Source organism: Brucella gallinifaecis (assembly GCF_006476605.1).
Lineage (GTDB): Bacteria > Pseudomonadota > Alphaproteobacteria > Rhizobiales > Rhizobiaceae > Brucella > Brucella gallinifaecis.
The window spans coordinates 56440-114110 of the sequence record NZ_ML636802.1 but is presented as its reverse complement, the minus strand read 5'-3'; the positions used below and the strand labels follow the sequence as shown (position 1 = coordinate 114110).

Genomic DNA, 57671 nt, shown 5'->3' with positions numbered 1-57671 from the left:
CAGCGCACTTGTTGCAGCTTTTTCCGCTAATCTGCCGGAAACTCTGCGGGCGAATGTTCTGGGTGTTCAGGGCTGGATTGGAACGGCATTTCTGGCATTTATCATTTTTACATCCAATCCTTTCACACGCATTCTGCCGGCACCAATAGAAGGTTCTGATCTTAATCCGATTTTGCAGGATATTGGTCTCGCGATCCATCCGCCGCTGCTTTATCTCGGCTATGTCGGTTTTTCAGTCTGTTTCTCCTTTGCTGTTGCAGCCCTTATCGAAGGACGGCTTGATGCGGCCTGGGCACGCTGGGTTCGCCCATGGGCGCTGGTCGCATGGATGTTTTTGACCGGCGGCATCGCGATGGGTTCTTACTGGGCCTATTACGAGCTTGGATGGGGTGGCTGGTGGTTCTGGGATCCGGTTGAGAATGCTTCCTTCATGCCATGGCTGGTTGGAACAGCTTTGCTGCACTCGGCAATCGTTATGGAAAAGCGCTCGGCGCTTAAGATCTGGACAGTATTACTGGCGATACTGACGTTTTCGCTCTCCCTGCTCGGGACTTTCCTCGTGCGCTCCGGTGTGTTGACTTCAGTGCACAGTTTCGCAACCGATCCGGGGCGCGGTCTTTTCATCCTTGCCATTCTCGCAATTTTTATCGGTGGTTCGCTGTCGCTCTTTGCCTTGCGCGTTCAAAGCCTGTCATCGGGCGGGTTGTTTCAGCCAATATCGCGTGAAGGTGCATTGGTTTTTAACAACCTGTTTCTTACAACCGCTGCTGCAACGGTTCTCATCGGTACGCTTTACCCATTGTTGCTCGAAGTTCTGACGGGCGAAAAGATTTCTGTTGGTGCGCCTTTCTTCAACATGACTTTTGGTCCGCTGATGATCCCACTGCTTTTTGCAGTTCCATTCGGGCCTTTACTGGCATGGAAACGCGGTGATCTTTATGGCGTCGCCCAAAGGCTGATGACGGCTTTTGCGCTGGCTCTTATCACGATAGGTTTCGTTTTGTGGCAGAGTAACTCCCACTCTGTACTGGCTGCCATGGGTATTGGTCTTGCTGTCTGGCTGATTGCTGGAAGCCTTACTGATCTGTGGCTGAAAGCTGGTATTGGCAAAGTGTCAGTGCTTAAAGCGCTGTCCCGTTTCAAAGGTCTTCCACGTTCGGTTTTTGGAACTGCGCTTGCACATATAGGCCTTGGTGTGACGCTTCTTGGCATTGTCAGCGTAACCACTTATGGTACCGAAAATGTTCTTGTCATGCGCCCGGGCGATACCACAAAAGCAGCAGATTATTCATTGCGTTTTAATGGTTTGCGCCCACTGACCGGATCAAATTTCACTGAAAGTCGCGGGACTTTCATGCTGATCGATTCTGGAGGCCGCGAAATGGGAGTGATCGAGCCGTCAAAGCGCTTTTTTCCGGCCCGGCAGATGCCAACGACAGAATCTGGCATCAGAACGCTATGGTTCAGTCAGGTCTATGTTGCCCTTGGCGATGAAACGGGTGATGGTTCAATTGTTGTTCGTGTCTGGTGGAAACCGCATGTGACGCTCATCTGGTATGGTGCGTTGATCATGATGATTGGCGCAATCTTTTCGCTTGCTGATCGTCGTTTGCGTGTTGGAGCCCCTTCAAAGGCGCGAAAGCGCTCAGCGAAACAAGCGGGGGCTGCCATATGATGCCTGGCAAAAAGATAGCTGCGTTTTTCCTGATTCTCTTTATAGCATTTCAGGGATCACTCGCATTCGCTGTCAATCCGGATGAAATCCTGCCTGATCCGCAGCTTGAAAAGCGCGCGCGTCAAATCTCGGCAGAGCTTCGCTGCATGGTCTGCCAGAACGAATCAATTAATGATTCCAATGCTGAACTGGCGCGTGATCTGCGTATTCTGGTGCGTGAACGTCTGACAGCGGGTGATTCAGATAAGCAGGTCGTTGATTTTATTGTCGATCGCTATGGCGAGTTTGTTCTTCTTACACCACGTTTTAATACGCAAACAGCAATACTTTGGGGTTTCCCTGTCGTCGTGCTTCTATTGGGTGCTATTGCTTTAATCATTGCTTTTCGCAGGCGCAGCAGCATCAAGGAAGTGCAAAAGCCGTTGTCCGAGCATGAAAAAGCCGAGCTTTCCCGCCTTCTGGACGATAAATAAGCACTCAACCAATTCCCAAACCTTACAAAACTTTCATTTTCTGGAAATTGAGCGGTAAGGTAGCGCTGACTATCTTAACATCATAACAGATTAACAGGGTCGGTGCCGCCCCAGAGGACCAGTCCCGGATCGCTTCTTGTAAGGAGAGCCAGATGTCGAAGATCATTACCTCGAAGTATCGTAAGAGCGTTGCAGCAATAGCGCTGTCCGCAGCACTTGCCGGTGCGTTTGTCGCAACCGGTCCACTCGGTGTTATGGAAAATGCTCGTGCCGATGCGGTGAGCGTAACTGCACCACAGCAGGCAGGCTTTGCCGATCTTGTTGAAAAAGTGCGTCCTGCTGTTGTCAGTGTCCGTGTCAAGAAAGACGTGCAGGAAGCTGATAGCCGCGGTTCGCAAACGATGACCCCTCCGGGTTTTGATCAGTTGCCGGACGGACATCCTCTGAAGCGTTTCTTCCGTGATTTCGGTATGGAACCGCGTGGTGATGCACGCCCTGAAGGTCGTCGTGGAAAAGGTTCAAAGGCTCGCCCCGGTCATGAACGTCCTTTCGCACAGGGCTCCGGCTTCTTCATCTCTGAAGACGGTTATCTTGTTACCAACAATCACGTCGTTGCCGATGGCGATGCTTACAGCGTTGTGCTTGATGACGGAACAGAACTCGATGCAAAGCTGATTGGTACTGATCCGCGCACTGATCTTGCGGTGCTCAAGATTAATGATCCAAAGCAGAAGTTTACCTATGTGAAACTTGGCGATGACAACAAAATCCGCGTTGGTGACTGGGTTGTTGCTGTTGGTAATCCATTTGGTCTTGGCGGTACTGTAACCTCTGGTATTGTTTCGGCGCGTGGTCGCGACATTGGCGCCGGTCCTTACGATGATTTTATCCAGATTGATGCTGCTGTGAACAAGGGCAATTCTGGCGGTCCGGCCTTTGATCTATCGGGTGAAGTTATCGGCATCAATACTGCAATTTTCTCGCCTTCGGGTGGCAGTGTGGGTATTGCCTTTGCAATTCCGGCATCGACTGCCAAGCAGGTTGTTGACCAGCTGATTGAGAAAGGCTCGGTCGAACGTGGTTGGATTGGTGTGCAGATTCAGCCGGTTAACAAGGATATTGCTGCTTCGCTCGGACTGGCCGAGGAAAAGGGTGCGCTTGTTTCGTCACCTCAGGCTGATGGCCCTGCTGTAAAAGCCGGCATCAAGGCGGGTGATGTGATTACAGCGGTGAATGGTGAAACTGTTCAGGATCCACGTGATCTGGCTCGTAAAGTTGCCAATATCGTACCGGGTGAAAAAGCTGCCCTGACCGTATGGCGCAAGGGCAAGGCTCAGGAGATTGATATCACGATCGGTGCAATGCCGCAGGATCTGGGCAAGGCCGACAAAGGCAAGTCCGGCTCCGGTGATACAGAGCAGGGTGAGACACTCGACTCTTATGGCCTGACTGTCACACCGTCTGAGGATGGGGACGGTGTTGTGATCACCAATGTCGATCCTGATAGCGATGCAGCTGAGCGTGGTATTCGTACTGGTGAAACGATCGTGAGTGTAAACAATCAGGTCGTCAACAGTGCAAAAGATATCGACAAGGCAATTGCCGAAGCAGCCAAGGCTGGCCGCAAGGCTGTGCTGCTACAGCTCCAGAATGATGATCAGAGCCGTTTTGTAGCGCTACCGATTGATCAGGAATAAGGCGAAAGCTTTTGATTAATGGGTCCTGACCCTAGCGTTTTGAAACAAAATGGCAGGCGGACAATCCGCCTGCCATTGCTTCATTTTCCCTGACAACTTATTGTTTTTACAATCATCGTCGCTTGCTTTGGGGTAGAGCCATGAAAATTCTCGTTATTGAAGATGACCGCGAAGCGGCTCGCTATCTTGAGAAGGCCTTTAGCGAGGCTGGCCATAATGCTGATATTGCGGGTGATGGCGAGACCGGTTACGCGCTTGCGGAACATGGCAATTATGATGTGCTGGTGGTTGATCGCATGCTGCCAAAGCGCGATGGACTTTCGGTTGTTGCGGGCTTGCGTGCAAAAGGCATGGAAACCCCGGTTCTTATCCTGTCCGCCCTTGGCGAAGTCGATGATCGTGTGACGGGTCTGCGTGCTGGTGGGGACGATTATCTCACCAAACCCTATGCATTTTCTGAACTGCTGGCACGTGTCGAAGTTTTGCAGCGCCGTTCAAGCCCGCGCGAGGCCGATACGATTTATCGTGTGGGTGATCTGGAACTGGATCGTCTCGCACATACCGCACGCAGACAGAATGTGGATATCACCCTCCAGCCACGCGAATTTCGTTTGCTTGAATATCTAATGCGTCATGCAGGGCAGGTTGTCACCCGTACGATGCTGCTGGAAAATGTCTGGGATTATCACTTTGATCCGCAGACAAATGTGATTGACGTGCATATTTCGCGCTTGCGCTCGAAAATTGAAAAGGGCTTTGACGGCCCACTTCTGCATACCGTACGGGGCGCGGGCTATATGCTCAAAGCCGCAAAATCCAAAGCTGCTGCAAGCGCCAAGGTGGACGGATGAGCCGTTTTTCTGCGCTCATGCGCACCACTGCGGCGCGTCTTTCGGCGCTCTATCTGCTGTTGTTTGCGGTCGGAGCCGTGGCTCTGGTCTTTTATATGACCAACCTTTCCGCCTCCATTATCAATAGCCAGACGCAGGAAGCGCTGGGCGAGGAAGTCGCCAGCATTGGCAAGGCCTATGCCCGTGGCGGCATACCTCAGCTTGTGCGCACAATTGCTTATCGTTCGCGGCAGCCGGGCGCTTATCTCTATCTGGTGGCTGATCCGTCAGGGCGTATCTTGTCTGGCAATGTCGAGGGTGTTGAACCGGGCGTGCTGGACACGGACGGGATTGTTGAACGGGCGTTCAAATATCGTCGCTACGGCGAACAGGGAACTGAGACCGAGCATCGTGCCATTGCCGTGGTGATTGCGCTGCCTAACAGTATGCGCCTTCTGGTGGGGCGCGATCTTGGTGAGCCGGAACGCTTCCGTGATCTTGTCAGAAGCTCGCTGATGCTGGCGCTTGGCATCATGGGTGTTGGCGCTCTTTTGATCTGGTTCTTTGTTGGCCGTCGTGCACTCAAGCGTATTGACGATATGTCACGCGCATCGCAGCGCATTATGGATGGCGATCTGACAGGGCGCCTGCCGGTTAATGGTTCAGGTGATGAGTTTGATCGTTTGTCGGGCAATCTCAATGTCATGCTTGGGCGTATTCTTGAGCTGAATGAAGGTTTGAAACAGGTTTCAGACAATATTGCCCATGATCTCAAGACCCCGCTGACCCGCCTTCGCAATCGTGCTGAAGAAGCTTTGTCGGGCAAGAAAGCCGGACCAGAATATCGCGCGGCGCTTGAAGATATTATTGGCGAATCTGATCAACTGATCCGCACATTCAGCGCCATATTGATGATTTCCCGCCTTGAAGCCGGCTATTCGTCAGAAAACCTCGACGAGATGCCTGTCGCTCCGATTGTCCGTGATGTGGCTGAAATGTATGAACCTGTCGCCGAAGACGCAGGTGTTCAGTTGACGCTTGCTGCGCTGGATGATGTACCTCTGAGGATTAATCGTGAACTTGTTGGACAGACGGTTTCCAATCTCGTTGATAATGCAATCAAATATGCGCTGAGCAGTGAGAACGTTGCCGCCGTGACCCTTTCGATGGAGCGTGATCAGCATTGGGTGCGCATTGTTGTTGCTGATAATGGTCCGGGTATACCGGAAGACAAACGCGAACAAGCAACCGAGCGGTTTGTCCGTTTAGAGGAAAGCCGTACACAGCCGGGATCGGGACTTGGTTTAAGCCTTGCCAAGGCGGTGATGAAATTGCACGGTGGCGCTCTTCGTCTGGAAGACAATGGGCCGGGCTTACGCGCCGTATTAGAGTTCCCTTTGCTCAAAGATGACTAATTTAATGCTAATATGCTGAGGGATCATGGCAACTGACGACGCAAAGGCACTTTTTTTTGATCGAAACCTTTGTGGGCTGACGCCTCTTCATCTTGAGAGAGCACGCTTCTATCTGGCCGATCTTCGGGAGCGGGCGCAGAGCGAAGAACTGAGCCTTGTTGTGGAGCTTTTGCACAATGAAAAAGTGCAGAGCTTTTTGTCGGCGGTTCTCGACCTTTCTCCCTTCATCCGCGAGTCGCTGATCCGCAACCCAGCCATCCTTGAGCGGATTATATCCAGCCCACCTGAAATGGCGCTTAACGATCTGCTTGCGCAGATTTCCAGTTCAGGAATAGAAGAGGGCATTAGTGAAGCAGCTTTAATGGCCAGCCTGCGCCAGCATAAACGTGCAGCGCATGTGCTGATCGCACTTTGTGATCTGGCCCGGATTTTTAATACTGAAGCGACAACCGGCTGGCTCACTGATCTTGCAGAGGCCTGCACTGGTGCTGCTATCCGTTTTCTGCTTCGCGAGGCCGATAGCGCAGGCAAGATCAAGCTTTCGGATCGCAACAATCCCGAAAAAGAAAGCGGCTGGATCGTGCTTGGCATGGGCAAGTTCGGTGCCCGCGAGCTGAATTATTCCTCCGATATTGACCTCATTGTTTTTATTGATTCCGAGCGTCCGGCAATCATTGATCCCTATGAACGTGTTGATCTATTCTCACGATTGACACGGCGTCTTGTACGTATTTTGCAAGATCGCACGGCTGACGGATATGTCTTCCGTGTTGATTTGCGTTTGCGGCCTGATCCGGGATCAACGCCATTGGCGATTCCTGTTGGCGCGGCCCTTCATTATTATGAAGGGCGTGGCCAGAACTGGGAACGCGCCGCGATGATCAAGGCGCGTCCGGTGGCGGGTGATCGCGAATCCGGCCTGCAAGTGCTGGCAGAACTGGCGCCCTATGTCTGGCGCAAATATCTTGATTATGCGGCAATTGCTGATGTGCATTCGATCAAACGTCAGATACACGCCCATAAAGGTCACGGCGATATTGCGGTTCGCGGGCATAATGTGAAGCTTGGTCGTGGCGGCATCCGCGAGATTGAATTTTTCGTGCAGACACAGCAATTGATTGCCGGCGGTCGCTTTCCTGAATTGCGCGGCAATCAGACTGTGCCCATGCTGGCAAGGCTTGCCGAACGCGGCTGGATCACGCAAAAGGCCCGGGACGCCCTCGCTAAGGAATATTATTTTCTGCGTGATGTTGAGCATCGCATCCAGATGATTGCCGACGAGCAAACCCATATTCTGCCGGAAGACGATGAGGGCTTTGCCCGTGTTGCGCATATGATGGGTTACAGCGATCCGGCAGAGTTTTCCGATATATTTCTGTCGACCCTCAAGATTGTCGAAAAGCATTATGCAGCACTTTTCGAGCAGGCCCCGGAGCTTGGCTCATCGAGTGGAAATCTGGTTTTCACAGGTGATGTGGATGATCCGGGCACATTGGAAACACTTGCCTCTATGGGCTATGAGCGTCCCAGCGATATATGCCGTGTCATCCGTATATGGCATTTTGGCCGTTATCGTGCCACGCAATCCGCAGAGGCACGGGAGCGTCTGACGGAACTCACGCCAGCTCTTTTACAAGCTTTTGCCGAAACAAAACGCGCCGATGAATCGCTGTTGCGTTTCGATGCTTTTCTGCAGGGGCTGCCTTCCGGCATTCAGCTTTTCAGTCTGCTCCAATCCAATCCGCGTCTTCTCAATCTTCTCGTAATGATCATGAGTGCGGCGCCACGGCTTGCGGAAGTGATTACCCGCAATCCGCATGTTTTTGACGGGTTGCTTGATCCGGCAATTTTTTCGGAAATGCCGACACGAAATTATCTCGAAGAGCGTTTGCATGCATTTTTGGGTTCGGCCAGCGATTATGAGGAGGTGCTTGATCGCCTGCGCATCTTCGCAGCCGAGCATCGTTTTCTGATTGGTATTCGTTTGCTCACCAGCGCGATTGATGGCGTGCGGGCAGGGCGTGCCTTTTCCGATCTGGCTGAACTGATGATCGGCAAGGCATTTGAGGCGGTGGAATCTGAATTGCAACGCCGCCATGGTAAGGTGAAAGGTGCGAAAGTTGCATTGCTTGCCATGGGTAAACTGGGCAGCCGGGAACTGACAGCAGGTTCTGACGTCGATCTGATCCTGCTCTATGACCATGATAAGGATACGGATTATTCTGATGGCGAAAAGCCGCTGGCGCCTTCGCAATATTATATTCGCCTCACGCAGCGTCTGATTGCAGCCCTGTCTGCTCCGACCGCTGAAGGCGTTCTTTATGAAGTTGATATGCGTTTGCGTCCATCCGGCAATAAAGGTCCGGTTGCGACCCATATCGAATCTTTTGGCAAATATCAGCGCAGTGAAGCATGGACATGGGAGCATATGGCCCTGACACGCGCACGTCCAATCCATGGCGATGCGGGATTTGTGAATTTCATTAAAGGTGAAATTGACGATGTTTTATCGAGCAAATCTGACAGCGCGAGCATCGCCGGAGATGTTCGTGAAATGCGCAATCTGATCTATGAGGAAAAGCCGCCGCGTGACGACTGGGACTTCAAGCTTAAGCCCGGCGGTATTATTGATCTGGAATTTATCGCACAATTTGCCGTTCTTACTGGAAAAGTGACAAAGCAGCCGCGCCCTCTGGCAACGGAGGAGGTTCTGGCCAGTCTTGATCCTTCATTTGCCGATCCGAAGACGATTGATGATCTCGTTCAGGCGCATCGTTTCTACACTAATCTCAGTCAGACCATTCGGCTCTGTCTGGGCAGTGACGCGGCGCGTGAAGAGTTCATTCCCGGAATGATTGATCTTCTTTGCCGCGCGGCTGAATTGCCAGATATTAAGCGTGTTGAACATCATATCAGTGAACTTTCTGTCAGTGTCCGAACCAGTTTTGAGAGACTTATACCCAATCTGGATGAGTCATACTCATCGTGATTGGGGTAAGCCCGTGTGGCGATTGAACCTTTTCAAGGCGCGATGCGATAGCATCTTGGCGCCTTGATATTATTGGATAATCAGGCAGCATGAATTTCATTGTCGAGAACAGTCGATGTCCATTGTTTGCGGTCTGGAATGCAGACTGCAACCACGGTTCCTACACCTTCGGTTGAGCGAATGCGTAGCCAGCCACCATGCAGTTCTGCAAGGGAGCGGGTAATTGCAAGGCCAAGACCAGAACCGCTATGAGACTTGGTGAACTGGTTTTCCACTTGTTCAAACGGCTGGCCGATTTTTCGTATGGCGGATTTTGGAATGCCGACACCGGTGTCTTGAATAGTCATAAACAGAGCTGATCCGGTCTTGCGGGCACGCACGGTGATGTGGCCGTTATGTGAAGTGAATTTCACTGCGTTTGACAGAAGGTTGATCAACACCTGCTTGACCGCACGACGATCGGCATTGAGTTGCATATTTTCTTCGATCCGTGTCTCGACAGTGATGTTTTTTTCATCAGCCTGAAGCGAGATCATCCGCACAGTTTCCTTGATCAATGGGCAGAGATCGATTTCCTCACGGTCGAGTGAAAAATGACCGGCTTCAATTTTCGACATGTCGAGAATATCATTGATAACATTGAGCAGAAAATTGCCGCTGGTGTGAATATCATTGATATATTCTTCATAGCGGTCCGAACCGAGCGGCCCGAATGTGCCAGCCTGAATCATTTCCGAGAACCCGATGATTGCATTGAGTGGCGTGCGCAATTCATGGGACATATTGGCAAGGAATTCGGATTTCGAGCGGTTTGCTGCTTCTGCACGCTCTTTTTCCTGACTATATTTGCGTGCCAGTTCTGAAAGCTCACGCACGCGGTCGCGCTCGCCTTTTCGTGCGATCGACAGATCGTGAATGGTGGCCATCAGACGGCGCTCACTTTCGACCAGACGTTCCTGATGCTGCTTGATCTGTGTAATATCGGTTGCAATGGACACAAGACCACCGTCCTGTGTGCGCCGTTCATTGACCTGTAGCCAGCGGCCATCGCCCAGCTGTCGTTCAAAGGTCTGCCCGCCTGCGCGATTATGTTCGTTTGCCATACGGCGTTCAAAGCTGAATGGGCGGGTATGCGCGTCAACTTCATTGCGTGGCACACCGGGCTTCAATGTCCAGACTGGCAGACCCGCATATTCGCTGAATTTGGAATTGGCCATGACCAGACGATTATTGGCGTCCCAGAGAACAAAGGCTTCGGAAATATTCTCAATCGCTTCACGGATACGCATATCGGCTTCTGCCGTTTGCTGTGCGAAACGGTGCTGTTCGCTGACGTCAAAGGCAATGCCTACAAGATGCAGTTCATTTTCAGTGGTGATTTCGGCGCGAACCCGCATCCAGACCCATGAGCCATCAGCATGACGCATGCGGAAAACACGATCAACATGGGAAATATCGCCTGCCGCCGCCTGTTCAGCAATGGAATAGAGGTCGCCGTCTTCCGGGTTGATGATTGCCGATACGTCGCCAAAAGCGAGCACTGCGTCCTGCGCTTCATAGCCCAGCATCTCATACATGGATCGGGACCAGTAGATGCGTCCGCGTGCCATGTCCCAGTCCCACAGGCCGCCACGGCCACGTGCAAGCGCCATATCAATACGTCGCTGAATCTGGGCTGAAAGATCGTCTGCCTCACGCGCTCGCGCCGCCTGGCTGAAATAGGCGTAGAGAATGGCAAACATCATGGCGGTCGTGCCCGCAAAAAGAGTTATGTTCAGATAGACGGCACGAGTCCACTCTGCCAATATTGTGCTTTCGGGTTCTGCTGCGATGATCGCATAGGGAACGGTAATCGGCTTTGAAACCGTGCCAAAAGCAACTTCACCATTCATGACAATTGTCAGAACGCCAGCACGTTCTGCAAACATGAAGAGAGGCTGAATGTCGCTGAACACATCATCGGCTTGCTTGCCCACAATATCTGCTGCGGGGCCGGATGCGGTGACAATGACAAAATCATCATTGACCAGTGCGACAGTCATACCGCTGGATGAAAGTCCGCGTGATCGAAATTCAACAATTATATTATCAAGATCTTTGGGCGACATTTGCGCACCAGACTGGGTGCCATTGGCGGCACGCTCGATCATTTGCGCGAGATTGGCAGTTGCAGCAGACAGGGCGGCTTTATGCTGAAGCTCAATGTCTTCGCGCCAGGACAGCATTGAGAAAACCCGTGCCACGCCAAGAATAACCAGAAAAATGATGATGAGGGCTGGAACCAGGCGGCGCAGCGAAGGTTCTACGGCCATGAATTTACCGTAGGCCGGGCCTGCGAGAAGCTTGGCATGACCTGAGAGCCTGCCTTTCTTTCGCCTGCCGCCGGAGCCACGCCTCTTCTCCGCCGTCGCGTTATACGCGTCGGTGCTCACCATCTATAGGTCCCTCTGATATGCTGAAACAGTTCCAGAAATACGCCAGAAGCGCTGTCCACCCAAAACTGTATGAACTTGAAATTACTACTCGAAATGCTTCGGAATACGCCATCACCGAATATGGCTACTGAATCAAAAGTGATTCGCGCTGTCCAGCAAATTCGTTAACGAGAAGTAAAATATATGGTTTCGGGAGGGGGAATATTGTTGAATCTCAACCTGTTAACTGGAATCAGTTTGATAGATGCTTCTTCTAACACCATGAAAAGACTCATGAAAATTCCAGCCGTTTTAAGGATGGGCGCAGCTTTGCACCAAAAGCCTTGAAATGATCAGACCCGCCCCTTTTCGGGGCGGGTCTGGCGAATCACAGGAATCAATAATTGAGTAGCGAATCAGTTCAGCGTCCGGTCCACGATATCACGCAGATCAGTCGAAAGTTTTTGGGTGCCTGAAATGCGGGCGAGGGCAGTACGTGCCTGTTCGCGGCGTGTATTTTCTAAAGACCGCCATGACCGCAATGCAGTGAGAAGCCGTGCAGCAAGCTGCGGGTTTTCAGGATCAATGGCCAGAACAATATCTGCAAAGAAACTGTAAGCTGCGCCATCCTTACGGTTGAACCCGGTCGGGTTGGCTGCGGAAAAAGCACCGATCAGCGAGCGCACGCGATTGGGATTGTCGAACGAAAACAATTTGTGTTTTGTCAGTGACCGAACTGTTTCAAGTGCCTTTTCACCCGGACGCGTTGCTTGCACGACAAACCATTTGTCCATGACCAGACCGTCATCGCCAAAGCGTTTTTCAAAGGCCGAAAGCGCATTTTGCGCTTCGTGGCTGTCACCAAAACGGTGCACCAGCACGCTCAGCGCCGCTGCACGTTCGCTCATATTATTGGCATTTGTAAATTGTTGCGCCGCGCGTGCCGGGCTGTTTTCATAGTGGCTGAGATAGTCGAGAAGAACATTGCGTAATGAGCGTTTGCCCGCAGATGCAGCATCCGGTGAAAATGGGCCATCTTGCTGCAAACTTGTATAAAGCCCGGAAAATTCTTTGGCATAAGCGGCTCCGATTGCAGCGATCAGATGCTCACGGCTTGCAAAGATTGCGTCGGGGTCAACATTCTCACCCGTCTCACGCGCAATGTCGCTCTCGCTGGGCAAGGTCAGGCATAAAGCACGGAATGCAGCATCAAGCGTTTCGTCAGAAGCGATCCTGCCTATAAGCTCAATGATTTTGCGATCAGTTTCAGGCGCATGTCCGCCACGGAAACGCTTTGCACCTTCAAGCAAGGCCTGTGTGAGGATGACGGTGAGCGCCTGCCAGCGAGCAACCGGATCACTGTCATTGAGTGCAAGGAACGTCCAATCCTGTGTATCAAGGGGGATGATCAGATTGATAGGCGCTGAGAAGCCACGCAGCAGCGATGGGACAGGGCGCTCTTTAATGCCTTTGAAGGTGATTGTTTCTGAAGAGGTATGCAGATGAATTATACCGTCATGAACATTGCCGCCTTCAACAGACGAGATTTGCATATCCTTGCCGTCAGAACCAAGCAGGCCGAAAGCCACGGGAATATGCATTGGTTTTTTTATCGGTTGGCCGGGTGTGGGAGCGAGTGATTGCCTGAACCTGATGGTGTAGCTTTGCTGTAGCGCATCGAAATCAAAATCTGCTTCGACTTTTGGAGTGCCTGACTGATCATACCAGAGGGCAAATTGCGAAAAGTCCTGCCCGGATACATCAGCAAAGACCTTGATGAAGTCTTCAATTGTCGCCGCATCACCATCATGGCGCTCAAAATAAAGATCCATACCTTTGCGGAAAAGCTCAGAGCCGATAATGGTGCGGATCATGCGCACGACTTCAGAGCCTTTTTCATAGACCGTTGCAGTATAGAAATTGTTGATCTCGCTATATTGGCGTGGGCGCACAGGATGCGAGAGCGGGCCGCTGTCTTCAGGAAATTGCTGCGCTTTAAGAATTTTAACTTCCGAAATGCGTTTGACGGGGCGGGAGCGTGCATCGGCTGAAAATTCGTGATCGCGATAGACCGTCAGCCCTTCCTTGAGGCAAAGCTGGAACCAATCGCGACAAGTGATACGGTTTCCGGTCCAGTTATGGAAATATTCATGCGCGATAACGGCTTCTATGCCGGCATAATCAGCATCTGTTGCTGTGTCAGGATCGGCCAGAACATATTTATCATTGAAGACATTAAGCCCTTTGTTCTCCATGGCGCCCATGTTGAAGTCGGACACTGCAACAATATTGAAAATATCGAGATCATATTCGCGCCCGAATTTTTCTTCATCCCAGCGCATGGATCGTTTCAGCGCATCCATAGCATAAAGCGCACGATCCTTTTTGCCATGTTCGACATAAATGGCGAGGTCGACAGGGCGGCCAGACTGCGTTGTGAAATGGTCCGTCACCACATCAAGCGCACCGGCAACGAGCGCAAACAGATATGACGGTTTCGGATGTGGATCGTGCCAGATGGCAAAATGTCTGTCCGGCTGGCCTGAAACCATGCCCTGTTCGACAGGATTGCCATTTGCCAGCAATATGGGTGCTGCTGCTTTTTCGGCGTCAAGGCGCACCGTATAGACTGACAACACATCCGGGCGGTCATAATAATAGGTGATACGTCGAAAGCCTTCAGCTTCGCATTGTGTGCAATAGACATTGCTGGAGCGATAAAGACCCGAAAGCTGCCGATTGGTGGTCGGGTTAACTTCAGTGATTATTTCCAGTGTAAAGCGTCTGGTGTCTGGCAGATCGGTAATTTCCAGCCTGTCAGCTGTCGCGGAATAGCTGTTATCATTAAGTTTTTTACCATCAAGCTTGATGCTGATCAGTTTCAGCTCGTCACCATCCAGAACAAGCGGCGTTGCAACGCTTGTTGTGTCACGCCGTTCAATCGTCAGTTCCGCACGAACGAGCGTCTTTTCCGGTTCAAGCGTGAAATCGAGTTTCGTTTCTGGAATTGCGTAAGGGGTCGGGCGATAATCTTCAAGGCGGAATGTCTGGCCGGAATCAGTACGCATTGCGAAACTCTTCTTTGTTATTGCTCTAATGCTGGAGTCGTATCCGGCTTTTTAGCAAACGACAAGAAAAGCGAAGTTGATCGCTGTTTTTTGGGGCGAACAAGTCTGGCGCTTTGTTGCAAACATGCCTATGAATAGCGCATTGATAATAATGTCCCACCTTGCTCTCATATCTCCCAATTAAGGAATTGCGTTGTGAAGTCCCCTCAGGACGCGGCTGCCGCAAATGTACAGGACAATGAAGCGGCTGAACCGGATCTGCTTCAAAACAATCCAATGCTGGGCATCAGTCTCAAAGTTGCTTCGGTTGCAGTCTTTGTTGGCATGTCAACCTTGCTCAAGGCCGCGGACGGTATTCCGCTTGGACAGTTGATCTTTTTCCGTTCCTTTTTTGCAGTTCTTGCGATCCTTGTTTACTTTGCGCTACGGGGAAAAATATCGGGCATTCTTCATACACGACACGGGTTCAGCCATTTCTGGCGCGGGATGATCGGTGTCATGGCTATGTCTTTAAGCTTTTATGCCCTGACAAAATTGCCTTTGCCCGAAGCAATCGCCATTAATTATGCCTCGCCGCTGATTGCAGTCATTCTTGGGGCGGTCATCTTGCATGAAGTTGTCAGAATGTATCGCTGGAGTGCTGTGGTAATCGGACTCATTGGCGTTTTGATTATCATATGGCCGCGTATGACCCTGTTTGCAGAAGGTCAGGTCGGGCATAGTGAGGCACTGGGCGCTCTTGCAGCACTTGGTGGCGCAATCATGGCTGCTTTTGCGATGATGCTGGTGCGTCGCCTGGTTCAGACCGAACGCACATCGACTGTTGTTATTTATTTTTCGATCTCAGCAACAGTTATTTCGCTGGTGAGTATTCCATTCGGCTGGGTCATGCCAAGCTTGCCACAATTTGGTATGCTGATCGGTGCAGGTATCGCGGGCGGTATCGCGCAAATTCTGCTCACCGAATGCTATCGCCATGCACCGATGAGTACGATTGCACCGTTTGAATATACCTCCATGCTGCTTGGTCTCGGAATAGGATTTTTCTTTTTTGGCGATATTCCAACATTGGAAATGCTGTTGGGCAGCGCGATTGTCATGGGCGCCGGGGGCTATATTATTTATCGCGAACACCAGCTGGCGATTGAACCACACAAGAAAAACACACCGCAACAAACCCAGTGAAAATCAGGACTGGCCGGACGTACCTTCCGCACGCGGATCGAGCTGCATGGTTTCAGGTGTCGGTTGTCCATCCGGTGTATAGATCTTGAATTCAGTTTTTTGATCGCTGACCGCTGGCCGTTCAAAACGGCGAATACGCCAATAGGCATGCAGTCCATAAACAGCATAGGCAATCGCCATGGTGACGAAGAAACCGGATGCCCCCATCATGTCCATAAGCGGACCCGATAGTGCAGGGCCAATGACACTGCCAGCACCGTAAATAATGAGCAGTCCGCTTGAAACCTCTACGAATTCGCTTGTGTCGGCATAGTCATTGGCATGGGCCACATTGAGACTGTAAATTGGATAGATAACGGAACCGAAGAAAAACATCATCGCATAAAGTGCATAGGTTGAAGTGGGATGCACGACCAGCATGATCATTGATATTATAAAACCGACAGCCCCTGCGATCACCATTACATAACGCCGGTCCACGACATCAGAAGCGCGTCCGAGCGGATATTGGAAAATAACGCCGCCGATCATCGCACATGCAAGCATCGTCGCGATACCAAAGGTCGAAAGCCCATTCATCTCGCCGTAAATAGCAGCAAGAAAGTTCCATGTTCCCGCGACAATACCTGCAATCAGTGAGCCGATAACCGCTGCCGGAGAGCGGCGATAGAGGCTTTTCAGATCGATCCTGACCTGTGTGAGAGGGTTTGGGGACTGCGCACTGGATAGGGCCGTAGGCAGGAGTGCGCTTGCATAAATGATGGCGCAGATGATGAAGAGGGTCTGGGTACTGGCATCTCCAAATGGCAAAATATACTGGCCGCACATCAGGCCGAGCATTGTTATGATCATATAAATCGAAAAAACACGGCCACGCGATTCATTGGTGACACGTTCATTCAACCAGCTTTCAATAATCATATAGGAGCCTGCCAGTGAGAAACCTGCAATGCCGCGAAAAATCATCCATGCATATGGGCTGATGATCAGCGAATGGAGTAGCAAGGCAATCGATAAAAGTGTCAGGAGTGCCGAGAAAACACGAACATGCCCGACACGCCGCACCAGATGCGGAATGGCGATACAGCCTATTGTAAAGGCAAGCGAATAGGTCATCCCCATCCAGCCAATGGTTGTGGTCGACCAGCCTTCGAGACCGCCGCGAATAGGCAGCAGAATACCTGCGAGGCCACCTGCAAGCAGCATTAAAAATGTGCTCGCCAAAAGTGCTGCGATGGGCAAAAGCTGACCGGCCATGAAAAGCTCCGTGAAGAACTGAATTAAGAATCAAACAGTCAATTACCGGGCATTTGCGGCTTGCTGGTGACAGTGCTTCTGCCGATGCCATTGAAATATGTGAAGATCAATCGCGTAATTCAGCCAGCTTCATTTTTACATCAAGAAAGTCGCGCCACGCAAAGCGCTTTTGCGCAGGGGTACGCAAAAGCGAGTCAGGATTAAGGGTCGGCATGACCGGAATATTGATACGCGACGCAGTGGTGTGGATCTTCCAGTTGCCACGCATACGGATGATGCTTTCGGTTGCTCCTGTCAGCAACTTGCCAGCAGGCCCGCCCAGCGCGACCAGAATTTTGGGTGATGCAAGCTCTATCTGCCGTTCAATGAACGGGCGGCATAGTTCGGTTTCAAGCGGTGTTGGAGGGCGATTGCCGGGCGGACGCCATGGAATTATATTGGCAATATAGATATTTTCGCGTTTCAGTCCGATAGCTTCAATCATCCCGTTGAGCAGTTGCCCTGACTTGCCCATGAAAGGCAGCCCTTCCATATCTTCATCACGTCCGGGCGCTTCGCCGACAAACATAATATCGGATGCCGGATCACCATCAGCAAAGCACAGGTTTTTGGCCGTTGATTTCAGGCTGCAGCCATCAAAAGCTGCCAGCGCTTCGCGCAATTCTTCCAGTGAACGTGCTTGCGCTGCGGCCACCCGGGCAAGTTCTATCTGTGCATTGTCCGGCACGTCGGACGCTGCCTTGACAGGTCTGTTTGACGCCGAAGGCGTTGCTGCGCGTGGCGGCTGTTGTGTCCGCTCTGGCCGCGAGCCTGGCATTGCAGCAGAATGCGTATCCGGCACCCGTGTTGATGTGGGGGGTGGGGCAGCAAAACGATCTACAGGTGTTTCTGAAAGCGGCATGTCTATGCCTGCTTCTGCATAAAAACGCAGCAAGCCTTCCATATCCAGCATTTCACGATCATTTTTCATTCTTGTACCTCAGCAAATGAGGTGGCGAATTTTGGCTCTGAAAGCAAGAGCATGTCATTGCTTTCTGCTTTAAAGTGATCGTCTTAGTATAAATTCTGTTTGCGGCAGAATGCCTCAATGCTGAATTTTATTGATTTAAAAATTGACGTTTACGTTAAGGTAAATATTACTTATTGTAGTAATTGGAGATTTTTTGGACAATTGGACGCATATGCGACAGTCCTTAACTCTGCGAGAGGGTAGGGCCAATATGGGGAAACTCGATTTGCGGTAACGTTTATCGTTAATCGCGATGGGGTTATGAGAAAAAATAACTGGATGCATTTTTCGCACTGAAATAGTGAGGACATGTGAATCTGATGGAGGCATGGAATGTCTGACGCCCCGGCAATCGCGAATCCGGAACTTTCTGAACGCGAAAGCCCCGAACGTGAAAGCATGGAATTTGATGTGGTGATTGTTGGCGCAGGCCCTGCAGGTCTTGCTGCTTCTATCCGTTTCAAGCAAATTAACCCGGAGCTTTCAGTCGTCGTTCTTGAAAAAGGCGGCGAGGTCGGTGCGCATATATTGTCTGGTGCCGTTGTTGATCCGAGCGGCATCGATCAGCTTTTACCGGGCTGGCGCGAAGAAGAGGGGCATCCGTTCAAGACCCCTGTGACCGATGATCATTTTCTGCTGCTTGGTCCTGCGGGTTCGGTGCGTTTGCCAAATTTCGCAATGCCGCCGCTGATGAGCAATCATGGCAATTATATCGTGTCGCTTGGTAATGTTTGCCGCTGGCTTGGCACCAAGGCTGAAGAGCTGGGTGTTGAAATCTATCCGGGCTTTGCCGCGACCGAAGTGCTTTATAATGATGAAGGTGCTGTAATCGGCGTTGCGACCGGTGATATGGGCGTTGAGCGTGACGGCACGCATGGTCCAAATTATACACGCGGCATGGCTTTGCTGGGCAAATATGTGCTGATTGGTGAAGGTGCGCGCGGTTCGCTTACCAAGGAACTGATTGCAAAATTCAAGCTTGATGAAGGTCGTGAGCCAGCCAAATTCGGTATTGGTCTGAAAGAACTCTGGCAGGTTGATCCATCAAAGCATAAGGCTGGTCTGGTGCAGCATTCCTTTGGCTGGCCACTTGATATGAAGACCGGCGGTGGCTCGTTCCTTTATCATCTTGAAGATAATATGGTTGCAGTCGGCTTTGTGCTGCATCTCAATTACAAGAACCCATATCTGTCGCCGTTTGAAGAGTTTCAGCGTTTCAAGACGCATCCTGCAATCCGCGATACGTTTGAAGGTGGCAAGCGTCTGTCTTATGGCGCACGCGCGATTACAGAAGGCGGCTTCCAGTCGGTACCCAAGCTGTCATTTCCGGGTGGAGCGCTGATCGGCTGTTCGGCTGGTTTCGTCAATGTACCGCGCATCAAGGGTAGCCATAACGCGGTTCTGTCGGGCATTCTTGCAGCCGACAAGATTGCAGAAGCCTTGAGCGCCGGTCGTGCCAATGACGAGCCGATCGAGATTGAAAACAGCTGGCGCGACAGTGCAATTGGCAAGGATCTCAAGAAAGTCCGTAACGTCAAGCCGCTCTGGTCGAAGCTTGGGACAGTTATGGGTGTGGCGCTTGGTGGGTTTGATATGTGGACAAACCAGTTATTTGGTTTTTCATTTTTCGGCACATTGAAGCACGGCAAGACCGATGCGCAGAGCCTTGAGCCAGCCGCAAAACACAAGAAGATCGACTATCCGAAGCCGGATGGTGTTCTGACCTTTGATCGTTTGTCATCGGTGTTTTTGTCCAATACCAATCATGACGAAAACGAGCCGGTACATTTGCAGGTTGCTGATATGAAGCTGCAACAGACATCTGAGCATGATGTTTTTGCTGGCCCATCGACGCGCTATTGTCCGGCAGGTGTTTATGAATGGGTGGATGCAGATGGCAATTCTGCTGCTGACCCGCAGGCCAAGGATGTGCGTTATGTGATTAATGCGCAGAACTGTGTGCATTGCAAAACCTGCGACATCAAGGACCCCAACCAGAATATCAATTGGGTTCCGCCACAAGGCGGCGAAGGACCGGTTTACGTAAACATGTAATGTTTACGGGAACCGTGTCCGTCTCGACCGCCGTGAAAAATGTCGGTGAAGGACCTGTTTACGTAAACATGTAATGTTTACGGGAACCGTGTCCGTCTCGACCGCCGCGAAAAAATGCCGGCGAAGGACCTGTTTACGTAAACATGTAATGTTTACGGGAACTGTGTCCGTCTCGACCGCCGTGAAAAATGTCGGCGAAGGACCTGTTTACGTAAACATGTAATGTTTATGGGAACTGTGTCCGTCTCGCCCGCCGTGAAAAAATGCCGGCGAAGGCCTGTTTGCGTATCCATATAATTGAAAAAGGCGGTTTGAAACCGCCTTTTTATTGGAGCATGACTGACTGCGTTTCTGGCTCGTCTGTATCTGGACGTATTGGCAGCGGAACTGAAAACTCAAGCCTTACAGGCAAGTGGTCGGAGCCCACATCCTCACGCACAGCTGCAACAGGTGCTTCAATATCATGGCTTACAAGAATCTGATCGATGGGCAGACCGGCATAGGGCGCGAGTGTGACCGGAAGACTCTGGAGCATCCATGTGCCGCCGATTCCAGTCATTGCCATTGTTTGCGAAGCCATTTCGATGCGATGGACCGCATTGCTCCATGGTGTTGCGTTGAAATCACCTGCGATGATTGAAGGCCCATTGAATTTCTGCAATTCCGGCACCAGCACATCGATGATCGCTGCCTGATTGAACGGCCATGGAAGTGTGGCATGATAGGATGCAACATGGACGCTTGTACCGCTGAAATCGATTGAAGTCATGGCAAGGTGGTCATCGCCCAGACAGGCCTGTTCACTGCCTTCACTGAACGGACGGCGAGACAGAATACCTACTCCCATATTGCTTCCATTTTTGCGGCATTCAAAATGATAGGGATATGTGCTTTTGAGAATATCGATCCACATGGCCTAATCCGGGCCGGCTTCCTGATAGGTGATAATGTCAGGCTTTTCGTGGGCAATCATTTGCAAAACGCGCTTTGGTTCTGGATTGTCATAGCGCAGATTGATCTGTACCAGACTGTAGCGGGCGCCGCTTGTTGGCGCATTGCTCTGCGCAGACGTGGATCTGTCGAGCAGATTGCGCGTTGTACCCAATGTTGTGCTGAAAGCAAGGATGGCAAACAGCAGGATCATTATGCTCTCACGCCGCATCCTCGTGAACAGAAGCGGCAGAGCCAGCAATCCCATCAGAATTGCGAGCTGTGGCCGAAAATGCGCAAATGAATCGAATATCGGATGTGCTGATCCAAGAAAACCCAGCACCAGCGGTACTGATACCACAACAGCGACGATCAGCAGGGTCAATGAAATTGTGTCGCGAGTGTTTGACATCATGGGTGACTAGCGGCTGATTGCGGCGTGATAATGATGCCGAAAACATTGCTTTCGGCATCTGTTGTCTTACTGGAAGGCTGTTTCATAGAAGCTTCTAAGTTTGCGTGAATGCAACCGTTCATCCGACATGGCTGCGATTTTTTCCATTGCGCGAATGCCGATTTGCAGATGCTGTGCAACTTGACGCTTGTAAAACTCCGTGGCCATGCCGGGCAGCTTCAATTCGCCATGCAGTGGTTTGTCGGAAACGCACAGCAGCGTGCCATAGGGAACACGAAACCGGAAACCATTGGCGGCAATGGTGGCCGATTCCATATCAAGTGCGACTGCTCGCGCCTGTGATAACCGCTGAACAGGGCCGCGCTGGTCGCGCAATTCCCAGTTACGATTGTCGATAGTAGCGACCGTGCCGGTACGCATGATGCGTTTAAGATCATATCCCTCAAGGCCGGTAATTTCTTCAACCGCTTCTTCCAGTGCCACCTGAATTTCGGCAAGGGCTGGCAACGGCACCCATGCCGGAAGATCGTCATCAAGAACGTGGTCTTCACGCATGTAAGCATGGGCCAGCACATAATCACCGAGCTGCTGGCTGTTTCTTAAACCTGCACAGTGCCCGAGCATGACCCATGCATGAGGGCGCAAAACTGCAATATGGTCGGTAATTGTCTTTGCATTGGATGGTCCGACACCGATATTGACCATGGTGATGCCGGAATGATCTGCTCGTTGCAGATGATAGGCGGGCATTTGCGGCATACGTTGTAGTGCAGCACCATTGCTAGGTGCAGTTTCGCCTGCGCGTGTTATTGCATTGCCGGGCTCAACGAAGCTGTCATAGCCGCCGCCACCTTCAGCCATCAGCTTGCGTGCATAGGCGCAGAATTCGTCCATATAGAACTGATAGTTGGTGAACAGGACAAAGTTCTGGAAATGCTTGGGACTGGTTGCTGTGTAATGCGCAAGCCTGTGCAGAGAATAGTCAACACGCTGTGCCGTGAACGGTGCCAGCGGCATTGGCTCTCCGGGGATCGGGTCAAAGTCTGCATTGACGATTTTGTCATCTGTTGCGGCAAGATCAGGCACATCAAACAGATCGCGCATTGGATATGTGAAGGCATTGGCAACCGATGCCTCAACATAAGTGCCTTCCATGAAGGCAAAATGGATTGGAATTGGTGTGCTCGATTCCTGAACCGTGACTGTCACGCCGTGATTGCGCATCAACAGGCGGATTTGCTCCTTGAGATAATGCTCAAACAGATCGGGCCGGGTAATTGTCGCGGCATAATCGCCGGGTGTGCTCACATGCCCATAAGCGAGACGGGAATCCACATGTGCAAAACTGGATGTGGACAGGCAGATTTCTGGATAAAATGCGCGGTACCGCTGAGGACGAACCTCTCCCTTTGCCAATTGCTCAAAAGCTGTGCGCAGGAATGCGGTGTTGCGGTCATAAAGCTTGCGCAACGCGGCAACTGCCGCGTTTGCATCGGTAAATATTTCAGGCTCCACAAAAGGAGGCATTTTAATTTCTGTAAGAAAAGGCTGATCGATTCGCTGTGTCATTTTTCAATTATAGCAAACTCCATGACAGCTGCATGTTCCTGTTTACGAACTACGTTGCAGGCTTACATAAAGTACCAGACCGATACCGCTCATTTCCGATTTTTGCCCGATCTGGGTGTAGGCGAAGGTTGCAGCAGGGCCTGTGAAGATGGCAGTGAAAAGCAGGACACGAAGCGCAATGAATGCTGAATTGCGGAAAGAAGAGGTCATGGTCTTTCACCTCCATCCGCCTGTTTGATATCCATTGGCGTGATCATGCTAATGACTGGTTGATTATGATAAACATCATATTTGCGCTCAACAAAAAGACTGGCGATGATCGTCAGACCTGCAATCATTAAACAGACAATAGTGACACGCCACAGCAGCATATTTTCTCCGGCTCAAAATCTTTTGCTCTATAAGCCTGAATTTAATGGTGTCACCTGAACTGTTCCTGAGAGGAGCATTCATCCGGCGTTCAAGAATATTGATGTTTCATTAACGTGATCGCTTCGCCCTTGTTTACCCTTGTGCCGGGCTCAACAGCGCTTATGTTAGCTCGCATTGAAAATACCGACAAAGCCAAAAAAGCGGGAGGTAAATACCCATGGTTGATCAGTCAAACCCCATCGAGCTTTACTATTGGCCGACACCAAATGGTTTCAAGGTCAGCATTATGCTGGAGGAGCTGGGTGTTCCCTATGAAGTCAAATATGTGAATATCGGCAAGGGCGATCAGTTTGAGCCGGATTTTCTTAAAATTGCCCCCAATAATCGTATGCCTGCGATTATTGACCCGGAAGGGCCGGGCGGTGAGCCGATTTCGGTTTTTGAATCTGGTGCAATTCTTCAATATCTCGGTCGTAAATTTGGCCAGTTCTATCCAGCCGATGAACGAAAGCGCGTCGCTGTCGATGAATGGCTGATGTGGCAGATGGCTGGACTTGGTCCCATGTCGGGTCAGGCAGGCCATTTTCGCATTTATGCGCCTGAAAAAGTACAATATGGCATTGATCGTTACACCAATGAGGTCAATCGCCTTTATGGTGTTCTCAACCGCCAGCTTGAAGGCAAGGACTATATTACAGGCGAATATTCTATTGCTGATATGGCGAGCATCGGCTGGGTTAACGCTTATAAGAATTACGATCAGAAACTGGAAGATTTTCCCAATCTCAAGCGCTGGCATGAGATCATGAACGCACGGCCTGCTGTGCAGCGCGGTCTTGCGGTTGGCAAGGAAGAGCGTGAACATGCAATGGCGCATGCAAACAAGGAAGAAGAGCAGAAAGTGCTCTTTGGCCAAAAAGCGCGATAATAGTAAAAGGCGGCTGACAGGCCGCCTTTATATTTTTTCCTACTGTCGGGTCAGGCTTTCACTTTTGCAGATCAATCCACCCATCACGCAGCCAGAAAGCGAAAGCGTATTGCCTTTGACGCTGGCTTTGCCAGTATAGGTCTTGCCTTCATCAAGCTTGTTGACCTCACCTTTATAGCTGCCGTTTTTTCCCGACATGGTGCCGATTGATTTGCCCTTATATTCGCCGGTCTGAACCGTGCCGCAATATTTGCCGCCACCACAGGCCGCATAGCTGATAATCGTTCCGTTTGGCCGCTTCCATGTGCCGACAATGGCTTCTTCAGCAAAGGCGGGTAGGGCAAGGCTGGCCGTCAGTGCAACGGCAGCAGTCAGTCCCATCATTAAATTGCGGATCATGCATTCCTCCCAAAATGCGGCAAGGCAATGCGCCTTGCAGAAAACTTACGCAAACGTAAACGTAATCGAATTTCACTCAAAGCGAAAGAGGGATAATTGAAGGCGCGGTCCGGCTGGCTTTCATTGAGCCTATTTGCACCATGGTTATCATTTGGTTTCCGGGAGCTGTGGATGAAAAAGCGGGGTTTTTAGAAAAATGCTGTAATTCGCTAAGCTTGCATGTTTAACAAAATCCCAAATTTACACCTTGTTTGGATTTTGTTGTCGCCTTGTTAAGCATCTGGTTTAACGTGCATTTTAATTCTCTCGCCTAATCTCAAGACCATGAACGGAATGACAGATCCGACAGTTCCAGAGCGGTGAATAGCCAGTTCTGGAAACAAAGAACGGACGGTTCTCGGGATTTAACAGGGATAAAAAAATGACACAGTTTCAGAGCATGACGCAGCAGAACCAGGCGGGAACGCAAGACCGCATTTTATTGGAAATGGGCTTGAAATACGCTGTAGGCCGGGATTGTGAGATCGATGTTATTGAAGCACATAAATGGCTCAATATCGCGGCTATTCGGGGCAATCAGAAGGCTGAGCGTATGCGCAATCAGGTTGCTGCAACCATGACAAAGAGCGAGCTTGCCGCAGCACTTCGTGGTGCCCGTGAATGGATGACCGCGCACTAGGGCCAATCGACATTCATTTTTCGGGCGGGGCGTGAGCCGGATTTTGTCGCAGAACAGAAGAAAAGGCCGAGGTGGTGTGAACACCATGAGGGCTTTTCGACGCATTCAGGGACAAAATCCGCCACGTCCCAAAGGGATATGGCGCAAATTGCCCATTTTGGCGTCGCTAAACCTCGATGGAGCGACACTCCACCTTCGGTTTCGCTCCTGAAACTGGACAATTTTCGTCCATACCACGCCTCAAAACATGAATGTCGATTGGCCCTAGGCCAGATTGCCCCTAGCTTATTCCAAGATAGCGACCGGGCTTATGATTGATTGCAATAATGACATTCATTGCGACAGCGCCTGCCAGCGATAGAAGCATATTTTGCCATGGAATGAAGAACAGCGAACCAAGCATGATAATCATGTCAAGCGCGAGCTGGAACCAGCCAGCGCGAATACCATATGAGTCCTGCAAATAAAGCGCCAGAATGTTAACACCACCTACGCCAGAGCGGTGACGGAAAAGCGCCAATACGCCCATTCCTACAAGAGTTCCGCCCATCAGCGCTGCAAACAGCGGATTGATAGAGCTGAAATCAACGCACATAGGTATAATTTTGGCAAAGAAAGACATCAGTGCGACAGCAATGAATGTCCTGATTGTAAATGCCCAGCCCATCCGCTTGGCTGCAAAATAATAGAATGGCAGATTAATCAGGAAATAGAGTGTCCCAAAGCCAATGCCAGTAGCGTATTGGACAAGCAGTGCAATGCCAGCGGTGCTGCCCGTCATGAGTGTGGCTTGACTGTAAAGCGTGATGCCCAATGCAATGAATGAAGTGCCAATCAACATCGCTATCGCATCTTCATAAAGATGATGGCGATCAGGCGTAATGAGACTTGTTGCACCGGCAAGCGGGGATACGCTGTCTGCCACGATCAACTCCGAATCTGCGAAAATCGAACAAATTGTTTAAATGACCAGAGCGACCTCTGGCATTTTGCTCAGGGGCCTGACCCTATGAAGCTCTATTAATATAGCATCATGCCCATAGAGCTGCACTGCTGGTAATATTGTTATTTTACGTTCTGTTTTTCGATTTTATCGCGCTTATGCAGTCGGATTGTTTTGGATTATTTCGCGCTGTATTTTCGCAAGAAACCGCTTTACCTCAGCCGGATTGCGCAAATGGTGCTTTTCTAGATGTGCTGGCGCCTTTTCCATGAAGGCAAGTGCACGAATACGGCCATTTTTGCGATAATTTGCTGCGAATTTGAGAAATTCCCAATCCAGTCGTTCTGTGCAACCCTCTGCCATGTCAGGACGTGATTTGCCATAGTAGCGAAATGTTCGTCGGAGGATTCGCCAAAGACGCCTTGGTGTTGAAATATCCAGAAAAATAAGCATCTCAGCGCGTGCTGCGCGATAGGCCATTGTTTCGCTGTGATTGCCTTCAAATATCCATTCATCGCTATCTGCGATTTGCTCTGTAAGCTGTCCAATCTCATCGCGTGGTCGCATTGTCCAGTCAGGCAGCCAGTAGATAGTGTCGATATGTATGACGGGTAATCCGGTTATTTTGCCAAGAGTACGGGCTAGAGTAGACTTTCCTGAACCCGCTCCGCCAAATATCATGACTCTTTTCAGCATATTCATAAACCTTGGATTTTAACTCTGTTTCAATAATATTGAGACACGGATTTATAATTACTGTAGATCTACTTTCATTGTAAAAATACACAGTAACTTTTGAAGAATGATAGTTAGAATTTTTGCATTATAGACAATGGTAATATTAACAGAGCAATTGACAGTCAACTGGCCGGGTACCAAAATCAATGCCGAATGTAAAATCCAGAGAACATAAGGGCTTGTAAAGCAAATCTGATGTTGTGATTGGTCGCCTCAAGCGACATAAGAGTTAACAAAGCACCGGAATTAATAGTCTATATCCGATAGGAGCTACGAGATGTCTATTCGTACCATTGCAGCTATGGCTGGGACTGCGCTGATTTTAGGCGCCTCGGCCTTTGTTTTTTCGACGCAGGCGAGTGCGTTGACCATGAAAGAGTGCAGCGTCAAGTATCAGGCAGCGAAAGATGCTGGCACATTGGGAAATGTAAAATGGAATGATTTCCGTAAAACCCAATGCGCAGACGATTCGGCTGCGACACCTGTTGCACCTGCGACCCCTGCAAAGAAAGCTGCCGCACCTGCGAAAAATACAGCTTCTTCTGATGCTGCAGCCAAAGGGCTTACCATGCAGCAATGCAGCGCCAAATATCAGGCAGCGAAAGATGCCGGCGCAGATGGCGGTGCAAAATGGAATGATTTCCGTAAGACGGAATGTGGTCCGGGAGCCGATCCTGTGGCACTGACTACAGATGGCAACTCAGAGCCGGCAGCGCCTACTGTTGCAGCCCCAAGAGGCATGAAATTTCCGTCAGCCATATCGGCCAAATTCTCTAACGAGTCGCCAGGCAAGGCCCGTATGCATACCTGCCTTGAGCAGTATCATGCTCTGAAAAATGCCAATGCTCTTGGTAATCTTAAATGGGTGCAGAAGGGCGGCGGCTACTACAGTCTGTGCAATGCCCGTCTCAAGGGCAATTCATAATCTCAAATCTGAGGCGGCCTATGAGTCGGTTTGAACTTATTCCGTTTTAGAGAAAAGAGCCTTGCAGATTTGCAAGGCTCTTTTTTTAGAGCATAAGTCCTGACCCTATCGGCGTGCAATTAGGGTTGCCAGGATTATGCTTCAAGCTAAAAGATTTTAGAGTGTTGATCTGATTCAATCAGATCAACAAGCGCTTTAAAAGCCTGACAATCAGCTTTGTTTGAACCAGCTGCTTACTCCGATAACAAGCCAGCCCAGAATCATCAGGCTTCCACCTGTTGGCGCCGCCATGGGAAACAGTCTGCTTCCCGCTATATCGCGCATATAAAGGTCGCCACAGAATAATATCAGTCCTGCAACAAGTATGGCGCCACCAATAGTTGCTACGCGACTGTTGGGAACAATCAATGACAGAATTAACAAGGCAGGCGCATGACCAAGCAGGATTGGTGCTATTGCGCCTAAGTGATTCTCAGTCCCATGAGCCGCGCCGACATAGGCTGCAATTGCCAGAGCGCCGCAAAGTCCAGCAAGTGTGCCAAACAATGGATTGCGTGTTGGTGTATAGAGTTGTTTTGACATGGTTTTCTCCGCAGCTGGGTAGAAAATGCGTTGAACTGACTGGGCATCGACTGAAACTATGATGCAGCTTTTGGATCAATATGTGCCTGGAGCAAGCAGCTAAAGGCTTTTTTGCGCGTTCAGAAGTGCTTCTGGAAGTGCAGCCTCAAACTTGTCCAATTGTTCGCTCACGCCAACGCTCACCCGAATGCAGCGATCAAGAACGGCAACGCCGGGTTTTCGGACGAAAATATCTTGCTCTATCAGGCTATTCAGAACGGCATTTGCAAAGCTGCCACCATGACCACAGTCAATCGTCACGAAGTTGGTAGCCGAAGGAATAGGCTTCAGACCATGCCGTTCAGCGATTTTTGCAATGCGGTCACGCCCAGTGTGAATCTTGGCGACGGTTTCGTGCAGATAATCCTGATCCTTCAGGGCTGCGATAGCGGCTGCCTGTGCGAGGCGGTTAACAGCAAAATGATCGCGAATCTTGTTAAATGCGTTGATCGCATTTCGATTTCCCAGCACATAGCCGACACGGATTCCGGCCAGCCCGTAGGCTTTTGAGAAAGTGCGCATCCGAAGCAGATTGGGACGCTCCGGATCAAATGGCGGAAAAGCAGATGCAGGGCCAGTCTCGCAATAGGCTTCATCGAGAATGAGCATAGTGGTTTCAGGTATGCGCTCAATAAATGACTGAATATCCGAGCCTTCGTGCCATGTACCCATCGGGTTGTCCGGGTTTGCAATGTAAAGCAGAGCCGGATTTTCCGTTTGCGCTTTTTCAATCAGAGCATCGAGATCAGGTTTATCCTGTTTGTAAGGCACTGTCAGCAAAGCACCGCCAAAGCCCGCAACGTGATAGTTGAAGGTGGGATAGCCCCCAAGGGAGTTGATGACCTTGTCGCCCTGCTGAACATATTGCCGAACAACGAGGCCCAACAGAGCATCGACACCTGCACCGGGCATTATATTTTCCGGTTCTACTCCGTGATGAGCGGCAATTGCATTGCGCAGTTCATGGTTTTCAGGATCACCATATTTCCAGACTTCGGAGGCTTCTTGTTGTATCGCCGCAATGACAGAAGGAGCAGGGCCAAAACTGCTTTCATTTGCACCAATACGTGCAAGGAAAGGTCTTCCGCGCTGAAGTTCGAGTGTTTCAGGACCAACGAAAGGAACCGTGGAGGGGAGGCTTTCTACAAGCGGGGTGAGGCGAGGCGATACCATTTATTATTCCGGTCAATTAGAGCACAATCCGAAAAGTAATAGCCGGTTTTCGGATTGATATGTGTGTAAAACTATAGCTAAGTCTATTTATCCTGATTCAAGCGAAACTTGAAATGCCTCTTTATCTTGTGGAATAAAGCGACTGATTTCTGTCAGCTAAGTGTTTTACTCGGAAATCTGATCATGATCAGATTTCCTCATCCGGTTCAGTGTATCTCAATCAGTGATATGGACTGAATAATGTAGGGTCCTGACCCTTACATGATGAGGTACAAGGTACTGCATCATGGGGTCGCTGAACTTCCTGTTGTGCATTCTTGGTTTCAGGAGAAGGGAAGCCGTTGACGGTAGAAGTTTTAAACTTGATGACGAACCAGTGGAAAGGGTAATAGGCCTTCAGTAATAAAGGTATATTCTATTATTCTTTGAATTTATTGAATTGATATATGGTTTTCATTTCTCATTTTTTTACATTCTAAATGGTATCTTGGTACGTGTAATTTTCTTTGAAATATGAATACCCCATAAAAAAATAATACGTTTGCTGTTTTTGCGAATTAGCCGCATGGTTTCTCTTTTGATAAGTGCAGGCACACTAATTTTCGAATGCTTCAATCGGATTTGTTTTTTCCGTTCCAATTCAATTTCACTTTCTAAAAAACCGATATCGGTTCCGCTGTTACGCATCAAAATGACGTCTTGAACAGCAATAGCAGGTTGAAGCTGCCATAATGAAAATGAGGTTACGCTTGGATCGAAAAGATAATCGTCAATCGGGATTGAGCCGGGACAATATTTATCAAGCATTGTTTTGGCTGCGCTTTTGCTAATGACATAAGCCCCTGAACCCCAGTGCTTGTAATATAGACGACATAATTTCCGATTGTTTTTTGTATTGATTACATCGGTTGAAACGAGGGTTGGTTCATCAACTGTCTCAAGCTTGATGATTTCCGCTCCCTCGGGAATCCAGTCAGTGGAATTAAGGAAGTTGCCTACATCATTGGACAGATGTAAATCATCCTCCATTATAACGGCATATTCATCTGTGCCTGCTATTATTTGCCTGTAAGCTGATAAATGCGATTCTGAACAAGCAATTTCACCAGCCGTCAAAGGCTTGCTCTGGTTTTGTCTGCTTCTGTATAGAAGCATTTCACTTTCTGTAAAATGCTCACCATTAATAGCGGCACAACGAATGAAATCCGTTGAATGTGATCTTAGTAGATCAGACATACGTTTCATTCGTTCTGGTGCGCGGTCAAGATTAATAATATAGCATTTCATAAATGTGCCCCCGATCCTTAATTTCTTATCTAAAGATGGCGAATAATGTCAGTACCTGTGCTTCTTTATCACCAGATTGCTGAACTCCCTGATCCAAAAGTCCCGTATAAAGGTCTTTTTGTTCATCCGAGAAGCTTTCGATCTCAGATGAGGTGGTTGAAAGGATTGGGGTACAAAGGGCTTTCTGTGCGTGATGCCTGGCCTTATTTAAGAGGCGAAAAGAAAGGTAAGGTCGTTGTAATCACGTTTGATGATGGTTTCTTGAATACGCTAGAGAATGCAGCGCCAGCATTAGCTGAAGTGGGATTTACCGCCACTAATTATTTCGTGGCAAATCAAGTTGGAGGCAGCAATGTCTGGGACGAAAAAGAAAACATACCACTATCGCCGTGCATGAATGTCGCTCAATTGCGGGAATGGGATAGCTTGGGGCATGAGGTCGGAGCGCATACTTTAGATCATTGCCTTCTTCCTCAACTACCCTTTGCTGATGCGCATCGTCAAATTTCGGAGTGCAAGGGTGCTTTGGAAGATATGGTGGGGTCAGAAGTCTCTAGCTTTTGCTATCCATATGGCGGTAACGAACAAATACACAGGCAGATCGCTCGTGAGTCCGGATATACCAGTGCTACAACAACGATTAGTAGACGAGCGAAACCAGACGATGATGTATTTGGCATACCCCGTATTTACATTCGCTATCGGCATTCAACATTAGAGGCATTGTTGAGGGTTGCGTTAAAATAATAGGGCGCGTTTGAGTAGATCGCGCATGCTTCATATATCCCGCTTATTGTAGCAAGGCGTTTCTGCTAGCGGCATTCTTATTCGTCACTGATAAGTTTCGGCTATTTATCTACATGAACGCGTTAAGGATTCGTATGGCAACTGAATACAATGCAATCGTATTCTGAAACTGATAACATCTGTTATGGATGTGACAGCTGAGAAAAGAGGAAGCGGATAAATATCTATATTACCGGCTTTATACCGAAATGGAGGAGAGGATGGGATTCGAACCCACGAGACCCTTATGAGGTCTACTCCCTTAGCAGGGGAGCGCCTTCGACCACTCGGCCACCTCTCCAATGAAGGCGAGATAGCTGGTACGCCTCATCATTTCAAGCGAATTGAGCACAGAAAAGCAAATTTTACAGTTAATTTCACATTTTATATGTAGGCAATCATTCAAGAAGCACGGATTCTGGCCATTTCCTGTCTTTTTGAGAAGGGAATAAGCAGTTGTTCTCAATATGGATTCGCCCGTTCTGTCCGCTAATATAATGACAGTTTACACTACGAGACCTCTTGTCCTGCATAAAAGCATAGGATTCGCACGCCAGACCTTGTCGATCGCTAAAATATATATGGTTTCAAGTATTAAGACTGGTTAATTGCCGTTTAGAAACATTAATACAATCTAAATTATGCAATCCTAGATGGCGATTTCGTGTCATTTCTGCAACAGCGCACTTTGATAGAGTGCTAATTAGGCTGGTTATCAATATTCTATGTTGAATCGAAAAACTTGGCGAGTATCTTCAGTTTCAGAAGAAGGAGCGCTTCGGGGCGACTTTTTCATCAGGGGATGGGGACAGGTTGTCCTTCAGCCAAATCAGAATGCCCAGACCCATTTTTAACTTTGACTGGAGGTCAGAAATGAACATTAAGAGCCTTCTCCTCGGCTCCGCTGCAGCTTTCGTTGCAGCTACCGGCGCTCAGGCAGCAGACGCTATCGTCGCTCCAGAGCCAGAAGCAGTTGAATATGTCCGCGTTTGCGATGCTTACGGCGCTGGCTACTTCTATATCCCAGGCACAGAAACCTGCCTGCGCATCCACGGCTATGTTCGCGCTGACATCAAGGGCGGCGACGACGTTTATTACCGTGGCGGTGGTATTACCGCTGTTGAAGGTGGTGGTTTCAAGTTTACGGACAAGGGTAAAGACCGCGACACCTACAACTTCCTGACACGTTTCACACTGCGCACTTCGACCGCTTCGGAAACCGAACTGGGCACTTTGAAGACATATACAGAAACACGCTTCAACTATGAAAATGGCGGCGATTCGGGCACTTCGCTCAACTTCGCTTACATTCAGCTCGGCGGTCTGCGCGTTGGTCTTGATGAATCTGCTTTCGTAACTTTCCCTGGTTACTATGGCGATGTTATCAACGATGACGTGATTCCTGGTGGTGGTTATCGCACCAATGCAATCAGCTACACCTTCACTGGTGGTAATGGCTTCTCGGCTATTATCGCTCTTGAACAGGGCAACAAGAGTGACGTATTCCTCGATTACGGTATCATCGACGACTACACACCAAATGTTGTTGGTGGTCTGAAATATGCTCAGGGCTGGGGTTCGATCGTGGGTGTTGCAGCTTACGACGCACGTAACGAAGAGTGGGCTGGTAAGGTTCGCCTCGACGTAAACGTAACCGATCAGTTCTCCGTATGGGTACAGGGCGGCTACAAGTCGAACAATGATCTTTACGGTTATTATGATGCTAATGACGATCTGGTCATCGGCAATGGCAGCTCGCTTCATCGTGGCGTTCGCCTGGTCAACAGCTTCTACGGCACCTGGGGTGGCGATTGGGCTGTCTGGGGTGGTGCGAAGTTCGTAGCTACTGAAAAGGCAACCTTCAACATCCAGGCTGCATGGGAAGATGCTGGCACTTTTGCAGCAACTGCAAACGTAGCTTACCAGCTCGTTCCAGGCTTCACCATTACTCCAGAAGTTTCCTACACCAAGTGGAACGACGACAAGTCGGTTCTCAAGGGCCAGGACGCTTGGCAGGGTATGGTTCGCTTCCAGCGTTCGTTCTAATCCTAACGGATTGGTTTGAGAAAAACCCGGCAGCTTCGCTGTCGGGTTTTTTGTTGTCTTGGATTTGAAATATAGCTTATTCATTGCATGATTGCTTAAAGCAGAACTTTTGCCTCATGAACCATGCAATAACGTGCATAGGAGATACAGGACTATGTTAAAATGGTTTTGGCCAACATTGACATGGACTGCCGCATTGACATCTTTGGCAGTCTGGTTTGGTGCTGACAGGGTCGAAACTGATATTGGTGAGCGGATAGCGCGAGCACTTTTGCCTTATTCTTGGGCCGGATTTGATATTGATGGCCGTGATATCGCCTTGAAAGGCATGGCCCCAGACCCTGAATCACACAAAGCGGCAGTTCAGGTTGTGCAGGATATTCGCGGTATCGGTGATTTTTCTGATCTGACAACTATGCTTGAAGCAGCTAGCCCCTATATTTTCAGACTTAGCCAAAGTGATGAGGGGGTTATCCTGTCAGGTTATATACCTGATAATTCTATGCGAGATGCAATCATGAGTGCAGCGGAATCAGGTGGAGCTGGCCGATTGGTCGATGATCAGATGGCGCTTGCACGTGGTGCGCAGCCAGAATTTGAAGCGCGCGTTCTTTTTGCGGTTGATCTTGCTAAAAAGCTGAGCGTTGCAGAAGTTGAAATTTCAGACGGGGCACTTTCTGTTGAGGGGAAAGTCAGAGATGATAAGAGCCTGCACGCTATTATGACTGAATTGAATGGACCGTTACCTTATGGTCTTTCCTTGGTCAGGTCGAATATTGTAAAGTTTTGATAGTGATTTGCCACGAAATGTTTTTCATCCCCCGTTTCTTCATCTCATTTGATTGACAGCAGCGGCTTTGCTGCCTTTGCTGTATATAAATTAAGTGCTTCGGATCGGTTGGCAGGCGAGTTTTAAATGCTTTATCTTGCAGAGATGTTTTGGCCCGTGCTTCTTCTGTCGGGTGTGATTGGTGTGGCAGTGGGGTGGCTGACGGCTTCCAGGTAAGAGTCCGTTGGGTAAATCACGCAGTGTTTTATCGATCTTTGTGGTTGGCACCACGCGCAGATGCATGGAATAAGAGGAATCCTCAATGCCGATGTTGATTGTTCAATTGGCTATTTTAATTGCCGTTGCTTTTGTAATTGGCTGCATTCTGGGTCGCCTTCTTAAAGGCAGGAAATCTGCTGACAAAATCCGGGAAGATGTTGTGGTCGCGGCTGCTCTTTCATCGCCAGCGGCAGATGAAAAGCCAGAACCAGTCGCATTGCCTAAGAAAATTGTGGTTGAAGAACCGCAGGTAAAGCAGGCTGAACCTGCTGTTGAAACAGCTGAAGAGGCTTTATCCGAAGAGAAAAAAGCTGAACCCGCGGTCTTTGCGGAAGTGCCTGAAGAAATTGCAGGTGAAGAGGTTATTGCTGTTGTTGAAGCTGATAAGCCGGAGTTACTCGATGCTCCATTACGTGGCAAACCGGACGATCTGACTGCAATTAACGGCATTGGTAAAGCAATTGAAAGCGAGCTGCGCAAGCTTGGAATTTTTCATTATGCACAAATAGCGCAATGGAGCCTCGATGAGGCTGGATGGATTGAGCGCCATATCGGCTTTGCCGGCCGTGTGACACGGGAAGACTGGATAGGGCAGGCTGGAAAACTTGCCGAAATAGTATCTAGCAAGACTGCCAAGCGCTCAATCAAGCGCACAAGCAAGCGTCCTGCAAAGCCTAAAAAGGCTGAAGTAAAAACCAAAACACCGGTGCGCTCAAAGAAAAAGCAGGCTTAAGCCACAAGGCTGTGATCAGTACAGGAAAAACTGCAAGCCTGTTTTATCGTCTGCCATAAATGAGGTCAGATCGAATATCAGCGCTGCCTGTAAGCCGGGCCTTATATACTTCGTAATTTTCCATCACACGTTGCACATAATTGCGCGTTTCAGAATAGGGGATGCGTTCGATCCAGTCGACAACCTCTTCAATCGACTTGCCGCGTGGATCACCATAGCGTTCGATCCATTCCGATGCACGACGCGGACCGGCATTATAACCGGCGAAAGTAAGCACATAAGAGCCGTTGAACCGGTCAAGCTGTTCGCCCAGAAAATGCGCGCCAAGCGTAGCATTATAGGCGGCATCACTGGTTAGTTTTTGTGCCGAGAAAGCCATGCCATTGCGTGTTGCAACGCTTTTAGCTGTTGCCGGCATCAATTGCAGCAAGCCACGTGCACCTGCTTTGGAGACCGCCCCGACATTGAATTCGCTTTCCTGACGCGCAATTGCATAGGCGAGCGCTTTGCCAGAGCCGCTGATATTGGCATGTGCCGGAATCGCACCAACAGGATGCGATAGCGCACCGACATCGAGGCCGCGAAATGCAGCATTTTTTCCAACACGCAATGCGAGATAATGATTTTCGTTCTTTTCTGCCATCACGGCAAGCAGGGCCAGCTCTCCAACACTGTTCAGCTCTTGTGACAGCTGTGTGTAAAGCGCGGTTGCACGGTTGCCATAGCCAATCTGTTCAAGACGTCTGATTGCCTGCACAGCGGGGCGGCCTGAAAAACGTATACGTTCTGCATCGGACGGCTTTGGATAAGCCAGCTCCGGTGTTTTTTCTTTCAGCGTTGCAGCGGAAAGCTGTCCGTAAAAAGTGGTTCCGAAATGTGCAGAACGCCGATAATAGTCCTTTGCATTGCCACCAGCACCCGCTTCGGCAGCACGCCCCAGCCAGTAATAGGCACGCGAGGCAGAAATCGGGCGGGAGGAAATCTCCGCAATCTTTGCAAAATGTGGCGCTGCCAGCTTTGGTTGTTTGAGTGCGCGCAATGCGTACCAACCAGCATGGAATTCTGCTTCCGCGGCCATTGTTGGCGATTCTGCTGCATGGGCTGCCACAAGCCTGTATGCGAGTTGCGGTTTGTTTATATCGAGAAGTTCTCGCGATAAAATACGCCGTTCAACCCACCAGGCATCGGGATCGATCAGAGATTTGGCATCTTTAGGCGCCTTTAGCATCAAGGCAGTCGCGTCATCGAAACGATCCGCACGACGCAGATAGCGTATCTGCAAGAATGTATAGATTGGGCTTGCATGCCATGACTTATCTACATTTGCGATAGCCTTGGCAGTGTCAGGCGATTTCTGAGCGAGTGCGGCAAAGGCGTTATAAAGTGATTGTGCCTGTGCCGGGCCTGACAGAAGTTTCGCCGATTGCAAACGATCATTGTAAAGCGAACGCAAAAGACGGCGCTGATGATCGTCGCGGGTGAGAACGCCCGAAAATTCTTTAAGAACCTTTGTCTCATCTTCATTAGAAAGACGTTGCGTAGCCCACCAGGGCGCCAGAAGCTGGTGTGCTTTTGTCTTGTCGCCATTTTCCATATAGGCGCGGGCAAGTGCAATCATCCCCTCCGTGGTCTGAGGGCGTGTATTGCCAAAGGTGGTTATGATCGTTGATGCCGGTGCATTTTCCTTGAAAAGCGCACGTTCCGAATTGCGACGCAAAGCACCCATACCCGGCCAGCCCGGTAATTCTGAGATCGCTGCTGTTATTTCGGCACTTGCTACGCCATTCATACCTGATGTCGCAATGGACCAGGTCAGAATTTGACGATCAAGAGAGCCTTTTGCCATGCCGTTGCGATAGGCAATCGCGCCAGCAACATCGCGTGAATAAAGCGTATCAAGACCGCTTTTTAAGGTGCCGCTGATTGCAGCTGGATTTTCAACACGGCTGAATGAGGAGGTGATGACAGGATCCGGTGCGGCGGGCCGCGCTTTGGGGGTGACAAGATTTATAGGAGATTCATGCGCCATTGCCGGTGCAAATGGACGCGCAAGCGGTGTGGGTATATCGGCTGGCAAGGAAGATTGAGCATAAGCTGCCCCCAACTGACCCGCAAGAAGCGAGCCAGCGATAATCATTCCGCTTGAAAAGCAATGTCTTTGCTTCAATGACATACCTATATTTTCTTATATATAATCAACGAGAAACAGTGCCTGAGCATGGTCAAAATAGTGTTGAAATCAGGCTTTTCTAAGCCTGCTTGTCAGGGAGTATATCCTCATTAAAACTATGAGCGCGATACATGAAGCTTTGGTTAATAAAGAGTTATAGCTTCTTTTCTTGCGTTAGGGGCAGGACCCATTAATTTGACGAGAATGGTGTGAGGCTATCCGTTCGGATACGAGAAGGAAAGGCGTAGGAAATGTGGTTCATTTTCAAGACTTTTCGACGAAGTAGGCCGGGCGGATGGGCCACATCCTTCGGACATCGAAATGACTTGGCGATCTGCTGCGTCGAGCCGCTCAACCGGGGGAACTACCCCGGTCCTCACGTCTCTCCTTGCATATCTGGTCATTTCAGATGCCATTCTCATCAAATTAATGGGTCCTGACCCTAGTTCTCATATAGACCTGTTTCTTTTGCGATAGCAGTAAGATGTAGCCGTCAAATGAAAGGGGAGTGACAGATTTTTACGTAAAACTGTCATTTGAATGCAGATTTGCGCGGCTCCCCCGCTTGCCGGATTTCAACTCCGAGACTATGGTGCAACGCCTTACGGCATTCTGGTTTATTTTATGCCGGGATTATACTGTGAGGACCGTCTCTATTTTTCAGGAGTTCACTGATGCTGAAAGGCTCGATTACCGCACTTGTCACGCCATTCGATAGTGAAGGAGCGTTCGACGAGAAAGCCTTTCGTGACTTCGTGAACTGGCAGATCGAAGAAGGCACAAAAGGTCTTGTTCCTGTCGGTACGACAGGTGAAACGCCTACGCTTTCTCATGATGAGCACAAGCGCGTTATCGAAGTATGTATCGAGGTTGCTGCCGGGCGTGTGCCAGTTATTGCGGGAGCAGGATCCAACAACACGGTTGAAGCGATCGAGCTTGCCCAGCACGCTGAAAAGGCCGGCGCTGATGCCGTTCTGGTCGTGACGCCTTATTACAACAAGCCAAACCAGCGCGGCCTTTATGAGCATTTTTCGCGTGTGGCACGCTCGATCTCTGTTCCGCTTGTGATCTACAATATTCCCGGTCGTTCAATTATTGATATGACGCCGGAAACCATGGGCACACTTGCGCGTGATCACAAGAATATTATCGGGGTAAAGGACGCGACAGGCAAGATTGAGCGCGTGTCTGAACAGCGCTTGACCTGCGGCACTGATTTCATTCAACTGTCTGGCGAAGATGCGACTGCACTTGGTTTCAATGCGCATGGCGGTGTGGGCTGTATCTCTGTGACATCAAATATAGCACCACGTCTTTGTGCAGAATTTCAGAATGCCTGTCAGTCAGGTGATTATGCAAAGGCGCTGGAATTACAGGACCGGTTGATGCCGTTGCATAAGGCTTTGTTTATTGAGCCGAACCCGTCAGGTCCCAAATATGCTCTGTCGCGCCTTGGCCGCATTGAAAATGTTCTGCGTTCACCGATGGTGACAATTGAGCCAGCTACGGCTGAAAAGATCGACCTGGCCATGAAACATGCTGGCCTCGTTAATTAAAGCTGACATTCTTGCTTGGTTCATTGATTTTTACGCTCTCGCTTGTTCGAGAGCGTTTTCATTTCCGGCAATGAGCATTATATGGTGCCATTATGAACAAGTCGAAAAATTCACCTGCACGCAAGATGGTCGCTGAAAACCGTAAGGCGCGCTATAATTTTGAAATTACCGATACACTCGAAGCTGGTCTGGTTCTGACCGGTACCGAGGTTAAATCCTTGCGTGCCAATCAGGCTAACATTGCCGAAAGCTATGCGAGCTTTGAAAATGGCGAGTTCTGGCTGATCAATTCCTATATCCCGGAATATACGCAAGGAAATCGGTTTAACCATGAGCCGCGGCGTCTGCGTAAGCTTTTGATAAGCCGTCGCGAGATGGCGCGAATTTTTAATTCGATCTCACGCGAAGGCATGACGGTTGTTCCGCTGAAGCTTTATTTTAATGATCGCGGTCGCGCGAAACTTGAAATCGGAGTTGCACGCGGCAAGAAGAATCACGACAAGCGCGAGACTGAAAAGCAACGCGACTGGAATCGGGAAAAATCACGTTTGTTGCGCGATCGCGGCTGATGTGGATCATTTACAGATAAAAAGCGCCTTCAGGCGCTTTTTTTATTCAGATAGCTACGTACATTTCTGAAAACATCCCGAAACATCGGATCGGTCAGCTTGCCCGTATTGGTGTTATATCGCGAGCAATGATAGCTTGAGAATATACGCAGGCCACCAATGTCCGTCTCTCTGCCATGCCCGAAAGGATGGCGCGAGACAGCTGCCCCCATAGCCCGCACCGTGGATTGATGCGCGATTGTGCCGAGTGTGACAACAGCATGCAGGTTTTTAAAATGCGTGAGCAGGGGGCTGAAAAACTGGCGGCAATTGTTGATTTCACTGCCCACGGGCTTGTTTTCAGGCGGTACGCAGCGCACCGCATTGACGATACCCGCGTCCACGAGTTTCAGGCTGTCATCTGGTCTGGCTTCAAAATGGCCGGATGCAAAACCGAATTCGCATAATGTGCTGTAAAGAAGTTCACCTGCATAATCGCCGGTAAAAGGCCGGCCGGTCCGGTTGGCGCCGCGCAATCCGGGCGCAAGACCCACGATCAGAAGCTGAACATCATCATCATGAGCAGGAAGAAACGGTGAAACCGGCGCATTATGCCATTCAGGCTCTTTGCGCCGCCACTCTTCAAGAAAAGCATGAAGTCTGGGACAGATTGTACAGTTTGGAGAGGGTTCTGAAATCATGACCTTGCATGAACTGTACAATGAATGTCGTCAATAGTCGTCGTCGAGATCGTCATCCTGACGGCGTATTTGCTGCGGACGCTCGGAAGGGTCGCGGCCAATTTCTGTTTTCAAAGAGACCAGATCGATAAAGTGGTCAGCTTGACGACGCAGCTTATCCGAAATCATTGCAGGCTGTGTGGTCAGCGTTGATATAACGGAAACTTTACGGCCTCTGCGCTGCAGTGCCTCGACCAGAGAGCGGAAATCACCATCGCCTGAGAAGATCACAAAATGATCGACAGTTTCTGTGAGCTGCATGGCATCGACGGTCAGTTCGATGTCCATATTGCCCTTTACCTTACGGCGGCCGGTTGAATCAGTAAATTCTTTTGCAGCCTTGGTAACGACCTTGTAACCGTTATAATCAAGCCAATCGATCAGTGGGCGAATGGACGAATATTCCTGATCCTCAACCAGAGCCGTATAATAATAGGCACGCAGCAAGTAGCCGCGTTTCTGGAAAGCTTTCAGAAGTTTCCGGTAATCAATGTCAAAACCGAGAGTTTTTGAAGCTGCATATAAGTTTGCGCCGTCAATAAAAAGCGCAATTTTTTCACGAGAATCGAACATCGTGCAATATATCCACTCTGCGGTCGTTAGGGAGTGGGCCTGCGACCGCGTATTCAGATTTGTTTCTTAAACGGCGGGGGTATTCATTTTTACAAATGACATTTATTTGTGTTCTAAGGAGATATTATAGAAAAACAAGCAACCTAAGGTTGTTGTTTGAACATTCTTAATTACCTATTGGGGTTATTTTATTGCAGCAATCATGAATCCTTTGCGATCTATTGTTTCAAATTGAGGCATGGCGTGTATTTGTCAGGCAGATTCATGAAAAATCGATGATTTTTCTGGATATCGTGGACGTGCATATAGCTGTTTGCGCTTTTGCTTGAAATTTTAGCGCACAAGCGTTATGTCCAAGAAAAGTTCAGTTAGTAAAAATTCTGTTATAGTTTTAAGAGATGAAAGGGACCGCCTATGGCCCGCGTCACCGTTGAGGACTGCGTAGATAAGGTCGAGAACCGTTTTGAACTGGTTCTTCTGGCCGGTCACCGTGCGCGTCAGATCTCCCAGGGTGCTCAGATCACGATTGATCGTGACAATGACAAGAACCCGGTTGTTGCGCTTCGCGAAATCGCAGATGAAACACTGTCGCCGGATGATTTGAAAGAAGATCTCATTCATTCGCTGCAAAAGCATGTTGAGGTTGACGAACCGGAAGCTGCGGCTCCTGTTCTGATCGCTGATGCTTCTGAAGCACTGGTTGAAGGTATCGCTGAAGCTGGAGAAGATGACATCGTAACTTTCGACCGTATGTCGGAAGAAGAGCTTCTTGCTGGTATCGAAGGTCTTGTTGCACCTGAGAAAAGCGACGATTTCTGATCATCATCCTGATGATTGTAATTTGTATGCGCTGCAGTCTGGCAAGGCTGTAGCGCATATTTTTATCTGCCTGGCATTTAAAAGTGTTTTTTAGAGCATGATCCGATCTTCGTTCAACGAGGATCGATAAGATTATGTTTCAAATAAATGGAGTTAGAGCGCCGATCTGATTCAATCAGATCGAAACGTGCTCCAACAGCCACACTTATTGGCTTTTGATCGGGATTTAATCACGAAATTAAGCCTGTTTGCAGAAAGCAGGTTCAGAAAGTCGCAAAATAATCTATTTTCTATACATCTGGCCGGGATGTCTGTTGTTTCGGTATATTGTTTGAGGAGTTTCGGTAGATGATGCGCCAATATGAGCTTGTAGAGCGTGTGCAGCGTTACAAGCCAGACGTGAATGAGGCGCTTCTCAACAAGGCATATGTTTATGCGATGCAGAAACATGGTAGCCAGAAGCGAGCATCCGGGGATCCTTATTTTTCTCATCCACTTGAAGTTGCTGCCATCCTGACAGACATGCATCTGGATGAAGCGACCATTGCGATTGCGCTTCTGCACGATACGATTGAAGACACCACTGCCACGCGGCAGGAAATCGATCAGCTTTTTGGCCCGGAGATCGGCAAGCTTGTTGAAGGCCTGACCAAGCTGAAGAAACTTGATCTTGTTTCCAAGAAGGCAGTGCAGGCTGAAAATCTGCGCAAGCTTTTGCTTGCCATTTCGGAAGACGTGCGCGTTCTTCTGGTGAAGCTTGCAGATCGTTTGCATAATATGCGAACCCTTGGCGTGATGCGCGAAGACAAACGTCTGCGCATTGCTGAAGAAACCATGGATATTTATGCGCCGCTTGCTGGCCGCATGGGTATGCAGGACACGCGCGAAGAACTTGAAGAGCTTGCTTTCCGCTACATCAACCCGGATGCATGGCGTGCTGTAACTGACAGGCTGGCAGAGATTCTCGAGAAGAATCGCGGGCTTTTGCAGAAGATCGAAGAAGACCTGTCTGAAATTTTTCAGAAGAACGGTATCAAGGCGAGCGTTAAAAGCCGGCAGAAAAAACCATGGTCTGTCTTCCGCAAGATGGAAACCAAAGGGCTGTCGTTTGAACAATTGTCCGATATTTTTGGATTCCGCGTTATGGTGGAAACCACGCAGGATTGCTATCGCGCACTGGGCTTGATCCATACCACATGGTCCATGGTTCCCGGGCGGTTCAAGGATTATATTTCCACGCCCAAGCAGAATGATTATCGTTCTTTGCACACCACGATCATTGGTCCGTCCCGTCAGCGTATCGAATTGCAAATACGCACCCGCATGATGGATGAAATTGCAGAATTTGGTGTTGCTGCCCATTCAATTTACAAGGATCGTGGCAGCGCCAGCAATCCGCATCAGATATCAACAGAAACCAATGCCTATGCATGGCTGCGCCAGACGATTGAGCAGCTTTCCGAAGGCGATAATCCTGAAGAGTTTCTGGAACATACCAAGCTGGAACTGTTTCAGGATCAGGTCTTTTGTTTTACGCCGAAGGGCAGGCTTATTGCTTTGCCGCGCGGTGCAACACCTATTGATTTTGCCTATGCCGTACACACCGATATTGGTGACAGTTGTGTGGGTGCAAAGGTGAATGGCCGCATCATGCCTTTGATGACAGAGCTTAAAAATGGCGATGAAGTCGATATTATTCGCTCAAAGGCGCAGGTGCCACCAGCCGCATGGGAATCTCTCGTTGCGACGGGTAAAGCACGTGCGGCGATCCGTCGTGCAACGCGCTCGGCGGTGAGAAAGCAATATTCCGGTCTTGGCATGCGTATTCTGGAGCGGGCTTTTGAGCGGGCCGGTAAAGCTTTCAGCAAGGATATTCTTAAACCCGGTCTGCCACGTCTGGCTCGTAAAGAGGTTGAAGATGTTCTGGCGGCAGTCGGTCGCGGCGAACTGCCATCAAGTGATGTTGTGAAGGCGGTCTATCCTGATTATCAGGATACGCGCGTCACAACGCAGAGCAATCCGGCAAAAACGGGTGAAAAAGGCTGGTTTAATATTCAGAATGCAGCCGGAATGATTTTCAAGGTGCCTGAAGGGTCTGAAGCCGCGCAGGAACCGCAAGCAGAGGGCAAGAAGCCAAAGCGTAAAGCTGTGCCGATCCGGGGTACAAACCCTGATCTGCCAGTGCGCTTTGCACCTGAAGGTGCTGTGCCGGGGGATCGTATTGTCGGTATTCTTCAACCCGGTGCCGGCATTACGATCTATCCGATTCAGTCTCCCGCATTGACAGCCTATGATGATCAGCCGGAACGCTGGATTGATGTGCGCTGGGATATAGATGAAGGAATGCATGAACGCTTTCCTGCCCGTATCAGCGTATCAGCGATCAATTCGCCGGGTTCCCTTGCTGAAATCGCGCAGATAGCTGCTGCAAATGATGCCAATATTCACAATCTGTCGATGGTGCGCACGGCGCCCGATTTTACCGAAATGATCATTGATGTTGAAGTCTGGGATCTCAAACATCTCAATCGCATCATTTCTCAATTGAAAGAAAGCACGAGCGTCAGCGGTGCTACGCGTGTAAACGGATAAAAAAATGAAAACAGAAGACGTCCTTGCGGTTTTTCGCGAAGCGGGAGCCATTCTTGAAGGCCATTTTATTCTGACTTCCGGCCTTCGCAGCCCGGTTTTTTTGCAAAAAGCACGTGTTTTCATGCATGCTGACAAGACGGAAAAACTCTGCAAGGCATTGGCAGAAAAAATCAGACAGGCCGGTCTTGGGCAGATCGATTATGTGGTTGGCCCGGCGATTGGTGGTCTCATACCTTCCTATGAAACCTCGCGTCATCTTGGTGTGCCATCGGTCTGGGTTGAACGTGAAAATGGCACATTCCGGTTGCGCCGTTTCGATGTGCCTGAAGGTGCACGGGTCGTCATCGTGGAAGACATTGTCACAACGGGCCTGTCGATTCGCGAAACCATCGATTGCATGAAAGATATCGGCATTGAAGTGGTTGCCGCAGCCTGTATCGTTGATCGATCGGCTGGCAAGGCTGATGTCGGAACAAAGCTTATTGCGCTTGCTGAATATGAAGTGCCTGCTTATTCGCCGGATAATTTGCCGGAAGAATTGGCTGCCATTCCAGCAATTAAGCCCGGTAGCCGCAATATATAAGCGCTTTCTATACTAGGGTCCTGACCCTAATGCAGCTTTGGCAGAATGCTTTTACTACCCTGCGTCGAAATTGCGCTTTGCGGTATTCATTTGTTCCCCTTAATTTAGGAGGAAGAGCATATCTATGCTCATCCCCCTTTTTAGGAATTTATTGTGGCCGTCGCCCCTCTGATTTTTGACCCAAAATCCCCTTATCGGGCGCCATGTGGTGTGTGCGTTGACTGTGATGTCCGCCATATGGCCGTCTGCTCTGCTCTTGATGACGGTGATCTTGGGGCGCTTGAAGCCATCATGACGTCCAAAAAACTCGACGCCAATGAAATGCTGGTTGAAGAGGGTGATCACAAACGCCGGGTTTTTAGTCTCACCTCCGGTATGCTTCGTATTTATACATCTCTGCCGGACGGTCGTCGGCAGATCGCAGGTTTTCTTGTGCCGGGTGATTATCTCGGTCTGGCAGATGATGATGTTTACTCGCAATCTGCAGAAGCCGTTATTCCGTCTGTTCTGTGTGCATTTTCGACAAAGGAAATGGATGAACTGATGGAGAAGTTCCCGAAATTGAAAGAGCGCCTTTATCAGATGACGCGGGAAGCATTGCGGACGGCGCGTGATAATCAGCTTGTTCTTGGCCGTCTGGCACCGGTGGAAAAGCTTGCCAGCTTTCTTCTCGTTCTGGCCGCGCGGACTGAAAAACGCGGTGGCAAGGGCAATCGCGTTCATCTGTTGATGAACCGTACCGATATTGCTGATTATCTTGGTCTGACGATTGAAACAGTCAGCCGTAGTTTCACCAAGCTGAAAACCCAGGGGCTCATTCAGTTACTTGATGCGAATACAGTTGAGATAGTTTCTCGCCGTTCGCTGGCATCTGTTGCCGGCATGGATCCCGAAAATATCTGATCACAATTTTATTGTCTCAGTTGCGTTGATTCAAATCAATGAATGTAGCTGGAATACACTCTACATCTGATCGTGCGAGTTGAGGTGGTTTATTGGAAAGCTGCCTGATGATAACGAGGTGAGCAGGTGTCGTTGTGGCTGGCAATTATAATATCGGCTGTCATGCATGTGGGCTTCCTTGTCGCATCATGTCTGTTTGTCCAGCGGAATGTCCGTCTTCGTCCAGTATGCGTAAAAGTGAAAAACTCTTGCCAGATCGTCAGGGGCGGGGAGTTCAGTCGCCATGCATGAAGATACGATAAGACGTTATGCGGCATTGGCCGTTCCGCGCTATACTTCATTTCCGACTGCTGCAGATTTTACACCCTGCAATGCTGACAATACAAAACGCTGGTTACGCCAGATTGGCCCGGAAGAAGGCGTTTCGCTTTATATCCATGTGCCATATTGCAAAGAGATCTGCCACTATTGTGGTTGTCATTCAAAAATGGCCATCCGCGAGGATGTGATCGAGAATTTCGTAATTGCTCTTTTGAGCGAGATTGAAACTGTAAGTGCAAGTCTGACGGCTCGTCCGCAAGTCGTGCACTTACATTGGGGCGGGGGCACCCCTTCTATCCTGCACGCAACGCAGTTCAGACGGATCATGGCAGCACTTGCGCTGGCGTTTGATTTCCATCCGGATATGGAACATGCGATTGAGCTTGATCCACGCACGGTCAATCCGGTTCTGGCAAAGACTCTGGCCTTGATCGGGGTCAATCGTGCAAGCTTGGGCGTGCAGGATATTAATTCTGAAGTGCAGAAGGCTATTGGTCGTCTTCAACCTATTGAAACTGTTGCCCGCTCTGTGGCGCTCTTGCGTGAAGTGGGTATTAACAAGCTCAATTTTGATCTGATTTACGGCTTGCCACATCAGACAGTAAGCAGTCTGCGTGAAACCTGTGCACGGGTTATGGAGATGAAACCGGATCGCATTGCCTGTTTTGGCTATGCGCATTTGCCACAGCGCCGAGCAAATCAGCGTTTGATCGATGAAAGCACTCTGCCGGATGCAGATGAACGCTTTGCACAATCAAGCGCTGTTGCTCAAAGCTTTGTCAGTTACGGTTATCAGCCCGTTGGTATCGATCATTTCGCATTGCCGGAAGATGCGCTGGCAATTGCGGCTGAAAATGGCACATTGCACCGCAATTTTCAGGGTTATACGACAGATCGCTGCAATATATTGATTGGTTTTGGCCCTTCGTCCATTTCGCAATTTCCGGGCGGATATACGCAGAATATTTCTGACATAGGGCAATATAGCAAGCGTGTTGGGGCGGGGGGCTTTGCAACAGTGCGTGGCTATATAATGCGGGACAGCGATCGTCTGCGTGCCGGAATCATTACGGCGCTTATGTGTAATTTCCGCGTTGATCTTAATATGGCGGCACCGGGCGTTGAATTTGCTGATGAGCTTGCGCTGCTTCGCCCGCTGGTTGCAGATGGGCTGGTAGAAGTGCGCGACGGTGTAATCACTGCAACGCAGGAAGGCAAACCACTGATCCGGCTGGTTGCTGCAACATTTGATGAGTTTCGCAAGGAAACGATGCACGGCTTCAGCTTCGCTGTGTGAGAAGGAATTCACGCATGTTGCAGATGAGCTTGTCGCAACATGCGAATAACAAAGAAATAGAGTTGTTTCCTCTATTTCAGAGCTGCCGCTGTACCGGGCCGTCAGAAGGTCAGTGGCTTAGGAGCACCGCTTGTTGGGGGATGAGCGGTGCTCCGCTTTTATTATTGAGCCTTGTGCATTTTCGGCAAGAAGATTGTCAGAAGGCCCAGAAGCGGAAGATATGAGCAGATTTTATAGACGAATTCGATACTCGTACGATCTGCAATGATTCCGAGCAGTGCTGCCGCGATACCGGCAACGCCAAACGCCAGTCCGAAGAATAATCCTGAGACCATGCCGACGCGTCCGGGCAGCAGTTCCTGCGCAAAAACGATGATTGCCGGGAAAGCAGAAGCCAGCACGAAACCGATAATCACGGTCAGAATGGCAGTTATTTCAAGATTTGCATAAGGCAAAGCCAGAGTGAAAGGCACAATACCGAGGATTGATACCCAGATTACCGTGCGTGTACCGATCTTGTCACCGATAGGACCACCAATAATCGTGCCTGCGGCAACAGCGCCAAGAAACAGGAACAGCAGCAATTGTGAGGCCTGAACGCTCACGCCGAAATGGCTGATGGTATAAAAGGTGTAATAGCTTGTGAGACTGGCCATATAGACATATTTGGTAAAGATCAGCACGGCGAGTACCGAGATCGAAATGATAACAGTCTTGCGTGGCAGCAACAGGGTTTTATCGGCCTTCGGCTTGCTCCTGTTTGCAATATTGTGCTGGTTGTACCAGTTGCCGACATACCATAGCAGCGCCATACCAATAAGAGCGGCAATCGAAAACCATGAAACACTGGCCTGACCGAATGGCAGGACAATGAAAGCTGCAAGCAACGGCCCGATAGCCGATCCGAAATTACCCCCAACCTGAAACACCGATTGTGCAAAACCATGGCGACCGCCTGAGGCCAGACGTGCCACACGTGCAGCTTCCGGATGAAATACTGATGAGCCGAAGCCGATGAAGGCCGCCCCCAACAGCAGGAATGAATAATGATGCGCTGTTGCAAGCAGGATAAGACCAACAAAAGTGCATCCCATGCCAAAGGGCAGCGAGTAAGGCATCGGACGTCGATCTGTATAGATACCGACAACAGGCTGTAAGATCGAAGCAGTGATCTGGAAGGTGAATGTAAGCAAGCCAATCTGCCAGAATGTTAGGTTGTAATTGTCTTTCAACATCGGATAGATCGCAGGAAGCAGCGATTGCATCATATCGTTGAGAAAATGGGCCATGCTTGTGGCCATGATAATTGCTAAAACTGTATTGTTCGCCGCATCGTTCCCTACAGTGTTTGATGGCTGTTCGGCAGCACTCGTGCTCATAGTTCTACTCCGAAGAAATCATTAGGGCGGTTTCCCAGACATTATGCTGATTAAATATTCGCCCCAACCGGATGTTTTCAAATATTTCTAACCTGTCCATTTCATAATCATATTGTTTCGCGCCTGCTTTCGTGATTTGGTCCATTACCTTCGAGAGTGGGCCAAAGAAGATGAAGTTGAAATCATCATCAGAGCTGTTGTTACCGGGAAATGAAGACCTGCAAAGGTTTCATGAACAGCGCATTGACATGCTGGAACAGCTTGACGGTCCGCTCATTGCCCTGCCGACCAAATATCCCGATGGTTATTTCGTCCCAAAACACAGCCACAGCCGTGCACAATTATTGTGTGCCTCACAAGGCGTTGTTCTTGTCACCACGGATGCTGGACGCTGGATGATTCCCGGCGACCATGCGATGTGGATTCCGGCGGGCGTAAAGCACTCTGTCGAGATTGTTGGCGATGTATTCATGCGATCAATCTATGTGGCAGTTGATGCTATTTCAGGTGTGCCTGATTATCTGCATGTGGTCGGTTTGAGCGATCTGATGCGTTGTCTGATCATTGATGCAACATCGGTTGATCGTATTCCTGATCCGGGAAGCAGAGATGCGCTGGTGATCGAACTCATCCTCAGAGATCTGCATAAATTACCCAAACGGCCCCTTGGCTTGCCTTTTCCCACAGATTCCCGATTGCAACATCTTTGCCGCCAATTTTTAAAAGCACCTTTGGCGCGTGCGACAATTGATGACTGGGCGGAAAAAATGGCCATGAGCAGACGTTCTTTCACGCGCCATTTCCAGCGTGAGACAGGTGTCAGCCTGTCTGTATGGCGTCAGCAGGCTTGTCTTTTTGCGGCGGTTCCGCGTCTGACGGAAGGGGAAGCCGTCACAAGCATTGCGCTTGATCTTGGATATGACAGCGTTTCAGCCTTTACGACAATGTTTCGCCGCATGCTGGGTGTATCGCCAAAGTTCTATTTACCGCGTATATATGCGATGTCTGTTGAAACACAGGATCAAACGTCTTCAGAATAGTTAAATAATAACAATTGTCTCGATGCATTGAGAGAAGTATGAGAAGCCATGTTGTTTCAGCGCCGAAATCCTCCGACCCGTAAAGAGCGTATCCGTACGCTTGTTTGGCCCCGCCGGTCCTTTGCCCGCTCATTCAAATATGGTGGCAAGCGTGTGCTGCGCATTGCCGCGTCTCCCCATGCTGTTGCAGCAGGGCTGGCGGTTGGGGTTTTCGCGGCTTTCACACCTTTTTTTGGATTTCATCTCATTATTGCGATTGTTCTGGCATATTTTCTGGCTGGAAATATAGCTGCGGCAGCATTGGGCACCACACTTGCCAATCCCCTGACACTTCCCTTCATATGGGGCAGTACATATGAACTCGGGCGCTTTGTTATCAGTGGTGACATGGAAAATGCGCCCCCAATGCATCTGGGACACGCATTGCAAACGATGAAGCTCGCAGAGGTCTGGACACCTTTGCTCAAGCCAATGTTGTTTGGATCAACAATCCTCGGGGCAATTTTTGCGGTGATTGCCTATTTTGTGACACGCTTTGCGGTCACTGCATTTCGCCGCCGCAGACTTGAGCGGCTGGCTGAGAAACACAACAGGCATCATGTCCGGGAGCCGCAGAAATCATGATTATCGGTATTGGCAGCGATCTGATTGATATCCGCCGCGTAGAAAAGACGCTCGAAAAACATGGTGATCGTTTTATCCAGCGTGTTTTTACAAAGATTGAACAGGCCAAGTCAGAAGGCCGCAAACAGCGTGCAGCCTCTTATGCAAAGCGTTTTGCGGCCAAGGAAGCCTGTTCCAAGGCGCTGGGAACCGGGCTTTCAAATGGTGTTTTCTGGCGTGACATGGGGGTGGAAAATACACCTTCAGGCAAACCGACCATGAAGCTCACGGGCGGTGCGGCCAAGCAGTTGATGCGTATTCTGCCCGAAGGCAAACGCGCTGCCATACATCTGACAATTACAGATGATTTTCCTCTCGCACAGGCTTTCGTGATTATCGAAGCATTGCCGGAAACTGAATGAAGCATAGTCTGAAAACTGTGAAACGTTTTGCAGGCAAGATGCGTGTTAAAAACATAAAAGCGTCGATTTGATAAAATCAGATCAAAATATGATCGCATCTATGTTGCGTAATGGCAGCATACCCCAAAACAATTGCTATTGTGACAGGTAAACTCCTGCTCATAATCGTGCGAGTTAATGGTGAGCGGATTGCGTCATGCAATCATAGCCGTTATTACATCGCACATCGGCAAGCGGAGATACAATGAGCGTGTCCAGCAAAAGTGAAACTAAAAAATCGGGTGGCATTGGCGAAACCATCAGCGTTATCGTGCAAGCGCTGCTGCTGGCGCTGGTTATCCGTAGCCTGCTTTTCCAGCCATTCAGCATTCCGTCAGGCTCTATGCGCCCGACGCTTCTGGAAGGCGATTATCTGTTTGTGTCGAAATATGCCTATGGCTATTCGCGCTATTCGCTGCCCTTTGGCTTCGATCTGTTCAATGGCCGTATCTGGGGCGCAGAGCCCAAGCGTGGCGACGTTGTTGTCTTCAAGCTGCCAAGCGATACCAATGTCGATTATATCAAGCGTGTTATTGGCTTGCCGGGGGATCGCGTGCAGGTGCGCGGCGGTGTGCTTTATATCAATGATGTTGCAGTCCAGCGTGAGCTTGTTGGCACAATTGACAATCCTGATGTGACGGAAGAAAACCGCCCGGTGGAAGTGTATCGTGAAACGCTTCCCAATGGCGTATCCTATGATACGCTTGATTTGGGAAAGAATTTGATCGGTGATGACACGCGCGTATTTGAAGTACCTGCCGGTCATTATTTCATGATGGGTGACAATCGCGATAACTCGCTCGACAGCCGTTTTGGTGTTGGCTATGTGCCTTATGAAAATCTGGTGGGCCGCGCCAATATCATCTTCTTCTCGATAGCCGACAAGGCAAGTCCGCTTGAAATCTGGAAATGGCCGTCTGATGTCCGCTTCAGCCGTCTTTTCACCTGGGTGAATGGCGAGCCGCATACTGCTGTCACTGGTAATTGAGATGGTCTCCGTAGATAAAGCAGCAGTGATTCTTGAAGAGCGCACCGGGCACCGTTTTCTTAATCTGAAACGGCTTGAACGGGCGCTCACGCATTCAAGTGTGCAGGCACCCTTGCGCGCCAATTATGAGCGGCTGGAATTTCTCGGTGATCGCGTATTGGGCTTGGTGGTTGCAGAAATGCTTTTCGAGGCCTTCCCGGATGCGCCGGAAGGTGAGTTGTCGGTACGCCTGAATGCGCTGGTCAATGCTGAAACCTGTGCGGCAATTGCCGATGAAATCAAGCTTGCAGATTTTATTCATACAGGCTCTGACATTAAATCTCTCAATGACAAACGCTTGCTCAATGTGCGTGCTGACGTTGTCGAGGCATTGATTGCAACCATTTATCTTGATGGTGGTCTGGAATCCGCACGCAGTTTTATCAAACGTTACTGGCAGAAGCGCTCACTTGAGACAGGTGCGGCACGTCGTGACGCCAAAACTGAATTGCAGGAATGGGCACATCAGCAGGGCAATGTGCATCCATCTTATAGTATTGTGAGCCGCAGCGGACCCGATCACGACCCTTCATTTATTGTCGAGGTTTCAATAAAAGGCTTCGCACCTGAAACGGGTGAGGGGCGCTCCAAGCGTATTGCTGAGCAAAGTGCTGCTGAGGCGATGCTGTACAGAGAATCTGTCTGGAAACGAGATAGCTCCAGCTAGGGCCATGACCCTGATGCGGAATTCAGCATTCATTTGGATAATATTCAGCTATAATCAGGTTAACAACAATATTTGGTAGCGCCACGCATTGGAAATGGCTTGGCCGGGCTTATCGCTGCCAATGAGATAAGAAGGGCAATTTCAGCGAAAGCGGGGACCTCTCAGGTCTGGAATTGCACAAACAGGAATAGGGTCTTTCGCGTGGTTGAAAAACGGAAAGGCTCATAAAAGGATGAGCAATGAACAATCCGACGATGCCGGCAAGCGGCGAAAATGAAACCGGGCAGACCCGTTCTGGCTTTGTGGCGCTGATAGGCGCACCAAATGCCGGAAAATCCACGCTGGTCAACCAGCTGGTGGGCACCAAGGTTTCCATCGTTACGCATAAGGTGCAGACAACACGTGCGCTTGTGCGTGGTATCTTTATCCATGACCAGGCACAGATTGTTCTTGTTGATACGCCCGGTATTTTCCGCCCGAAACGCAGGCTCGATCGTGCCATGGTAACGACCGCATGGGGTGGAGCCAAGGACGCTGACATTATCCTTGTTCTTCTGGATGCGCAGGGTGGCCTTAACGAGAATGCTGAAGCACTTTTGGAAAGCATGAAAAATGTGCGCCAGAAGAAGGTGCTGGTGCTTAACAAGGTTGATCGCGTTGATCCGCCAAAACTGCTGGAACTGGCAAAAGCTGCCAATGAACTTGTGACCTTTGATCAGACATTCATGATTTCGGCGTTGAATGGCTCAGGTTGCAAGGATCTTGCGAAGTTTCTGGCAGAAACGGTTCCCAATGGTCCCTGGTATTACCCGGAAGATCAGATTTCCGATATGCCGATGCGTCAGCTCGCAGCGGAAATCACACGTGAAAAGCTCTATCTGCGTTTGCATGAAGAATTGCCTTATTCCTCGACAGTCGAGACCGAACGCTGGGAAGAACGCAAGGATGGTTCGGTGCGTATCGAGCAGGTGATCTATGTCGAGCGTGAAAGCCAGAAGAAGATCGTGCTTGGTCACAAGGGTGAGACGATCAAGGCGATCGGGCAATCTGCACGCAAAGAGATCAGTGAAATTCTTGAACAGAATGCGCATCTCTTTCTGTTTGTGAAAGTTCGCGAAAACTGGGGCAATGACCCGGAACGTTATCGTGAAATGGGCCTTGATTTCCCGACATAGCCCTGCAATTTGGTGAAGAGTCACCTGTGGAATGGCGCGATTGCCGTGCATAATTCAGAAAGTCGTCAGACTTTCGTTTGGAATTATGTGCAAAATGAAAGTCTGGTAAATAGTCACCCATGGAATGGCGCGATGAAGGCATAATTCTCGGAACCCGCAGGCATGGCGAAACAAGCGCCATTGTCGAGGTGATGACCCGTGAACATGGCCGCCATATGGGGATGGTGCGCGGTGGACGATCCCGCCGCATGCAACCCTTGCTCCAGCCGGGCAATCATGTCGATCTGACATGGTGGGCAAGACTGGATGAGCATATGGGTTCATACACGATAGAGCCGCTTGGCTTTGCTGCAGCACGTCTCATCGAGACACCTGTTGCACTCTATGGCATCCAGCTTGCTGCATCACATTTGCGGCTGTTGCCGGAACGTGATCCGCAGGGTGCACTCTATCAAACCCTGCGCCTGATCATTGAGCACTTCGATAATCCATTGTCGGCTGGCGAGTTGCTTTTGCGTTTTGAAGTGATGATGCTCGAAGAACTGGGCTTTGGTCTTGATTTGAGAGAATGCGCAGCAACGGGTGCACGCGAGAATCTGATCTATGTATCGCCCAAATCAGGCCGTGCAGTCTGCGGCGATGCCGGTGCGCCATGGGCCGACAAGATGTTGCCGCTGCCTGCTTTCGTCAACAATACGGCTTTGCGTGCATCGTGCTATGACGACCTCAATGATGCGTTCAGAATGACCGGTTTTTTCTTTCTGCGCCATGTGTGGGAGCCGCGTGCGCAGACCCCGCCGGATTCGCGCAGCGGCTTTCTCAATGCCATATCGCGCACCGTCAGCCTGCAACAGGCAGGCTGAATACTTCGCCTTCAAAAGCGTCCTGTCCGCGACCAATTGCCTTGATAGCATCGACCATGCGGCCATTTCTTCCCAGTATATTATCTGCAAGCGCGATCAGTCGTATATTGGGGGTGGCTGATGGTGATAATTCCCGCAGTGTTTGTGCCAGCTCTGTTTCATCACGCTCGGGATCAAGCGCTAACGCTACTATGTAAGCGCTTGCGGTCGAGCGTGAAATGCCAGCATAGCAATGGATCAACAGCGGTTTTGTACGCTCCCACTTCGATGCAAATCCAAGCAGGTCCCGGATATGGCTTTCTTCAGGCATGGTCAGCCCGTCTTGCGGCTCTGTAATGTCGTTGAATAACAGGCTGAGCCTTTGTGCCAAACCGGGCATGTGGGCGGGCGTCTGACCGGGCAGGGCAGGCAGAGTGTCACTACTCAGCGTTACAATATGACTTGGATCATGCTGCGTGATCTGAACCTTGAGCTGTGAGAGCGGACTGACGACGATATAAGCCAAAGCCTAACCTTTCCGCGCCTGTTCCAGCAAAGCAAAACGCGCCAGAAAGTCTTTTTGCACATTTTGGGTCGGACGTGGCGTAAGCTCCAGCCCTGTAGGGTCGAAGCCCCGTGGACGGCCAAAATATTTAGTGGCTTCACTCTCGCTAAAGCCTGCAAGCTGTGTTGCTTCAAAATAGGCGGCAACCCTATCTGCTCGTTTGATCAGCTTTTTAAGGGACACAGAAACAGCAGCAGGCAATGCAAAACGCATATGAATTGCGCTTTCAAGCCGATCTTCGATGAGCTTGTAATTGCCGCCCATCACAGCCTTGAACGGCGAGATCATGTCACCAATAACATATTCCGGTGCGTCGTGCAGTAAAGCCAGCATTTGCCATTCAATGCTTGCATCGGGCACAAGCCGGTTGAAAATCTGCTCGACCAGCATCGAGTGTTGAGCGACAGAATAGGCATGTTCGCCGACTGTTTGCCCGTTCCAGCGGGCAACACGCGCCAGACCATGGGCTATGTCTTCAATCTCGACATCAAGGGGCGAGGGATCGAGAAGATCAAGCCTTCGCCCCGATAGCATGCGTTGCCATGCACGTTCCTGACCTGATGAACGATCTGCGGCTGCCATCACTCTTTGTCCGTTTCAGCGCTCGGGAATGTAAATCTCACATGCGGTGGTAATTCTAGCCTGATTTCACGTTCATCCGTAAGAATCGGTGTGCCGGAATCAAGCGCGTCTTTCACCCGGTCAATGCGGACAAGTGCAAGACCGATCTGCCCGGATGAACTGCCCATCGTTCCAATGTCGCGTCCACCAACCGTAATTGGCGTGCCCATTGCGGGCAGCGGCACATCGGATTTTGCCACAAGCACCCGTCGGCGCGGTGTGCCGCGATGCTGCATACGGGAAACCACTTCCTGTCCGATGAAGCAGCCTTTCGGAAATGTCACGCCGCCGGTCTGGTCGAAATTAATGTCATGCGGAAAGACTTCATTATAGGCAAAATCAGCGCCCCCTTCAGCGATGCCATATTGGGCGCGAAGTGCTACCCATGCACTTTCGTCATTGCTCTCTCCTGCCTGACCATAAATGCGCATCACATTCAGTTCATTCGGAAACCGGGTATCGCGCTTGAACGGTTTGCCGATTGAATCACTTTCCCAGCAGACGCTTACAAGTGATTCTGGTGATTGGGTAATTTCTGCCTTGGCACGCAGCCTGTAAAGCGTCATCCGCTTCATAAAATCGGCGGCAATACCTGCTGGCATATCAAATTGCAGCCCGTTCTCAATGCGCGACACAAGGAAATCGAACATGATTTTTCCCTGAGGGGTCAGCAAGGCGCCGGGTTTCAATTCATCAGCGCCGAGCTTGTCGAGATTGGTGGTAATCACGGCCTGCACAAATTTTTCTGCATCATCGCCCGTGATGTGAACCAGTGCCCTGTTGGAAAGATTGATCAATTCCGCTACCGTCGCCATCGCTTCTTCCTTGCCTTTATAACCATCGTTACGTAAGCCGCTTATGCGATGCTCGCAAGCCCCATCAAGCCAGCAGGAGACAACAATGGCCCAGACGTTTGATACGATCCTGAAAGGTGCAACTATCGTCAACCATGACGGCATCGGTCAGCGTGATATTGGTATTCGTAATGGGCGCATTGAAGCGATTGGCTCGCTTGCGGCAGGCTCTGCCGGTGAAGTTATCGATTGTACGGGTCTTCATATTCTGCCCGGCGTTGTTGACAGTCAGGTCCATTTTCGTGAGCCGGGGCTGGAACACAAGGAAGATCTGGAAACGGGATCGCTTGCAGCTGTTCTGGGTGGTGTAACGTCAGTTTTTGAAATGCCAAATACAAAGCCACTGACAACGAGTACAGAAACGCTTGAAGACAAGATCCGTCGTGGCCGTCATCGTATGCATTGTGATTTTGCCTTCTGGGTTGGTGGAACGCGGGATAATGCAAAAGACGTTGCCGAACTTGAGCGTCTGCCGGGCGCAGCCGGTATCAAGGTCTTCATGGGATCATCGACCGGCGACTTGCTGGTTGAAGATGATGATGGCGTGCGCTCTATTCTAAAAAATACGCGCCGCCGCGCAGCTTTTCATTCAGAGGACGAGTTTCGTTTGAAAGAACGCGAAAATCTGCGGGTTGAAGGCGATCCGTCAAGCCATCCGGTCTGGCGTGATGAAGTT

The 57671-nt window shown here is 49.9% G+C and carries 52 protein-coding genes and 1 tRNA gene (2 of these 53 only partly in view); 30 read left to right on the top strand and 23 right to left on the bottom strand.

Annotated features, from left to right (window positions below; all coding sequences use genetic code 11):
• The 6 genes from FHY56_RS05120 to FHY56_RS05095 all read left to right on the top strand — a co-directional run.
• Positions 1-1675: the 3' portion of a heme lyase CcmF/NrfE family subunit gene (locus tag FHY56_RS05120; protein ID WP_140904105.1), read on the top strand. Its footprint begins 317 nt before the window's first position; 1675 of the gene's 1992 nt are visible here — the last part of the coding sequence; the start codon falls outside the window, past its left edge; it ends in the stop codon at positions 1673-1675.
• Positions 1672-2148, top strand: coding sequence for a cytochrome c-type biogenesis protein (locus FHY56_RS05115; protein ID WP_140904104.1), 477 nt, complete (start codon positions 1672-1674; stop codon positions 2146-2148). The genes FHY56_RS05120 and FHY56_RS05115 overlap by 4 nt, the downstream gene beginning before the upstream one ends.
• Positions 2149-2300: 152 nt before the next feature.
• Positions 2301-3845: a Do family serine endopeptidase gene (locus FHY56_RS05110; protein ID WP_140904103.1), complete on the top strand. Its 1545-nt coding sequence runs from the start codon at positions 2301-2303 to the stop codon at positions 3843-3845.
• A gap of 140 nt (positions 3846-3985) precedes the next feature.
• On the top strand, positions 3986-4696 hold the full coding sequence (locus FHY56_RS05105) for a response regulator transcription factor (RefSeq protein WP_140904102.1): 711 nt from the start codon (positions 3986-3988) through the stop codon (positions 4694-4696).
• Positions 4693-6090: a sensor histidine kinase gene (locus FHY56_RS05100; RefSeq protein ID WP_140904101.1), complete on the top strand. Its 1398-nt coding sequence runs from the start codon at positions 4693-4695 to the stop codon at positions 6088-6090. The genes FHY56_RS05105 and FHY56_RS05100 overlap by 4 nt, the downstream gene beginning before the upstream one ends.
• A gap of 25 nt (positions 6091-6115) precedes the next feature.
• Entirely contained in the window at positions 6116-9079 is a 2964-nt protein-coding gene (locus FHY56_RS05095; protein ID WP_140904100.1) for a bifunctional [glutamine synthetase] adenylyltransferase/[glutamine synthetase]-adenylyl-L-tyrosine phosphorylase, read from the top strand.
• Positions 9080-9159: 80 nt separating this feature from the next.
• On the opposite strand, the gene FHY56_RS05090 is transcribed toward FHY56_RS05095, so the two are convergent.
• Positions 9160-11514, bottom strand: coding sequence for a PAS domain-containing sensor histidine kinase (locus FHY56_RS05090; RefSeq protein WP_140904099.1), 2355 nt, complete (start codon positions 11512-11514; stop codon positions 9160-9162).
• A 395-nt stretch (positions 11515-11909) separates the two neighbouring features.
• Positions 11910-14561 carry an aminopeptidase N gene (gene pepN / locus FHY56_RS05085; RefSeq protein ID WP_140904098.1) on the bottom strand — a complete coding sequence of 884 codons (2652 nt, stop codon included), beginning with the start codon at positions 14559-14561 and terminating at the stop codon, positions 11910-11912.
• 276 nt (positions 14562-14837) lie between these two features.
• On the opposite strand from pepN, the gene FHY56_RS05080 reads away from it, so the two are divergent.
• Entirely contained in the window at positions 14838-15746 is a 909-nt protein-coding gene (locus FHY56_RS05080) for a DMT family transporter (RefSeq protein ID WP_140904358.1), read from the top strand.
• A 3-nt stretch (positions 15747-15749) separates the two neighbouring features.
• Here the strand turns inward: FHY56_RS05080 and FHY56_RS05075 are convergent, their stop codons facing one another.
• The gene (locus tag FHY56_RS05075) at positions 15750-17003 is read right to left on the bottom strand and encodes an MFS transporter (RefSeq protein WP_140904097.1); all 1254 of its coding nucleotides are present in this window, start codon (positions 17001-17003) and stop codon (positions 15750-15752) included.
• A gap of 106 nt (positions 17004-17109) precedes the next feature.
• A complete protein-coding gene (locus FHY56_RS05070) occupies positions 17110-17973 on the bottom strand; it encodes a uracil-DNA glycosylase (protein ID WP_140904096.1) in 864 nt (287 codons plus the stop codon).
• Positions 17974-18345: 372 nt separating this feature from the next.
• Between FHY56_RS05070 and FHY56_RS05065 the strand changes: the two genes are divergently transcribed.
• On the top strand, positions 18346-20067 hold the full coding sequence (locus tag FHY56_RS05065; protein WP_140904095.1) for an electron transfer flavoprotein-ubiquinone oxidoreductase: 1722 nt from the start codon (positions 18346-18348) through the stop codon (positions 20065-20067).
• 325 nt (positions 20068-20392) lie between these two features.
• Here FHY56_RS05065 and FHY56_RS18140 read toward each other — a convergent pair whose 3' ends face one another.
• The 5 genes from FHY56_RS18140 to FHY56_RS17885 all read right to left on the bottom strand — a co-directional run bounded on the left by FHY56_RS18140 (position 20393) and on the right by FHY56_RS17885 (position 23352).
• Entirely contained in the window at positions 20393-20980 is a 588-nt protein-coding gene (locus FHY56_RS18140; protein WP_235889428.1) for an endonuclease/exonuclease/phosphatase family protein, read from the bottom strand.
• A gap of 3 nt (positions 20981-20983) precedes the next feature.
• Positions 20984-21412: a hypothetical protein gene (locus tag FHY56_RS18135; RefSeq protein ID WP_235889427.1), complete on the bottom strand. Its 429-nt coding sequence runs from the start codon at positions 21410-21412 to the stop codon at positions 20984-20986.
• A gap of 66 nt (positions 21413-21478) precedes the next feature.
• On the bottom strand, positions 21479-22981 hold the full coding sequence (locus tag FHY56_RS05055) for an AMP nucleosidase (RefSeq protein WP_140904094.1): 1503 nt from the start codon (positions 22979-22981) through the stop codon (positions 21479-21481).
• Between the two features lie 42 nt (positions 22982-23023).
• Positions 23024-23191, bottom strand: coding sequence for a hypothetical protein (locus FHY56_RS17890; protein WP_168927589.1), 168 nt, complete (start codon positions 23189-23191; stop codon positions 23024-23026).
• Positions 23188-23352: a hypothetical protein gene (locus FHY56_RS17885; protein WP_168927588.1), complete on the bottom strand. Its 165-nt coding sequence runs from the start codon at positions 23350-23352 to the stop codon at positions 23188-23190. Before FHY56_RS17885 ends, FHY56_RS17890 begins: the two co-directional genes overlap by 4 nt.
• A 218-nt stretch (positions 23353-23570) precedes the next feature.
• Here FHY56_RS17885 and FHY56_RS05050 point away from each other — a divergent pair, with 218 nt between their 5' ends.
• Positions 23571-24281 (top strand): glutathione S-transferase N-terminal domain-containing protein, encoded by a 711-nt coding sequence (locus FHY56_RS05050; protein ID WP_140904093.1) that lies wholly within the window; start codon positions 23571-23573, stop codon positions 24279-24281.
• Between the two features lie 39 nt (positions 24282-24320).
• Here the strand turns inward: FHY56_RS05050 and FHY56_RS05045 are convergent, their stop codons facing one another.
• Entirely contained in the window at positions 24321-24680 is a 360-nt protein-coding gene (locus FHY56_RS05045; RefSeq protein WP_140904092.1) for a DUF2147 domain-containing protein, read from the bottom strand.
• Positions 24681-25101: 421 nt separating this feature from the next.
• On the opposite strand from FHY56_RS05045, the gene FHY56_RS05040 reads away from it, so the two are divergent.
• Entirely contained in the window at positions 25102-25359 is a 258-nt protein-coding gene (locus tag FHY56_RS05040) for a sel1 repeat family protein (protein ID WP_140904091.1), read from the top strand.
• A 280-nt stretch (positions 25360-25639) separates the two neighbouring features.
• On the opposite strand, the gene FHY56_RS05035 is transcribed toward FHY56_RS05040, so the two are convergent.
• Positions 25640-26200 carry a YitT family protein gene (locus tag FHY56_RS05035; protein WP_328595370.1) on the bottom strand — a complete coding sequence of 187 codons (561 nt, stop codon included), beginning with the start codon at positions 26198-26200 and terminating at the stop codon, positions 25640-25642.
• Between the two features lie 258 nt (positions 26201-26458).
• Positions 26459-26998, bottom strand: coding sequence for a P-loop NTPase family protein (locus tag FHY56_RS05030; RefSeq protein WP_140904089.1), 540 nt, complete (start codon positions 26996-26998; stop codon positions 26459-26461).
• Between the two features lie 319 nt (positions 26999-27317).
• On the opposite strand from FHY56_RS05030, the gene FHY56_RS05025 reads away from it, so the two are divergent.
• Positions 27318-27965, top strand: coding sequence for an antifreeze protein (locus FHY56_RS05025; RefSeq protein ID WP_140904088.1), 648 nt, complete (start codon positions 27318-27320; stop codon positions 27963-27965).
• 210 nt (positions 27966-28175) lie between these two features.
• On the opposite strand, the gene FHY56_RS05020 is transcribed toward FHY56_RS05025, so the two are convergent.
• The 3 genes from FHY56_RS05020 to FHY56_RS05010 all read right to left on the bottom strand — a co-directional run bounded on the left by FHY56_RS05020 (position 28176) and on the right by FHY56_RS05010 (position 31046).
• Complete coding sequence (locus tag FHY56_RS05020; RefSeq protein WP_140904087.1) at positions 28176-28547, bottom strand: DUF423 domain-containing protein; 372 nt, start codon at positions 28545-28547, stop codon at positions 28176-28178.
• Positions 28548-28646: 99 nt separating this feature from the next.
• A complete protein-coding gene (locus FHY56_RS05015) occupies positions 28647-29759 on the bottom strand; it encodes a pyridoxal phosphate-dependent aminotransferase (protein WP_140904086.1) in 1113 nt (370 codons plus the stop codon).
• A gap of 468 nt (positions 29760-30227) precedes the next feature.
• Entirely contained in the window at positions 30228-31046 is an 819-nt protein-coding gene (locus FHY56_RS05010; protein ID WP_140904085.1) for a glycosyltransferase family 25 protein, read from the bottom strand.
• Between the two features lie 45 nt (positions 31047-31091).
• Between FHY56_RS05010 and FHY56_RS05005 the strand changes: the two genes are divergently transcribed.
• Positions 31092-31793, top strand: a complete 702-nt coding sequence (locus FHY56_RS05005; protein WP_140904084.1) for a polysaccharide deacetylase family protein — start codon at positions 31092-31094, stop codon at positions 31791-31793.
• Between the two features lie 249 nt (positions 31794-32042).
• Here FHY56_RS05005 and FHY56_RS05000 read toward each other — a convergent pair.
• Positions 32043-32133: transfer RNA gene (locus FHY56_RS05000), tRNA-Ser, on the bottom strand.
• A gap of 572 nt (positions 32134-32705) precedes the next feature.
• Between FHY56_RS05000 and FHY56_RS04995 the strand changes: the two genes are divergently transcribed.
• The 3 genes from FHY56_RS04995 to FHY56_RS04985 all read left to right on the top strand — a co-directional run bounded on the left by FHY56_RS04995 (position 32706) and on the right by FHY56_RS04985 (position 35659).
• The gene (locus tag FHY56_RS04995; RefSeq protein WP_140904083.1) at positions 32706-33878 is read left to right on the top strand and encodes a porin; all 1173 of its coding nucleotides are present in this window, start codon (positions 32706-32708) and stop codon (positions 33876-33878) included.
• Positions 33879-34032: 154 nt separating this feature from the next.
• Complete coding sequence (locus FHY56_RS04990; protein WP_140904082.1) at positions 34033-34668, top strand: hypothetical protein; 636 nt, start codon at positions 34033-34035, stop codon at positions 34666-34668.
• Positions 34669-34969: 301 nt separating this feature from the next.
• A complete protein-coding gene (locus tag FHY56_RS04985; RefSeq protein WP_140904081.1) occupies positions 34970-35659 on the top strand; it encodes an endonuclease in 690 nt (229 codons plus the stop codon).
• Positions 35660-35702: 43 nt separating this feature from the next.
• Here the strand turns inward: FHY56_RS04985 and FHY56_RS04980 are convergent, their stop codons facing one another.
• A complete protein-coding gene (locus FHY56_RS04980) occupies positions 35703-37796 on the bottom strand; it encodes a lytic transglycosylase domain-containing protein (RefSeq protein WP_140904357.1) in 2094 nt (697 codons plus the stop codon).
• A gap of 707 nt (positions 37797-38503) precedes the next feature.
• On the opposite strand from FHY56_RS04980, the gene dapA reads away from it, so the two are divergent.
• Positions 38504-39385 carry a 4-hydroxy-tetrahydrodipicolinate synthase gene (dapA, locus tag FHY56_RS04975; protein ID WP_140904080.1) on the top strand — a complete coding sequence of 294 codons (882 nt, stop codon included), beginning with the start codon at positions 38504-38506 and terminating at the stop codon, positions 39383-39385.
• A gap of 92 nt (positions 39386-39477) precedes the next feature.
• Complete coding sequence (gene smpB / locus FHY56_RS04970) at positions 39478-39954, top strand: SsrA-binding protein SmpB (protein WP_140904079.1); 477 nt, start codon at positions 39478-39480, stop codon at positions 39952-39954.
• A 29-nt stretch (positions 39955-39983) separates the two neighbouring features.
• Here smpB and FHY56_RS04965 read toward each other — a convergent pair whose 3' ends face one another.
• Both FHY56_RS04965 and FHY56_RS04960 read right to left on the bottom strand, forming a co-directional pair.
• Positions 39984-40634: a uracil-DNA glycosylase gene (locus FHY56_RS04965; protein WP_140904078.1), complete on the bottom strand. Its 651-nt coding sequence runs from the start codon at positions 40632-40634 to the stop codon at positions 39984-39986.
• Positions 40635-40664: 30 nt separating this feature from the next.
• Entirely contained in the window at positions 40665-41246 is a 582-nt protein-coding gene (locus FHY56_RS04960) for a LabA-like NYN domain-containing protein (protein ID WP_140904077.1), read from the bottom strand.
• 414 nt (positions 41247-41660) lie between these two features.
• On the opposite strand from FHY56_RS04960, the gene rpoZ reads away from it, so the two are divergent.
• The 5 genes from rpoZ (at position 41661) to hemN (ending at position 47761) form a co-directional block, all read left to right on the top strand.
• Positions 41661-42065 (top strand): DNA-directed RNA polymerase subunit omega, encoded by a 405-nt coding sequence (gene rpoZ / locus FHY56_RS04955; protein ID WP_140904076.1) that lies wholly within the window; start codon positions 41661-41663, stop codon positions 42063-42065.
• A gap of 348 nt (positions 42066-42413) precedes the next feature.
• Positions 42414-44657: a RelA/SpoT family protein gene (locus tag FHY56_RS04950; RefSeq protein WP_140904075.1), complete on the top strand. Its 2244-nt coding sequence runs from the start codon at positions 42414-42416 to the stop codon at positions 44655-44657.
• A 4-nt stretch (positions 44658-44661) separates the two neighbouring features.
• Positions 44662-45240, top strand: a complete 579-nt coding sequence (pyrE, locus tag FHY56_RS04945) for an orotate phosphoribosyltransferase (RefSeq protein ID WP_140904074.1) — start codon at positions 44662-44664, stop codon at positions 45238-45240.
• Positions 45241-45477: 237 nt separating this feature from the next.
• Positions 45478-46143, top strand: coding sequence for a helix-turn-helix domain-containing protein (locus FHY56_RS04940; protein WP_235889426.1), 666 nt, complete (start codon positions 45478-45480; stop codon positions 46141-46143).
• A gap of 283 nt (positions 46144-46426) precedes the next feature.
• Entirely contained in the window at positions 46427-47761 is a 1335-nt protein-coding gene (hemN, locus tag FHY56_RS04935; RefSeq protein ID WP_140904072.1) for an oxygen-independent coproporphyrinogen III oxidase, read from the top strand.
• A 161-nt stretch (positions 47762-47922) separates the two neighbouring features.
• Here the strand turns inward: hemN and FHY56_RS04930 are convergent, their stop codons facing one another.
• The gene (locus tag FHY56_RS04930) at positions 47923-49140 is read right to left on the bottom strand and encodes an MFS transporter (RefSeq protein WP_140904071.1); all 1218 of its coding nucleotides are present in this window, start codon (positions 49138-49140) and stop codon (positions 47923-47925) included.
• 170 nt (positions 49141-49310) lie between these two features.
• Here FHY56_RS04930 and FHY56_RS04925 point away from each other — a divergent pair, with 170 nt between their 5' ends.
• The 7 genes from FHY56_RS04925 to recO all read left to right on the top strand — a co-directional run bounded on the left by FHY56_RS04925 (position 49311) and on the right by recO (position 54976).
• Positions 49311-50180, top strand: a complete 870-nt coding sequence (locus FHY56_RS04925) for an AraC family transcriptional regulator (protein ID WP_140904070.1) — start codon at positions 49311-49313, stop codon at positions 50178-50180.
• A 48-nt stretch (positions 50181-50228) separates the two neighbouring features.
• Positions 50229-50804 (top strand): type IV secretion system effector BspA, encoded by a 576-nt coding sequence (gene bspA, locus FHY56_RS04920; RefSeq protein ID WP_140904069.1) that lies wholly within the window; start codon positions 50229-50231, stop codon positions 50802-50804.
• Complete coding sequence (acpS, locus tag FHY56_RS04915; RefSeq protein WP_140904068.1) at positions 50801-51205, top strand: holo-ACP synthase; 405 nt, start codon at positions 50801-50803, stop codon at positions 51203-51205. The genes bspA and acpS overlap by 4 nt, the downstream gene beginning before the upstream one ends.
• 244 nt (positions 51206-51449) lie before the next feature.
• A complete protein-coding gene (gene lepB / locus FHY56_RS04910; protein ID WP_140904067.1) occupies positions 51450-52232 on the top strand; it encodes a signal peptidase I in 783 nt (260 codons plus the stop codon).
• Between the two features lies 1 nt (position 52233).
• The gene (gene rnc / locus FHY56_RS04905) at positions 52234-52938 is read left to right on the top strand and encodes a ribonuclease III (protein WP_140904066.1); all 705 of its coding nucleotides are present in this window, start codon (positions 52234-52236) and stop codon (positions 52936-52938) included.
• A 239-nt stretch (positions 52939-53177) separates the two neighbouring features.
• Positions 53178-54113, top strand: coding sequence for a GTPase Era (era, locus tag FHY56_RS04900; RefSeq protein WP_140904065.1), 936 nt, complete (start codon positions 53178-53180; stop codon positions 54111-54113).
• A 119-nt stretch (positions 54114-54232) separates the two neighbouring features.
• Positions 54233-54976, top strand: coding sequence for a DNA repair protein RecO (gene recO / locus FHY56_RS04895; RefSeq protein WP_140904064.1), 744 nt, complete (start codon positions 54233-54235; stop codon positions 54974-54976).
• On the opposite strand, the gene FHY56_RS04890 is transcribed toward recO, so the two are convergent.
• The 3 genes from FHY56_RS04890 to ygfZ are packed head-to-tail and all read right to left on the bottom strand — an operon-like array spanning position 54954 to position 56956.
• Positions 54954-55481, bottom strand: coding sequence for a tyrosine phosphatase family protein (locus FHY56_RS04890; protein WP_140904063.1), 528 nt, complete (start codon positions 55479-55481; stop codon positions 54954-54956). The genes recO and FHY56_RS04890 overlap by 23 nt on opposite strands.
• Positions 55482-55484: 3 nt before the next feature.
• The gene (locus FHY56_RS04885) at positions 55485-56102 is read right to left on the bottom strand and encodes a YfbR-like 5'-deoxynucleotidase (RefSeq protein WP_140904062.1); all 618 of its coding nucleotides are present in this window, start codon (positions 56100-56102) and stop codon (positions 55485-55487) included.
• Positions 56102-56956, bottom strand: coding sequence for a CAF17-like 4Fe-4S cluster assembly/insertion protein YgfZ (gene ygfZ / locus FHY56_RS04880; RefSeq protein ID WP_140904061.1), 855 nt, complete (start codon positions 56954-56956; stop codon positions 56102-56104). The genes FHY56_RS04885 and ygfZ overlap by 1 nt, the downstream gene beginning before the upstream one ends.
• 85 nt (positions 56957-57041) lie before the next feature.
• Here ygfZ and FHY56_RS04875 point away from each other — a divergent pair, with 85 nt between their 5' ends.
• On the top strand, positions 57042-57671 hold the beginning of the coding sequence (locus FHY56_RS04875; RefSeq protein WP_235889425.1) for a dihydroorotase. It continues 708 nt past the right edge of the window; the window shows 630 of its 1338 coding nt (coding positions 1-630); the start codon lies at positions 57042-57044; its stop codon lies off the right edge, out of view.

Coding starts and splice junctions, on each gene's coding strand:
- FHY56_RS05115 (WP_140904104.1), top strand. CDS start 1,672: ATGATGCCTGGCAAAAAGATAGCTGCGTTTTTCCTGATTCTCTTTATA.
- FHY56_RS05110 (WP_140904103.1), top strand. CDS start 2,301: ATGTCGAAGATCATTACCTCGAAGTATCGTAAGAGCGTTGCAGCAATA.
- FHY56_RS05105 (WP_140904102.1), top strand. CDS start 3,986: ATGAAAATTCTCGTTATTGAAGATGACCGCGAAGCGGCTCGCTATCTT.
- FHY56_RS05100 (WP_140904101.1), top strand. CDS start 4,693: ATGAGCCGTTTTTCTGCGCTCATGCGCACCACTGCGGCGCGTCTTTCG.
- FHY56_RS05095 (WP_140904100.1), top strand. CDS start 6,116: ATGGCAACTGACGACGCAAAGGCACTTTTTTTTGATCGAAACCTTTGT.
- FHY56_RS05090 (WP_140904099.1), bottom strand. CDS start 11,514: ATGGTGAGCACCGACGCGTATAACGCGACGGCGGAGAAGAGGCGTGGC.
- pepN (WP_140904098.1), bottom strand. CDS start 14,561: ATGCGTACTGATTCCGGCCAGACATTCCGCCTTGAAGATTATCGCCCG.
- FHY56_RS05080 (WP_140904358.1), top strand. CDS start 14,838: ATGCTGGGCATCAGTCTCAAAGTTGCTTCGGTTGCAGTCTTTGTTGGC.
- FHY56_RS05075 (WP_140904097.1), bottom strand. CDS start 17,003: ATGGCCGGTCAGCTTTTGCCCATCGCAGCACTTTTGGCGAGCACATTT.
- FHY56_RS05070 (WP_140904096.1), bottom strand. CDS start 17,973: ATGAAAAATGATCGTGAAATGCTGGATATGGAAGGCTTGCTGCGTTTT.
- FHY56_RS05065 (WP_140904095.1), top strand. CDS start 18,346: ATGTCTGACGCCCCGGCAATCGCGAATCCGGAACTTTCTGAACGCGAA.
- FHY56_RS18140 (WP_235889428.1), bottom strand. CDS start 20,980: ATGTGGATCGATATTCTCAAAAGCACATATCCCTATCATTTTGAATGC.
- FHY56_RS18135 (WP_235889427.1), bottom strand. CDS start 21,412: ATGATGTCAAACACTCGCGACACAATTTCATTGACCCTGCTGATCGTC.
- FHY56_RS05055 (WP_140904094.1), bottom strand. CDS start 22,981: ATGACACAGCGAATCGATCAGCCTTTTCTTACAGAAATTAAAATGCCT.
- FHY56_RS17890 (WP_168927589.1), bottom strand. CDS start 23,191: ATGACCTCTTCTTTCCGCAATTCAGCATTCATTGCGCTTCGTGTCCTG.
- FHY56_RS17885 (WP_168927588.1), bottom strand. CDS start 23,352: ATGCTGCTGTGGCGTGTCACTATTGTCTGTTTAATGATTGCAGGTCTG.
- FHY56_RS05050 (WP_140904093.1), top strand. CDS start 23,571: ATGGTTGATCAGTCAAACCCCATCGAGCTTTACTATTGGCCGACACCA.
- FHY56_RS05045 (WP_140904092.1), bottom strand. CDS start 24,680: ATGATCCGCAATTTAATGATGGGACTGACTGCTGCCGTTGCACTGACG.
- FHY56_RS05040 (WP_140904091.1), top strand. CDS start 25,102: ATGACACAGTTTCAGAGCATGACGCAGCAGAACCAGGCGGGAACGCAA.
- FHY56_RS05035 (WP_328595370.1), bottom strand. CDS start 26,200: ATGTTGATTGGCACTTCATTCATTGCATTGGGCATCACGCTTTACAGT.
- FHY56_RS05030 (WP_140904089.1), bottom strand. CDS start 26,998: ATGCTGAAAAGAGTCATGATATTTGGCGGAGCGGGTTCAGGAAAGTCT.
- FHY56_RS05025 (WP_140904088.1), top strand. CDS start 27,318: ATGTCTATTCGTACCATTGCAGCTATGGCTGGGACTGCGCTGATTTTA.
- FHY56_RS05020 (WP_140904087.1), bottom strand. CDS start 28,547: ATGTCAAAACAACTCTATACACCAACACGCAATCCATTGTTTGGCACA.
- FHY56_RS05015 (WP_140904086.1), bottom strand. CDS start 29,759: ATGGTATCGCCTCGCCTCACCCCGCTTGTAGAAAGCCTCCCCTCCACG.
- FHY56_RS05010 (WP_140904085.1), bottom strand. CDS start 31,046: ATGAAATGCTATATTATTAATCTTGACCGCGCACCAGAACGAATGAAA.
- FHY56_RS05005 (WP_140904084.1), top strand. CDS start 31,092: ATGTCAGTACCTGTGCTTCTTTATCACCAGATTGCTGAACTCCCTGAT.
- FHY56_RS04995 (WP_140904083.1), top strand. CDS start 32,706: ATGAACATTAAGAGCCTTCTCCTCGGCTCCGCTGCAGCTTTCGTTGCA.
- FHY56_RS04990 (WP_140904082.1), top strand. CDS start 34,033: ATGTTAAAATGGTTTTGGCCAACATTGACATGGACTGCCGCATTGACA.
- FHY56_RS04985 (WP_140904081.1), top strand. CDS start 34,970: ATGCCGATGTTGATTGTTCAATTGGCTATTTTAATTGCCGTTGCTTTT.
- FHY56_RS04980 (WP_140904357.1), bottom strand. CDS start 37,796: ATGATTATCGCTGGCTCGCTTCTTGCGGGTCAGTTGGGGGCAGCTTAT.
- dapA (WP_140904080.1), top strand. CDS start 38,504: ATGCTGAAAGGCTCGATTACCGCACTTGTCACGCCATTCGATAGTGAA.
- smpB (WP_140904079.1), top strand. CDS start 39,478: ATGAACAAGTCGAAAAATTCACCTGCACGCAAGATGGTCGCTGAAAAC.
- FHY56_RS04965 (WP_140904078.1), bottom strand. CDS start 40,634: ATGATTTCAGAACCCTCTCCAAACTGTACAATCTGTCCCAGACTTCAT.
- FHY56_RS04960 (WP_140904077.1), bottom strand. CDS start 41,246: ATGTTCGATTCTCGTGAAAAAATTGCGCTTTTTATTGACGGCGCAAAC.
- rpoZ (WP_140904076.1), top strand. CDS start 41,661: ATGGCCCGCGTCACCGTTGAGGACTGCGTAGATAAGGTCGAGAACCGT.
- FHY56_RS04950 (WP_140904075.1), top strand. CDS start 42,414: ATGATGCGCCAATATGAGCTTGTAGAGCGTGTGCAGCGTTACAAGCCA.
- pyrE (WP_140904074.1), top strand. CDS start 44,662: ATGAAAACAGAAGACGTCCTTGCGGTTTTTCGCGAAGCGGGAGCCATT.
- FHY56_RS04940 (WP_235889426.1), top strand. CDS start 45,478: ATGGCCGTCTGCTCTGCTCTTGATGACGGTGATCTTGGGGCGCTTGAA.
- hemN (WP_140904072.1), top strand. CDS start 46,427: ATGCATGAAGATACGATAAGACGTTATGCGGCATTGGCCGTTCCGCGC.
- FHY56_RS04930 (WP_140904071.1), bottom strand. CDS start 49,140: ATGAGCACGAGTGCTGCCGAACAGCCATCAAACACTGTAGGGAACGAT.
- FHY56_RS04925 (WP_140904070.1), top strand. CDS start 49,311: ATGAAGTTGAAATCATCATCAGAGCTGTTGTTACCGGGAAATGAAGAC.
- bspA (WP_140904069.1), top strand. CDS start 50,229: ATGTTGTTTCAGCGCCGAAATCCTCCGACCCGTAAAGAGCGTATCCGT.
- acpS (WP_140904068.1), top strand. CDS start 50,801: ATGATTATCGGTATTGGCAGCGATCTGATTGATATCCGCCGCGTAGAA.
- lepB (WP_140904067.1), top strand. CDS start 51,450: ATGAGCGTGTCCAGCAAAAGTGAAACTAAAAAATCGGGTGGCATTGGC.
- rnc (WP_140904066.1), top strand. CDS start 52,234: ATGGTCTCCGTAGATAAAGCAGCAGTGATTCTTGAAGAGCGCACCGGG.
- era (WP_140904065.1), top strand. CDS start 53,178: ATGAACAATCCGACGATGCCGGCAAGCGGCGAAAATGAAACCGGGCAG.
- recO (WP_140904064.1), top strand. CDS start 54,233: ATGGAATGGCGCGATGAAGGCATAATTCTCGGAACCCGCAGGCATGGC.
- FHY56_RS04885 (WP_140904062.1), bottom strand. CDS start 56,102: ATGGCAGCCGCAGATCGTTCATCAGGTCAGGAACGTGCATGGCAACGC.
- ygfZ (WP_140904061.1), bottom strand. CDS start 56,956: ATGGCGACGGTAGCGGAATTGATCAATCTTTCCAACAGGGCACTGGTT.